The 55,889-nt window shown below is 44.5% G+C and carries 64 protein-coding genes (2 of these 64 only partly in view); 27 read left to right on the top strand and 37 right to left on the bottom strand.

Annotation, left to right across the window (positions count from 1 at the left end; genetic code table 11):
- Positions 1-23 carry the 5' end (the start) of a hypothetical protein gene (locus FD960_RS02175; protein ID WP_215299538.1) on the bottom strand. 388 nt of this gene lie to the left of the window's left edge, so only the first 23 of its 411 coding nucleotides appear in the window; it begins with the start codon at positions 21-23; the stop codon falls past the left edge of the window.
- A gap of 521 nt (positions 24-544) precedes the next feature.
- Here FD960_RS02175 and FD960_RS02170 point away from each other — a divergent pair.
- On the top strand, positions 545-970 hold the full coding sequence (locus FD960_RS02170; RefSeq protein ID WP_215299536.1) for a universal stress protein: 426 nt from the start codon (positions 545-547) through the stop codon (positions 968-970).
- A 67-nt stretch (positions 971-1,037) separates the two neighbouring features.
- Complete coding sequence (locus tag FD960_RS02165; protein ID WP_215299534.1) at positions 1,038-3,530, top strand: cation-translocating P-type ATPase; 2,493 nt, start codon at positions 1,038-1,040, stop codon at positions 3,528-3,530.
- A gap of 263 nt (positions 3,531-3,793) precedes the next feature.
- On the opposite strand, the gene FD960_RS02160 is transcribed toward FD960_RS02165, so the two are convergent.
- The 6 genes from FD960_RS02160 to FD960_RS02135 all read right to left on the bottom strand — a co-directional run bounded on the left by FD960_RS02160 (position 3,794) and on the right by FD960_RS02135 (position 11,195).
- Positions 3,794-5,101 (bottom strand): HD-GYP domain-containing protein, encoded by a 1,308-nt coding sequence (locus FD960_RS02160; protein WP_215299532.1) that lies wholly within the window; start codon positions 5,099-5,101, stop codon positions 3,794-3,796.
- Positions 5,102-5,653: 552 nt separating this feature from the next.
- Positions 5,654-6,814 carry an IS30 family transposase gene (locus FD960_RS02155; RefSeq protein WP_215299530.1) on the bottom strand — a complete coding sequence of 387 codons (1,161 nt, stop codon included), beginning with the start codon at positions 6,812-6,814 and terminating at the stop codon, positions 5,654-5,656.
- A gap of 547 nt (positions 6,815-7,361) precedes the next feature.
- Positions 7,362-8,639, bottom strand: coding sequence for a TRAP transporter large permease subunit (locus tag FD960_RS02150; protein ID WP_215299528.1), 1,278 nt, complete (start codon positions 8,637-8,639; stop codon positions 7,362-7,364).
- A gap of 1 nt (position 8,640) precedes the next feature.
- Positions 8,641-9,222, bottom strand: coding sequence for a TRAP transporter small permease (locus FD960_RS02145; protein WP_251369819.1), 582 nt, complete (start codon positions 9,220-9,222; stop codon positions 8,641-8,643).
- Positions 9,223-9,293: 71 nt separating this feature from the next.
- Positions 9,294-10,328, bottom strand: coding sequence for a DctP family TRAP transporter solute-binding subunit (locus tag FD960_RS02140; protein WP_215299527.1), 1,035 nt, complete (start codon positions 10,326-10,328; stop codon positions 9,294-9,296).
- Positions 10,329-10,352: 24 nt separating this feature from the next.
- Positions 10,353-11,195 carry a class II aldolase/adducin family protein gene (locus FD960_RS02135; protein ID WP_215299525.1) on the bottom strand — a complete coding sequence of 281 codons (843 nt, stop codon included), beginning with the start codon at positions 11,193-11,195 and terminating at the stop codon, positions 10,353-10,355.
- 133 nt (positions 11,196-11,328) lie between these two features.
- Between FD960_RS02135 and FD960_RS02130 the strand changes: the two genes are divergently transcribed.
- A complete protein-coding gene (locus FD960_RS02130; protein ID WP_215299523.1) occupies positions 11,329-12,231 on the top strand; it encodes a LysR substrate-binding domain-containing protein in 903 nt (300 codons plus the stop codon).
- An 11-nt stretch (positions 12,232-12,242) separates the two neighbouring features.
- Here the strand turns inward: FD960_RS02130 and FD960_RS02125 are convergent, their stop codons facing one another.
- Positions 12,243-13,181, bottom strand: coding sequence for a ketopantoate reductase family protein (locus FD960_RS02125; RefSeq protein WP_215299522.1), 939 nt, complete (start codon positions 13,179-13,181; stop codon positions 12,243-12,245).
- Between the two features lie 684 nt (positions 13,182-13,865).
- Here FD960_RS02125 and FD960_RS02120 point away from each other — a divergent pair.
- The 5 genes from FD960_RS02120 to FD960_RS02100 all read left to right on the top strand — a co-directional run bounded on the left by FD960_RS02120 (position 13,866) and on the right by FD960_RS02100 (position 16,389).
- On the top strand, positions 13,866-14,669 hold the full coding sequence (locus FD960_RS02120; RefSeq protein WP_215300550.1) for a nucleotidyltransferase: 804 nt from the start codon (positions 13,866-13,868) through the stop codon (positions 14,667-14,669).
- Positions 14,666-15,277, top strand: a complete 612-nt coding sequence (locus FD960_RS02115) for a hypothetical protein (protein WP_215299520.1) — start codon at positions 14,666-14,668, stop codon at positions 15,275-15,277. Before FD960_RS02120 ends, FD960_RS02115 begins: the two co-directional genes overlap by 4 nt.
- A gap of 297 nt (positions 15,278-15,574) precedes the next feature.
- A complete protein-coding gene (locus FD960_RS02110; protein ID WP_215299518.1) occupies positions 15,575-15,865 on the top strand; it encodes a hypothetical protein in 291 nt (96 codons plus the stop codon).
- Positions 15,843-16,172 (top strand): hypothetical protein, encoded by a 330-nt coding sequence (locus FD960_RS02105; RefSeq protein WP_215299516.1) that lies wholly within the window; start codon positions 15,843-15,845, stop codon positions 16,170-16,172. The genes FD960_RS02110 and FD960_RS02105 overlap by 23 nt, the downstream gene beginning before the upstream one ends.
- The gene (locus tag FD960_RS02100) at positions 16,159-16,389 is read left to right on the top strand and encodes a hypothetical protein (RefSeq protein ID WP_215299514.1); all 231 of its coding nucleotides are present in this window, start codon (positions 16,159-16,161) and stop codon (positions 16,387-16,389) included. Before FD960_RS02105 ends, FD960_RS02100 begins: the two co-directional genes overlap by 14 nt.
- A gap of 244 nt (positions 16,390-16,633) precedes the next feature.
- Here FD960_RS02100 and infA read toward each other — a convergent pair whose 3' ends face one another.
- Positions 16,634-16,894, bottom strand: coding sequence for a translation initiation factor IF-1 (infA, locus tag FD960_RS02095; RefSeq protein ID WP_215299513.1), 261 nt, complete (start codon positions 16,892-16,894; stop codon positions 16,634-16,636).
- An 86-nt stretch (positions 16,895-16,980) separates the two neighbouring features.
- On the bottom strand, positions 16,981-17,184 hold the full coding sequence (locus tag FD960_RS02090; protein WP_072583619.1) for a cold-shock protein: 204 nt from the start codon (positions 17,182-17,184) through the stop codon (positions 16,981-16,983).
- A 356-nt stretch (positions 17,185-17,540) separates the two neighbouring features.
- Between FD960_RS02090 and FD960_RS02085 the strand changes: the two genes are divergently transcribed.
- Complete coding sequence (locus tag FD960_RS02085; protein WP_215299512.1) at positions 17,541-18,494, top strand: alpha/beta fold hydrolase; 954 nt, start codon at positions 17,541-17,543, stop codon at positions 18,492-18,494.
- 309 nt (positions 18,495-18,803) lie between these two features.
- On the opposite strand, the gene FD960_RS02080 is transcribed toward FD960_RS02085, so the two are convergent.
- The 6 genes from FD960_RS02080 to FD960_RS02055 all read right to left on the bottom strand — a co-directional run bounded on the left by FD960_RS02080 (position 18,804) and on the right by FD960_RS02055 (position 22,929).
- Entirely contained in the window at positions 18,804-19,517 is a 714-nt protein-coding gene (locus FD960_RS02080; RefSeq protein ID WP_215299510.1) for a DUF554 domain-containing protein, read from the bottom strand.
- 39 nt (positions 19,518-19,556) lie between these two features.
- Positions 19,557-20,258: a pirin family protein gene (locus FD960_RS02075; protein ID WP_215299509.1), complete on the bottom strand. Its 702-nt coding sequence runs from the start codon at positions 20,256-20,258 to the stop codon at positions 19,557-19,559.
- 9 nt (positions 20,259-20,267) lie between these two features.
- The gene (locus tag FD960_RS02070) at positions 20,268-20,870 is read right to left on the bottom strand and encodes an FMN-dependent NADH-azoreductase (RefSeq protein ID WP_215299508.1); all 603 of its coding nucleotides are present in this window, start codon (positions 20,868-20,870) and stop codon (positions 20,268-20,270) included.
- Positions 20,871-20,895: 25 nt separating this feature from the next.
- Complete coding sequence (locus FD960_RS02065; RefSeq protein WP_215299507.1) at positions 20,896-21,585, bottom strand: alpha/beta hydrolase; 690 nt, start codon at positions 21,583-21,585, stop codon at positions 20,896-20,898.
- A gap of 2 nt (positions 21,586-21,587) precedes the next feature.
- Positions 21,588-22,433, bottom strand: a complete 846-nt coding sequence (locus FD960_RS02060; RefSeq protein WP_215299506.1) for a class III extradiol ring-cleavage dioxygenase — start codon at positions 22,431-22,433, stop codon at positions 21,588-21,590.
- 79 nt (positions 22,434-22,512) lie between these two features.
- On the bottom strand, positions 22,513-22,929 hold the full coding sequence (locus tag FD960_RS02055) for a DoxX family protein (RefSeq protein WP_215299505.1): 417 nt from the start codon (positions 22,927-22,929) through the stop codon (positions 22,513-22,515).
- Between the two features lie 121 nt (positions 22,930-23,050).
- On the opposite strand from FD960_RS02055, the gene FD960_RS02050 reads away from it, so the two are divergent.
- The 5 genes from FD960_RS02050 (at position 23,051) to ahpF (ending at position 27,710) form a co-directional block, all read left to right on the top strand.
- Positions 23,051-23,953, top strand: coding sequence for a LysR family transcriptional regulator (locus FD960_RS02050; RefSeq protein ID WP_215299504.1), 903 nt, complete (start codon positions 23,051-23,053; stop codon positions 23,951-23,953).
- A 482-nt stretch (positions 23,954-24,435) separates the two neighbouring features.
- Positions 24,436-24,852 (top strand): MarR family winged helix-turn-helix transcriptional regulator, encoded by a 417-nt coding sequence (locus tag FD960_RS02045; protein ID WP_215299502.1) that lies wholly within the window; start codon positions 24,436-24,438, stop codon positions 24,850-24,852.
- A gap of 85 nt (positions 24,853-24,937) precedes the next feature.
- Positions 24,938-25,327 (top strand): 4-oxalocrotonate tautomerase family protein, encoded by a 390-nt coding sequence (locus FD960_RS02040; protein WP_215299500.1) that lies wholly within the window; start codon positions 24,938-24,940, stop codon positions 25,325-25,327.
- A gap of 155 nt (positions 25,328-25,482) precedes the next feature.
- Positions 25,483-26,046: an alkyl hydroperoxide reductase subunit C gene (gene ahpC, locus FD960_RS02035; protein ID WP_062307523.1), complete on the top strand. Its 564-nt coding sequence runs from the start codon at positions 25,483-25,485 to the stop codon at positions 26,044-26,046.
- Positions 26,047-26,165: 119 nt separating this feature from the next.
- Positions 26,166-27,710 carry an alkyl hydroperoxide reductase subunit F gene (gene ahpF, locus FD960_RS02030; RefSeq protein WP_215299499.1) on the top strand — a complete coding sequence of 515 codons (1,545 nt, stop codon included), beginning with the start codon at positions 26,166-26,168 and terminating at the stop codon, positions 27,708-27,710.
- 91 nt (positions 27,711-27,801) lie between these two features.
- On the opposite strand, the gene FD960_RS02025 is transcribed toward ahpF, so the two are convergent.
- The 6 genes from FD960_RS02025 to FD960_RS02000 all read right to left on the bottom strand — a co-directional run bounded on the left by FD960_RS02025 (position 27,802) and on the right by FD960_RS02000 (position 35,071).
- Positions 27,802-29,097 (bottom strand): Glu/Leu/Phe/Val dehydrogenase, encoded by a 1,296-nt coding sequence (locus FD960_RS02025; RefSeq protein WP_371817438.1) that lies wholly within the window; start codon positions 29,095-29,097, stop codon positions 27,802-27,804.
- Positions 29,098-29,262: 165 nt separating this feature from the next.
- Complete coding sequence (locus FD960_RS02020) at positions 29,263-32,172, bottom strand: FAD-binding and (Fe-S)-binding domain-containing protein (protein ID WP_371817448.1); 2,910 nt, start codon at positions 32,170-32,172, stop codon at positions 29,263-29,265.
- 161 nt (positions 32,173-32,333) lie between these two features.
- Positions 32,334-32,903: a phasin family protein gene (locus FD960_RS02015; RefSeq protein WP_215299493.1), complete on the bottom strand. Its 570-nt coding sequence runs from the start codon at positions 32,901-32,903 to the stop codon at positions 32,334-32,336.
- A 153-nt stretch (positions 32,904-33,056) separates the two neighbouring features.
- Positions 33,057-33,875 (bottom strand): peptidylprolyl isomerase, encoded by an 819-nt coding sequence (locus tag FD960_RS02010; RefSeq protein ID WP_215299491.1) that lies wholly within the window; start codon positions 33,873-33,875, stop codon positions 33,057-33,059.
- A 55-nt stretch (positions 33,876-33,930) separates the two neighbouring features.
- Positions 33,931-34,251, bottom strand: coding sequence for a hypothetical protein (locus FD960_RS02005; protein WP_215299489.1), 321 nt, complete (start codon positions 34,249-34,251; stop codon positions 33,931-33,933).
- A 16-nt stretch (positions 34,252-34,267) separates the two neighbouring features.
- A complete protein-coding gene (locus FD960_RS02000; RefSeq protein ID WP_251369818.1) occupies positions 34,268-35,071 on the bottom strand; it encodes a sulfite exporter TauE/SafE family protein in 804 nt (267 codons plus the stop codon).
- 76 nt (positions 35,072-35,147) lie between these two features.
- On the opposite strand from FD960_RS02000, the gene FD960_RS01995 reads away from it, so the two are divergent.
- Genes FD960_RS01995 through FD960_RS01985 form a run of 3 tightly spaced genes read left to right on the top strand, consistent with a single transcriptional unit; the run spans position 35,148 to position 36,505 of the window.
- On the top strand, positions 35,148-35,690 hold the full coding sequence (locus FD960_RS01995; RefSeq protein WP_215299487.1) for a GNAT family N-acetyltransferase: 543 nt from the start codon (positions 35,148-35,150) through the stop codon (positions 35,688-35,690).
- Complete coding sequence (locus tag FD960_RS01990; RefSeq protein WP_215299484.1) at positions 35,687-36,232, top strand: isochorismatase family protein; 546 nt, start codon at positions 35,687-35,689, stop codon at positions 36,230-36,232. Before FD960_RS01995 ends, FD960_RS01990 begins: the two co-directional genes overlap by 4 nt.
- A gap of 54 nt (positions 36,233-36,286) precedes the next feature.
- A complete protein-coding gene (locus FD960_RS01985) occupies positions 36,287-36,505 on the top strand; it encodes a hypothetical protein (RefSeq protein WP_015420558.1) in 219 nt (72 codons plus the stop codon).
- 9 nt (positions 36,506-36,514) lie between these two features.
- Here FD960_RS01985 and FD960_RS01980 read toward each other — a convergent pair whose 3' ends face one another.
- Both FD960_RS01980 and FD960_RS01975 read right to left on the bottom strand, forming a co-directional pair.
- Positions 36,515-36,817: a 4a-hydroxytetrahydrobiopterin dehydratase gene (locus FD960_RS01980; protein ID WP_251369817.1), complete on the bottom strand. Its 303-nt coding sequence runs from the start codon at positions 36,815-36,817 to the stop codon at positions 36,515-36,517.
- Positions 36,810-37,544: a pseudouridine synthase gene (locus FD960_RS01975; RefSeq protein ID WP_215299481.1), complete on the bottom strand. Its 735-nt coding sequence runs from the start codon at positions 37,542-37,544 to the stop codon at positions 36,810-36,812. Before FD960_RS01975 ends, FD960_RS01980 begins: the two co-directional genes overlap by 8 nt.
- Positions 37,545-37,648: 104 nt before the next feature.
- On the opposite strand from FD960_RS01975, the gene FD960_RS01970 reads away from it, so the two are divergent.
- Entirely contained in the window at positions 37,649-38,182 is a 534-nt protein-coding gene (locus FD960_RS01970; RefSeq protein WP_215299480.1) for a DUF2889 domain-containing protein, read from the top strand.
- A gap of 13 nt (positions 38,183-38,195) precedes the next feature.
- On the opposite strand, the gene FD960_RS01965 is transcribed toward FD960_RS01970, so the two are convergent.
- From FD960_RS01965 to FD960_RS01935, 7 genes are all read right to left on the bottom strand, one after another.
- Positions 38,196-38,966, bottom strand: a complete 771-nt coding sequence (locus tag FD960_RS01965) for an SDR family oxidoreductase (protein WP_215299479.1) — start codon at positions 38,964-38,966, stop codon at positions 38,196-38,198.
- A 74-nt stretch (positions 38,967-39,040) separates the two neighbouring features.
- Entirely contained in the window at positions 39,041-39,979 is a 939-nt protein-coding gene (locus FD960_RS01960; RefSeq protein ID WP_215299478.1) for an MBL fold metallo-hydrolase, read from the bottom strand.
- A 1-nt stretch (position 39,980) separates the two neighbouring features.
- Positions 39,981-40,502, bottom strand: a complete 522-nt coding sequence (locus tag FD960_RS01955; protein ID WP_215299477.1) for a lipocalin family protein — start codon at positions 40,500-40,502, stop codon at positions 39,981-39,983.
- A 61-nt stretch (positions 40,503-40,563) separates the two neighbouring features.
- The gene (msrQ, locus tag FD960_RS01950; RefSeq protein ID WP_215299476.1) at positions 40,564-41,160 is read right to left on the bottom strand and encodes a protein-methionine-sulfoxide reductase heme-binding subunit MsrQ; all 597 of its coding nucleotides are present in this window, start codon (positions 41,158-41,160) and stop codon (positions 40,564-40,566) included.
- A 31-nt stretch (positions 41,161-41,191) separates the two neighbouring features.
- Positions 41,192-42,154, bottom strand: coding sequence for a protein-methionine-sulfoxide reductase catalytic subunit MsrP (gene msrP / locus FD960_RS01945; RefSeq protein ID WP_215299475.1), 963 nt, complete (start codon positions 42,152-42,154; stop codon positions 41,192-41,194).
- A 40-nt stretch (positions 42,155-42,194) separates the two neighbouring features.
- Positions 42,195-42,362, bottom strand: coding sequence for a hypothetical protein (locus FD960_RS01940; RefSeq protein WP_215299474.1), 168 nt, complete (start codon positions 42,360-42,362; stop codon positions 42,195-42,197).
- Positions 42,363-42,639: 277 nt separating this feature from the next.
- Entirely contained in the window at positions 42,640-44,877 is a 2,238-nt protein-coding gene (locus tag FD960_RS01935) for an NADP-dependent isocitrate dehydrogenase (RefSeq protein WP_215299473.1), read from the bottom strand.
- 250 nt (positions 44,878-45,127) lie between these two features.
- Between FD960_RS01935 and FD960_RS01930 the strand changes: the two genes are divergently transcribed.
- Positions 45,128-46,318, top strand: coding sequence for an MFS transporter (locus tag FD960_RS01930; RefSeq protein WP_215299472.1), 1,191 nt, complete (start codon positions 45,128-45,130; stop codon positions 46,316-46,318).
- On the opposite strand, the gene FD960_RS01925 is transcribed toward FD960_RS01930, so the two are convergent.
- Entirely contained in the window at positions 46,286-47,302 is a 1,017-nt protein-coding gene (locus FD960_RS01925) for a DUF6352 family protein (protein WP_215299471.1), read from the bottom strand. The two genes, FD960_RS01930 and FD960_RS01925, sit on opposite strands and share 33 nt — an antisense overlap.
- Before the next feature lie 75 nt (positions 47,303-47,377).
- On the opposite strand from FD960_RS01925, the gene FD960_RS01920 reads away from it, so the two are divergent.
- Positions 47,378-47,725 carry an FKBP-type peptidyl-prolyl cis-trans isomerase gene (locus tag FD960_RS01920; RefSeq protein ID WP_215299470.1) on the top strand — a complete coding sequence of 116 codons (348 nt, stop codon included), beginning with the start codon at positions 47,378-47,380 and terminating at the stop codon, positions 47,723-47,725.
- A gap of 77 nt (positions 47,726-47,802) precedes the next feature.
- Here FD960_RS01920 and FD960_RS01915 read toward each other — a convergent pair whose 3' ends face one another.
- A complete protein-coding gene (locus FD960_RS01915; RefSeq protein WP_215299469.1) occupies positions 47,803-48,786 on the bottom strand; it encodes a lytic transglycosylase domain-containing protein in 984 nt (327 codons plus the stop codon).
- Positions 48,787-49,328: 542 nt separating this feature from the next.
- On the opposite strand from FD960_RS01915, the gene FD960_RS01910 reads away from it, so the two are divergent.
- On the top strand, positions 49,329-50,345 hold the full coding sequence (locus FD960_RS01910; RefSeq protein ID WP_215299468.1) for a DNA/RNA non-specific endonuclease: 1,017 nt from the start codon (positions 49,329-49,331) through the stop codon (positions 50,343-50,345).
- Here FD960_RS01910 and FD960_RS01905 read toward each other — a convergent pair whose 3' ends face one another.
- Positions 50,346-50,588 (bottom strand): DUF3820 family protein, encoded by a 243-nt coding sequence (locus tag FD960_RS01905; protein ID WP_215299467.1) that lies wholly within the window; start codon positions 50,586-50,588, stop codon positions 50,346-50,348.
- Between the two features lie 138 nt (positions 50,589-50,726).
- Here FD960_RS01905 and FD960_RS01900 point away from each other — a divergent pair, with 138 nt between their 5' ends.
- The 5 genes from FD960_RS01900 to FD960_RS01880 are packed head-to-tail and all read left to right on the top strand — an operon-like array spanning position 50,727 to position 53,676.
- Positions 50,727-51,641, top strand: a complete 915-nt coding sequence (locus tag FD960_RS01900) for a DUF6662 family protein (RefSeq protein WP_215299466.1) — start codon at positions 50,727-50,729, stop codon at positions 51,639-51,641.
- 32 nt (positions 51,642-51,673) lie between these two features.
- Positions 51,674-51,853: a hypothetical protein gene (locus tag FD960_RS01895; RefSeq protein ID WP_215299465.1), complete on the top strand. Its 180-nt coding sequence runs from the start codon at positions 51,674-51,676 to the stop codon at positions 51,851-51,853.
- A 37-nt stretch (positions 51,854-51,890) separates the two neighbouring features.
- Positions 51,891-52,439, top strand: a complete 549-nt coding sequence (locus FD960_RS01890; protein ID WP_215299464.1) for an FMN-binding protein — start codon at positions 51,891-51,893, stop codon at positions 52,437-52,439.
- On the top strand, positions 52,436-53,254 hold the full coding sequence (locus FD960_RS01885; RefSeq protein ID WP_215299463.1) for an FAD:protein FMN transferase: 819 nt from the start codon (positions 52,436-52,438) through the stop codon (positions 53,252-53,254). Before FD960_RS01890 ends, FD960_RS01885 begins: the two co-directional genes overlap by 4 nt.
- Positions 53,251-53,676, top strand: coding sequence for a hypothetical protein (locus FD960_RS01880; protein WP_215299462.1), 426 nt, complete (start codon positions 53,251-53,253; stop codon positions 53,674-53,676). Before FD960_RS01885 ends, FD960_RS01880 begins: the two co-directional genes overlap by 4 nt.
- Positions 53,677-53,729: 53 nt before the next feature.
- Here the strand turns inward: FD960_RS01880 and FD960_RS01875 are convergent, their stop codons facing one another.
- The 3 genes from FD960_RS01875 to FD960_RS01865 are packed head-to-tail and all read right to left on the bottom strand — an operon-like array spanning position 53,730 to position 55,183.
- A complete protein-coding gene (locus FD960_RS01875; protein WP_215299461.1) occupies positions 53,730-53,942 on the bottom strand; it encodes a DUF2892 domain-containing protein in 213 nt (70 codons plus the stop codon).
- Between the two features lie 36 nt (positions 53,943-53,978).
- Entirely contained in the window at positions 53,979-54,296 is a 318-nt protein-coding gene (locus FD960_RS01870) for a metalloregulator ArsR/SmtB family transcription factor (RefSeq protein WP_215299460.1), read from the bottom strand.
- Positions 54,297-54,310: 14 nt separating this feature from the next.
- A complete protein-coding gene (locus FD960_RS01865; protein WP_215299459.1) occupies positions 54,311-55,183 on the bottom strand; it encodes an MBL fold metallo-hydrolase in 873 nt (290 codons plus the stop codon).
- Positions 55,184-55,249: 66 nt separating this feature from the next.
- Here FD960_RS01865 and FD960_RS01860 point away from each other — a divergent pair, with 66 nt between their 5' ends.
- On the top strand, positions 55,250-55,889 hold the 5' portion of the coding sequence (locus FD960_RS01860) for a sulfite exporter TauE/SafE family protein (protein WP_215299458.1). It continues 185 nt past the right edge of the window; only the first 640 of its 825 coding nucleotides appear in the window; its start codon is at positions 55,250-55,252; the stop codon falls past the right edge of the window.

Below are 55,889 nucleotides of genomic sequence, written 5' to 3'. Positions count from 1 at the left end.
GGCTTGGATCTCAATACATGCATACTTTGATTCTACACCCGCAATATGTCATTTTTTTGTCGTAATTACGCAAAATTTAGGCCTAATATGTTGATTGAGGTGTACGTATGCAAAGTGTTTAACAAGCGCCCCCATGAAGCCAATTGAATTTTCCGCACTTTTAGGGTGTGCGCTCTTTGAGATTTTTGACCCTTTTTAAAAGTAAGTTTTATCAACGCTAACTATCATGACCATCATTCTCTTACTTCTGAGTCCAGCCCTTTTTGCAATCATTTGGATCATTCGCTTTCAAATTTGCTCCTCACGCCTAAGATATTTAATCGACACCTACGGACTTGATCGGAAAAAGTTAAGGAAGCTCAGCTGCTATCAGACAAAAAAAACTCCGTAATGACATTGAAGGGTTGCGAGATAAAAATGATGCATTTGGACTGGAGAATCTTATTCGTCCGTATCGACCATAAAAAAGCCGTAAATTGCCAACCACATTTTTAAGTCATAAACTAAAGGTGTAGTTACAAACTAAAAAGAGGAAGCAATCAAGATGAAAATACTATTGCCAATTGATGGATCAAAATCTTCTCTAAACGCTGCAAGGTATGTTGCCAAACTTGCAAAAAACTCGAGAAGTCCTGCTGTTGTTACTCTAGTAAGTGTGCATGACGACACTTCACTTAGTCATGTAAAGCAGTTTGTTTCCAAAAGTGTTGTAGATGACTACTTGCGCGAAGTGAGCGAAAAGGAACTGAAAGCAGCTCAGAAAGTACTCAATACCACACGCGTCAAACACAACATGGCTATCAAGCGCGGCCATATTGCCGACGAAATTGTCGCTTTAGCCAACAAAGACAAGGTTGATCTAATTGTGATGGGGGCAAAAGGCCGAGGTGGACTACTTGACGTCTTAATTGGCTCTGTAGCTCAACGAGTATCTGGATCGGCAAAGCAACCAGTGTTACTTGTTAAGTAGTCATCTCAGACGGCCCTAAGATAGGGCCGTCAAATTCCAATCATTTAATAACCCTGCAATTACACAGATGCCATCACCCATGCAGGGTCTTACCAAATCCCGGGTTGCTCAACTACAGGAGCAAGATGGATTTAATGAGCTAGCAGTTGCAGATAAAAAAACTGTTTTCAAGCTCCTACTTCGAATTTTAGCTGAGCCCACATTTGCCCTTCTCTTTCTGGCTGGAGCAATTTACCTAGTTATTGGAAAAATAGATGACGCACTGATTCTGATTGGATTTATCTTTATATCGGTAGGCATCACCCTATTTCAAGAACGAAAAAGTGAAAAGGCTATTGAGGCACTTAAAGATCTATCTAGTCCTAGAGCCATTGTTATAAGGGATGGCATTACCCAGAGGATAGCTGGCGAATATGTTGTAGTTGGCGACATTCTTGTTATTGAGGAAGGCGACAGAATTCCTGCTGACGCCCAATTGCTTGAGGCTCATGATCTACTTGTCGATGAATCACTGCTAACCGGGGAGTCTGAACCATTAAAAAAAGATGGTGCAGATTACGTTCATTCGGGGTGCATGGTTATTCGAGGCGGCGGAATAGCTAAGGTTACCGCTATCGGAATGCAGACAGAGCTAGGCAAGATAGGTGGCAGCCTAAGTCAAATCAATAATCTTAATAGCCCCCTGCAGCAAGATATAGGGGTTTTGATTAAACGGTTTACGATTTTTGGAGTCGCCCTCTCCATTCTTGTTTTATTGATTTATGAGCTCGTACATCGAACCTGGCTTCAAGGGGCCCTGACTGCCATCAGCTTAACCATGGCCTTATTGCCCGAAGAATTTACAGTCATTTTGACGGTTTTTATGGCCCTAGGTGTTTGGAGAATATCCCGCCAAAAAGTGCTAACCAGATACGCGCCTGTAATTGAAACATTAGGCAGCATCACCACCTTATGTGTTGATAAAACAGGTACCCTTACCCTGAACAAAATGTCTCTCGAGGTCCTTGCAACCCCAGAGAGCATTTTATTTCTTAGCTCAGGAGATCAAAATCTAAATTCAACTCAAAAGGAACTTCTAAGTTATTGCGTACTTGCAAGTGAACTAAAACCCTTTGACCCCATGGAACAAGCATTTCATGAGAAGTGCTACCTTATTCCCGAATATGCAAATCGATATTGCAACCATGAATTGGTGCATGAGTATGGCCTGAGCCCAGAATTACCTGCCATGACGCACATTTGGAAAGCACCAGGCTCTGTTGAATACCTAGTAGCCATTAAAGGAGCTCCCGAAGCAGTCCTTAAGCGCTGCAATTTGTCACAAGCGCAGGCTCAAGCAATTGAAAAGCAAATTAAAGACCTTGCATCACAAGGATTGCGATTGCTAGGCGTTGCAAAATCCCAATACACGAAACAAAGCGTAGATTGGCCAGACAATCTAGGTTCTTTTGAGCTTACTTGGCTAGGTCTTGTGGGCCTCAAAGACCCCATCAGAGAAGAGGTGCCAGCAGCTATTCAAAAGTGTCAAAAAGCTGGCATACGCGTCATTATGATTACTGGAGATCATGCAATTACAGCGCAAGCAATTGCAAGCCAAGCGGGTATTGATAGCTTAAGCGTCCTATCTGGTAGTGATATCAATACATTAAATGACCTTGAACTTCGTGAGGCAGTAAAGAAAACCTCTGTATACGTGCGGATAAAACCCGCCGAAAAATTAAGGCTCGTAAAGGCATTACAAGAAAACAATGAAGTAGTAGCCATGACTGGCGATGGAGTAAATGATGCACCCGCCCTAAAAGCGGCCCATGTGGGTATTGCGATGGGACAACGGGGCACAGATGTCGCTAGGGAAGCCGCATCCCTAGTACTGCTAAATGATGATTTCTCCTCTATAGTCCACACCATCCAGCAAGGTAGACAAATTTATGACAACTTACATAAGGCCATTATTTATATCGTTGCTATCCATATCCCAATGGCAGGAGCTGTCTTTATTCCAATTCTCTTTGGCATACAGCCAATCCTAGACCCAATACATATTGTCTTTCTGCAAATGATTATTGATCCTGCCTGCGCAATTATTTTTGAGATGGAGTCGCCTGAAAGTGATGTCATGTTAAGACCCCCAAGAAACATTAATCAAAAACTCTTTAGCCTACAAAACATCTCCATGGCTTTGCTACAAGGCGCAGGATTAACTGCTATTGTTGTTGGGTTATATTTCTGGCTCTTAAATATGAACTACTCGCATGCTATGGCAACCACCCTGTCATTTGGCAGCCTAGTACTTGGCAACATTTCATTAATTATTGTCAGTAGATCAAAAAATGATCACCTATTCAAGATTTTGAAAAAAACCAATCCATCCCAAAAATGGATCCTTGGCATTGGGGCTATATCTTTTGGATTTTTAATTACGATTCCATTTCTCCGCGATCGTTTTCAATTTGCCGTGCCTACGCCTGAGGGCGCTTTAGTGATTCTTGCCTCTGGATTACTCGGAATCACGTGGTATGAGCTGGTTAAGTTAGGCTACAGAAGAAAAGGGGTTCAATAGTAAATGACCGCTAATGGCCGAATTGGGTCATCTAGATTGCTTCCACAATTGGTCAGCTACCGACCCATAGAAGACTTTGGTTTAGCGTTAATCATCAAGCACAATCTACCATTAAAGTTGCCTTGGACCCTTGTTGATTGCAACAGAAATCTAATTAATTTACCTGATAATAGTTTAGATGACTCACGAATAAACACTTTAGCCACAGTGAATACTTCGGTCTCTGGGCGCCCAAAACTAGAGGTGAGGAAAATTAATCTTTATCAATCCCGATGCTCTTTGTAGATTCTCTTAAAAACATCCATTTCGTGGACTATTGCCTCAACAATTTTTGGGTCAAACTGGCTTCCACTCAACTTAACAATTTCTCCACAAGCTTCTTCATGCGTCCATGGCTCTTTATAAACCCTGCGACTTACCAAAGCATCGTACACGTCAGCCGCAGCCATAATGCGAGCTGATAGCGGAATTTCTTCGCCCGCTAAGCCCCTTGGATAGCCACCACCATCCCAACGCTCATGATGCCCCCCAGCAATCTCTATTGCATGTTGTAAAAAACTAGGTACATCAGAAAATCGCTCTTTTACGGTTAATAAAATGGATTCACCGATTGATGCATGGGTCTTCATAACACCCCATTCGTCAGAATCAAGTTTTCCAGGTTTATTTAGTATGGCATCGAGAATGCCTACTTTTCCGATGTCGTGTAATGGTGCTGCGCGATAAAAATCCTGTATGCGGGAATCAGATAAAAATTCCGAGTAGTACCCTGCCGCCCGTAGTTGACGAGCGATCACCTTCACATATTTTGCTGTGCGAATAATATGATTGCCTGTTTCGTTATCCCGCTTAGATGCTAAGCTTGTCAAGCTAGCTAGCAACGCTTCTTCAGTCTCGCCAATTTTGATTGTTTGTTTTTTAAGTAAATACTTAAATGCTTCAGACAACCGAATCACCAGATAAAATAATTGACGCAAAATACCTAAAATAACAATTCCAATCAAGGTTACTGTATTGATTACACCAGGATCACCGAGGCTTTCTGTCAGCCCTGCAGCCAATGGAGGGATTCGCATCAGCCACAGAACTGCGGAGGTGGCAAAGAGCCAGGTCATTACCTCTAGATAGCCATTCTTTAATACCCTATTGGCACGTAAAGCCATAAAAAAGGCAGCAACTAACGAAATGCTCCAAGCGCCCGCAATTGCTGCAGGCGTTAAACGACCAAGACCTGATGCAACCAAGTACGTTAAAACGATTCCATAAATGATGCAGATTAATATTGATATATATGGAAACCGAACCTTCTGACCGCCAATAAGAATTAGGCTATAGCCGAATAATATTGATGATGAAGTTGAGAGCGTATGCGCTAAAGAGTAGCTAAAGAATGGGGGAAGGTACGGACGGAAGAGAATAAATCCAACACCTAAAGACAGAGCTAGTGATGCAAAAAACCAGTATTGCGCTGATCGGTCTTGTTGCTTCCTGTAGAGAAACAGAACTAGCAAACCAACCGTCAAATTGACGATGATGGAAATAAGATAGAGCGGTTCTACAGTAAGGTTCATTACGTCCCCACTTAACAAAAAAAAATATGTCAAAACGACAACTTCAGGCTACTCTTAATTACGGAGAATGTAAATTTTTATTAGCTTAAAAGCTATTATCACTACCTATGTATTGCTCTTGTTGCAATCCACCATCGAACCCAGCATCTTTGACAGATAATTTAATCCGCGTACTGTACTGCTGCACTAGAAATATAAATTAACGCTAGTGAAAATGGTTTTGATACTTCTTGGTAGTACAAGGCGTAATAGACCAGCCCTAAAACATCTAAAGCTTTGGGCTATTGCTTAAAAAGATAACTCTTGCCACCACCGTCCGCTCCACGCCAAATTAGAGAGGGATTTTTTCCAAAAAGATTTATTCTTCAGTGCTTTGCAGGTAGTGAATCACATGGCGCTCACTACGGTGAATCTTTAATTTTCTAGGCTCTTAATTTTATTTGAGAGGGGGTCGGAAGCCCGAGAACCTTGCGCCCTGCCGCTCCAATAAAACACTACCAGAGATTGAGCAACACTGAAGGCTTGGTCAAAGGTCCTCTATTGGCCTTGATTTCAACCCGTCGATGCAACAGTTAGGGCAAAACGTTCTGCCGGTGTTTGATAGTTTAGTGTTTTTCTAGGACGTTCATTGAGTTGCCTTGCTACAGCATTGAGTTTGGCTTGGGAGTAATTAGCTAAGCTCATTCCTTTAGGGAAGTATTGTCTTAATAACCCATTGGTATTTTCATTCGAGCCTCGTTGCCAAGGATGCTGAGGATCGCAAAAATACACTTGCACATCGGTAGCTAGAGTAAAGCGTTTGTGTTCAGACATTTCTTTACCCCGATCCCATGTTAAGGACTTGTAGAGCTCTTGCGGTAACTTGCGGGCATGCTTGATGAGTGCATTGACCACCGTCTCACTGTCTTTACGAGCCACCTTGACTAGCATCACATAGCGAGTCTGGCGCTCCACGAGAGTAGCGATCTGACTATTGGCATCCCCATATAAAAGATCACCTTCCCAATGGCCGGGAACAGCTCTATCTTCTGCTTCGGCTGGCCGCTCTCTGATCGAGACTGCATCCTTAATTTTTCCAAGCCCTGCATCCTTCAGCGTGTGATGCCGTGATCGGCGCATGATGCGGGTGCGTCGTAAATGCTGGGTGAGCTCTTTCTTTAAGGCTCCGCGGGCTTGGATAAAGAGGCTAAGGTAGATCGTTTCGTGTGACACCTGATAGTCCTCCTGATCTGGATAAGTCTCTTTTAGCCATCCGGCAATCTGTTGTGGTGACCAGTAGTGCTGCAGTTTATCTGCCACCAGATGCGCTAAGGCTTTATTCAAGACTAGTTTACAAGTCTGAGGACGCTGCGCTCGATCCCAGGCAGCCTGATTAGATTGGTGGGCTCGATAACTCTTTGGACCGCCATTGCGACCAATCTCACGACTAATTGTGGAAGGTGATCGACCTAACTGAGTTGCAATCGATCTCATGGATTGACCGCTTGCTAGGCCACGTGAGACTGCTTCACGCTCGGCCAAAGTTAATGCCAAGGTTGATCGAGTTCGCTCTGGGGGTCTGATACCGCCACTCTCAGCCAAAATTCGCTGAACTGCCGAGTGGTGGCGATCAAATAACTGGGCAATCTGCTGGAGAGAATCTCCCTTTTTCCAGCGCTCCCACATTAAAGCCTTCTGGGTAGCTGTGTAATAGATTCGAGGTCGTTGTTTCATGAGCAACACTCCTTGCGCTTACGCAGTTTGTAGTGTGTTGCATCGACGGGTTGAAATCAAGGCCGACAGTTGCCACTCAACCTGTCGGTTTACCCGACATTCAACTGTCGCTTCTCGTGACACTGCTGTCGAAACCAATCAACCTCCGCCTCATACCAATTGAGCCCACATGACTAGCCGCCGATATCACAGCACTTTCTAGGCAGCTTTAGGTTAATGTTTTGATTACTGTTCAGAACAATTCTTAAGTCTTTTAATCCGTTGGTCGCGAGTTCGAATCTCGCCCGACCCACCAGTTATACAAAAGCCACCTTCGGGTGGCTTTTTCTTTTGGTTACAGAAAATGTAGTGACTGTGCGGACTCAATAGGCAATCTTATATGTCGTCGTGGATCAGGATGGTCAACGCTGAAAACCGTAGGCGACTACCGGAAGACTTGGTTAGCAAGTGTCGTGTTTCGAGACACTTTGGCACATAGTTTGTCGGGCAACCAGACAAACGTAGTTTTGGGTAATAAAAAACCACTCCGAAGAGTGGTTAGATAAATCTAGTAAAACCAACGCATCGGCACCGTAACTAAAGATGGAAATAAAACCATCAATAGCAGCATGACTAACTCTGCAATTAAGAAAGGCATAACCCCTTTCATTAAATCCGACATTGAAGTTTTTGTCACGCCCGCAACAACATTCAACACTGTTCCTACGGGTGGGGTTATCAAGCCAATACTGTTATTGATAATGAATAGAACTCCGAAGTAAATCGGGTCAATTCCTGCCTGCTTCACTACTGGGACTAGCACTGGAGTCAAAATTAAAATTGTTGGGATCATATCCATTGCTGTGCCAACAATCACGACTAATGTCATGATTGCAAACATTAACAAGATTTGATTGCCCATAAATGGCTCGAGTAGACCAACAACCTTAGAGGGTAAATCAGCCACAGTAATTAACCAAGCAGAGACCATGGCAGCAGCTACTAAGAACATCACAATTGCAGTTGTTTGTGCGGCTCTAGAAAATAACTCTAGTAACTGACCAAACTTAAGCTCTCGATAAATAACAGTAGCGACAAAGATAGCGTACACTGCAGCAACTACAGAAGCTTCTGTTGGCGTAAAGACACCAAGCTTGAGTCCAAATATGATAATTAACGGAAGCATTAAAGCCCAGAAACCATCCACCAGCGATTTTGCAACTTCACTAAATGGAATTTTCGGTGGCGGTTGAATACTCTCTTTGCGAATAACCCACCACCAGGTGAGCCACAATGAGAGTCCAACAAGTAATCCTGGGAATATGCCCGCTAGAAATAGCTTGGTAATAGATAAATTAGCCGCCACACCGAAAATCACAAAACCAATACTTGGTGGAATAATTGGCCCAATCACTCCCGCGGCAGCTACTAATCCAGCGGATTGCTTTTGATCATGGCCCGCACTAACCATCATTGGCACCAAGAGTGCCGATAATGCCGCAGCATCGGCAACCGCCGAACCAGAAAGTGCCGACAGAATACAGGCGGCAACAATAGTGACATAACCAAGCCCACCTTTAATATGCCCGACCAAACCAAGAGCAACAGCAACGATGCGTTTTGATAAGCCGCCAGCATTCATTACCTCGCCAGCTAACATAAAAAATGGAACAGCCATCAAAGGAAAGCTATCAGCTCCAGCAATGACATTTTGAGCAATAATTTGTGCATCAAAAATATCTAGATGTAGCATTAAAGCAATGCCACAGCCCAATAATGCGAATGCAATTGGCATGCCTAAAGCCATCAAAGCTAAAAGGGATCCAATGAAAATAAATATCGTCATATCAGAGCCCCTTTTCTTTTATATCTGGGGATCTAACATGCTCAAGATCTTTCATAATTTCATCCAAATCGGCATCATCTTCCGATTCTTTAATCGCAATTAATTCTTTATCAGTAATTCGACCGCTCAAGGCTTTATAAAGGTGGTAGAAAAGAATTGGTAAAGCGGCCACAGAGAAGAAAATTGCAGCAGAATAGTACCAAGCCATAGATACGCCTGAAACAGGCGTTACATTATCAATATTGATGGTCAGCAGAGCGAAACTGCCATATAAGAAAACTCCAACAATACCCAACATTAGTAAGTGACTAGCGATGTAGCAAAATAATTTTCCTGAGCGAGATAATTTTGCTACGAGTGAATCAACGCCAAGATGAGAGAGATCCCTTAGACCACCAATGGCGCCAACAAAAATAAGCCAAACAAATGCCCAGCGGGACATTTCTTCAGAGAACGCAATCCCAGAATTAAAACCATAACGCAAAACGACGTTACCAAAAACTAGTACAACCATTACTGCCAAACATATTGCAGTAAATATCCTCATCAATCGAAATGAAGAGTTAATTAAAGATGAAATCATAAAGATAGAGCCAAAAATAAAAGAAGCTCCCAGTGTTTATTACTGGGAGCGCAAGTCAACAGGCCTAAATATTACTTATTTTTAGTGCGTTGTGCTTCAACCGCTTTTACCAATTCTGCCGGCAAAGGATCAACTGCATTCATATCTTGCAAATACTTGTCTGTCACAGGCTTTACCTTGTCCCTCATGCGCGCACGCTCTTGTGGAGAAACTTCAGTAAAGACAACACCCTGCTTTTTGACCAAATCGATGGCTTTAGCATCCATTCCACGCGAAACTTTACGTTGCTCAATTGTGGTCTCGTTAGCAGCATCTTGAATTAATTTTTTCTCAGCCGGTGTAAATTGATCCCAAACCTTATTACTAATTAAAACGATCAGCGGCTGATATACGTGACGCGTAGAGGAGAGATACTTTTGAACCTCATAAAATTTATTGGCCTCAAATGCAGCAATTGGGTTGTCTTGCCCATCAACTGCCTTCGTTTCCATTGCACTGTATAACTCAGTAAATGCCAACGGCACTGGATTAGCACCCAAAGCACTAAACGAATCCACAAACAGAGGTTCTTGAATCACACGAAGCTTCAAACCCTGAATATCTTCTACTTTGGCAATAGAACGCTTGCTGTTTGAGATATTTCTAAAACCGTGATCCCAATAAGTCAACCCCACTACACCCTTAGGAGTTTTCTCTAAAAACTTCTTACCTACTGGACCATCCAAAACAGTATCTGCTTCTTTAAAGTCGTTGAATAGAAAATGGATAGAAAATGCGCCATAGACTTTTGCCTGACCTACCATCAGGCTTGGTGGCATTGTTGTCATATCAACCGTTCCACCTTGTAATGAAGTGAGAACATTTAAGTCACCCCCCAAAGATCCGTCGGGATAGCCTTTTACAATGATTTTGTTACCACTCTTTTTTGCTACCAATTCAGCAAACTTCTCCACGCCAAAACCCATGTGACTAGTTTTTGGCTGCACGTAAGCAAACTTTAATGTACGCTCCTTAATCTCTGAATTTTGAGCAAACGCTTGACCCACTACCAAGCTTGAGAGGGACAGCGCTATTGCGAACGACTTTTTATAATTAAATACTTTCATTAATATCTCCATTATTTGTATTTTTTACGCAAACATATCTGGTTGTTTTGCGATCAATTGATTCCAAATGGTTTGGAAATGTAACCAACCAATATATTCACTACCAACGTGCTCACGGCTGTAGCGAGCAACTTCAGGACTTAACAAGGTTGGCTCCACACCCGTAGCCATCACCGCCATCTGTTGTTTGCAACATCTCTCTAGTGCGATAAACCAGAAGGCTGCTGCATCAATGCTATGACGACTCACGGTCAAAAGACCATGATTTTTATGAATAATGCCTTTTACCTTGGGAATAGATCCAGCAACGTTTTCTCCAGCTTGATCCTCAACAGCTACTTGGCCCGCTTGTTCGCTAAGAACAATATGGTCTTCGTAAAATGCTGCAGCATCTTGAGAAATTGGCTCTAATTTTTTTCCTAAAGCCGCAAAAGCGGTGCCATAAACTGTATGGGCATGACACATTGCAACAATATCAGGATGTTTTTCATGTACAGCAGCATGCAATACAAAGCCAGCACGATTTAGCGCATGCTTACCCTCCAACACATTTCCTTCGTGATCAGCCAAGATTAAATTTGAGATCTTAACTTGATCAAAATGAACAGCCATTGGATTAGTCCAGTAAAGATGTGGATGCTCTGGATCGCGCACTGTTAAATGCCCTGCAAAGCCATAATCAAATCCCTCCAATGCAAATGCACGACATGCAGCTACTAATCTTTCTTTTAAATGTTGGCGATGCTCAGCAAAATTCTTAAATTTAGGCGCATAAGGAAATATCAGACTTGCATCCTCTGGTTGGTAGATAGATTCTCTACTCCCCAAATCTAACTTACGTTCATTTTTATCAATTGTCTCAACCATTTTGTCTCCTCCAGTTATGGGCATATGTTTTGATGTAGATCAAATTGAACGCAATATTGAGGTCACACATGTATTTTGACAATCAAGAGTTGTGCATGTATACATGAATATTATTCATTTATAATCATAAAACATGAGAAAAATACCCAATTTTGTCCTTTTAAGGGCTTTTGAGTCAGCTGCCCGGCTGGAGAGCTTTACCCTTGCTGCCAATGAGCTTCACCTTACCCAATCGGCAATCAGCCACCAAATAAAAGAGCTCGAGGATTACTTTTCAAAACCACTGTTTGTTAGGCGAAATAGAAAGGTTGAACTCAATAGCGAAGGCAAAAGACTACTTGAAAGCCTGTCAAGAGTATTTGATGTAATTGAGGCTGCATGTAGTGAGGTTACTCTAGCGCCTAATGCACAAGTTCTGGCGGTACACTGCGCCCCCAGTTTCGCAGCAAAGTGGTTGAGCCCAAGGTTGGCAAGCTTTATTAAAACTCACCCAACCATTTCGATTCGACTTACCTCCGGCCCAGAACCAATAGATCTAATACGCAATCGCGAAATAGACATAGCAATCTCTTATCAGGCAACACTTGGCAATGCTGGTGTCATTCATACCTCACTTGGATACGAAGATATTCTTCCAATGTGCTCGCCAAAAATTTTAGATTCAAACATACCCGCAAAGAATCAAATTACCCAACTCACACTAATTGATTCCTCTATCAATCGAATGACTTGGAATAAGTGGTTTGAACATAACAAGTTGCCGCAAAATAGTCGATCTAGACTTTCATTTGATAGGGCAGCTTTATCTATCTCAGCCGCGGTAGATGGGCTCGGTGTTGTACTAGAAAGCAAACGCCTTGCTGAGCGAGAACTTGCAAGGGGCGACTTAGTTGAAATGGGATCAACGCAATTTAAAAAGATCAGAGAAGAAACTCACTTCTTATCGTATCGAAGTGGCGAAAAATCAAATAAGAAAATTAGGGTATTCGAAGAATGGCTTCACAATGAACTACTAGAAAATGCTTCTATCAATTAGCTTATAGCCTCTCAATGGTGTTTGAACTCCAGCATCTTAACCATAGTGTAAATAGATGAATTGAATGGAGTTTCTATCCCAAAATGTTTTCCAAGCTCAACAATATAGCCGTTTAGATAATCAATCTCAGTTTTCTTATATCGTTTTAAGTCTTGTGCAGTAGAAGAAATTTGCGTAGCCATTGTTTTGGCAATTAATTCATTAGCATGAGTGGCCTCAGCCAAACTAATTTGAATCCCTTTTCGAGAAGCAACTGCCAAGAACTCTTTTGTAATTCCTTCAATTAACTGAACAATTTCAGGCATCCGAACCATATCACCGTATGCAATCTGCCCAATCCCAGAAATACCGTTATAAGAACAATTGACTAAAAACTTGAGCCACATATCTCTTAATATGTTTGGCGCAACTTTACATGGCACATCTGCACTTTCAAAAAGAGTACAAATTTCTCTAAGACTTTCGAGTTCATGAGGTGAAATAGCATTGATGCTGCCTACCAATAATTCACCTCTACCGTGGTGTTTGAGAACTCTCTGACCATGCATCCCACAGGCAACATAAACGACCGCAGGATATACGGGGTTATTAGTAATGCTAGAGGCTATTTCCACATTAGCAACCCCATTTTGCAAACTTAATATCACGGCCTCTTTTGGAATGATGGATGACACCTGCTTCATCGTATTTTCTGTATCGGGCGACTTAACACAAAGCAAAACAAGATCTGCATCAGTCAAAGCAGAAAGGTCGTGACTTACATTAATTGAAACAATCTCTTGAAATTTTTGACATTGCATCTCTAGTCCATCAGCACTTATAGCATTTGCACGCTCTGGCCTAGCGATAAGCGTTGTATCTTTATTTGATCGAGCAAGCATTCCGCCGAAAAAACAACCGACAGCACCGGCACCTAGAACATAGATCTTTTTAAATTTTCTCAATTTCAATTACTTCGTATTTTTTAATGTAAAAACCCGATTTTTAGGCGGGTATTAAATTCATAGAAGACCACAGAGCAATCCTACTTTTACCCCCCTCAAGAGGCAATCATTGCTTTAAGTAACACTCAAAAGTTCGAAATCCGAGCTACAGATTTGATCTTTGCACCAAAAAGCAATCGCACAGTCAATCGCACAGTCATTTTTTGGCTCTATAACCTATTGATTTATATGGATTTTTGAAGAGCCACGACTTCTTTTAATCCGTTGGTCGCGAGTTCGAATCTCGCCCGACCCACCAGTATCAAGAAACCCTCACTAGCAATAGTGGGGGTTTTGTCTTTCTAGGCTAACAAATGTGGTGACTGTTCGGAACAATGCGGAACTTGCTGAACGTTTCAAGTGGGGATGGAAGGCGCTGGATGACTGTTTAGGAGACCGTGAGCGTCTCGAAACGCGACGGTTGTCGGGTAAACCGACATTTCATATGTGGATAGTTGGGTGACCGTGGTTTACCGTTGACATGAATAGGCACATAAAGTTCCTTATAAAAATGACGCAAGCCATTCAATCTGATTTACACACCTCTCCCTCGCCTAATGACATCGTCGATTAGAGAAGAACTTTTTAAGGGTTGGTCCCAACCCCCCCAGCGCAAGTGAAGACCAAAGATCTGAAAATGCATGTCGAGTTATATCCAATGCAATCAAGCAATCCAAAGAACTGAGTCAGAAGAATATTGAAATCTTTATTCAAGGATCATACAAAAATAACACTAATGTGCGCCTAAATAGCGATGTTGATATTTGCGTAAGACTTAATGATATTTTCACAACTGACTATAGCGAAGCCCCTTCACTATCCGATGAAGCATTGCATATCACTAGTGCATCTTATACATACAAAAGCTTTAAAAATGAATTACAAAGAACGCTTAATACTTCGTTCGGGATTTCAAATGTCACCAGAGGAAACAAAGCATTTAATATCAAAGAAAATAGCTATCGAATTACAGCTGATGTTGTTCCCTGTATACAACATCGACGTTATCTACCAAATGGTAAATTTATAGCGGGCACCACCTTATACCCAGACCAAGGTGGTTCAATAAATAATTTTCCTTCGGAGCACTATAAGAACGGGGTAGAAAAAAATAATGCTACAAATTATCGATACAAGAAAGTTGTTCGAATTCTTAAGAATCTATGCATCAGCATGAATAATGATGGTTACAAATCCGCTGAAAATATTCCCTCATACCTAAATGAATGCCTCGCCTGGAATACTCCTAACGACATCATTACAAAGAGCACGTTAGATGAAACAATTAGGGAAACTTTGATTCATCTTCACGATCACCTTGACTCGACAAATAAATGTGGTGAATGGGGTCAGGTGAGCGAACTTCTATATTTATTTAAAGGTGGGCAGGGATTCTCAAGGGCAAACGCAAAGGAATGGGTGCTTGAGGCTTGGGGATGGCTTAATTACAAATGACAAGAATTCAAATTACAGCAATAGTCTCTCTGGCAGTTACTATATGGGGTGGGTGGCTATATTTTGCCGGCTATGACATAGGGATTCAATACCTACAGCCATTCACTTTCACCGTAACAGCCACCCTCGGCATTGTGACTATTTTTAATTTATATCTATGGCACTTGCCGATCATACGTATGATATTTGGTGGAAAACCAAATTTAAACGGGTATTGGCAAATTGAAATTAAATCTAATTTTGTTGATGAAAAATCTGGCGATCCAAAAATAATAAATGCTTGTTACCGGATTCATCAAACTTATTTGAATTTAAGCGTAAGGCTGCATACGAATGAAACAACATCCAAATCTATTGCTACTCAGCTAAAAAAGAATGAGGATGGAGAGTGGATACTGATCGGAAATTACCTAGATACGCCATCAGCTAGCAATCGCAATAAAAGCCAAATTCACTACGGATCATTTAAGCTAGTCATCCCAAATAATTCAAAAATGAACTTCTTTGGCCAATACTGGACAGACAGAAAGTCATCCGGAGACATTAAATTAGTTAAAAAATTAACTGCCGTGGAGGGCGAGAGATTTATCAATGCCCTTTTACATTAAATAGGGTTCATTTATGAAACCATTTGTCGTGTTTCCCGACAAACTAGGTTTTCCCTGCTCTACTCCTGCGATTTCTCTGCTCAAACTCAATAGCTTCTTCTAATACGGCTTTTTGACGTGCAGTCTCAACAGCAACTTCTTTTTGTTGCTTAATTAAGTGCTTGCCTGTAATTACTTGCCGGTCATTATTCAGTGACTCTAATGTGGGCTTACTCTTCCCAGGGGTATTTTTCTACATCGATTTTTCAAAAAATCATGCTATAATGTAATCATGCGGCATGAATATAGGAGAATGCTATGGGCGCAGTAATAGATCATCAAGTTATTAAATCCATTGGATCCAGTGGGCAGATCTCGCTTGGGAAAGAGCATGCAGGACGTCAGGTATTAGTGGAAACGCCTGAACCTGGCGTTTGGGTGATTCGTACCGCCACAGTTATCCCCGACAATGAGCGTTGGATACATACGCCAGCTATTAAAAAGGACTTATCAGCAGCATTGGCCTGGGCACAAAAATCGCCAGCCAAAGCAACTGACCTTTCTAAACTAAAAATGGCTAAAGCTCATGGCGCGAAACGCAAAGCCTGAACCCTTAGTTGAGCTTGATCTGAATAACCCCATCTTCCAATCTACCTGGGAGAGTTTGGAGCTAACCGAACAAGAGAAAGCCTTTGCCACTTTTGAGAAAATCACGCAATTGACCTGGAACCAGATTTACCGCGACAAGGGATTGAGGTGGGAAAAGATTCATAGCATTCCTGCACCAAAAGGTATTGATGCGCTCTACTCATTTCGAGTAAGCAAATCCATCCGGGGAATTGGTTTCAGGGAAGATCATTTCCTAAGGGTTTTATTAATTGAACCAGATCATGATGCTGCTTATGGAAAAAAATAAACCCCCACACCAAAGCGTTGGTTACACCACTGTTGAGCAGATTCTCAATTCGCCCGATCCTGATATTGCTGGATCCTACTACGCCATGCAACGTGCTGGACAGGCTGCAATAGACTTGGCAATTCAAACCAATACTGCAATCGTAACTACCGTTGATGGCAAGATTGTTCGGATCCCTGCTGCAGAACTCATCAAACAGCGTCAACTTAAAGCCTAAACACCGTTGGTCGCGAGTTCGAATCTCGCCCGACCCACCAGTTATACAAAGGGATCACAGCAATGTGGTCCCTTTTCTTTTGGCTGCATGGGATGTGTTGATAACTTATGGTGGCAATAAGCGATCAAAGAAAAACCACCCGAAGGTGGTTTTAGCATTTATTGCTTGCCTGGGGCTGCATCGTCCAGTGCCTGAGATTCTTTGCAAGTATTAATTTAATTTGCGGCTTTAACCTCTAAAACCATCAATACCGTCTTTTCGGCGCACTAGCAAAAGATTGCTTCTTCTCAATATGTCGAAATGTGATGCGGCCTTTACTCAAGTCATAAGCGGATATCTCTAAAGAAACCTTATCTCCAGCCAATATACGGATATGATTTTTTTTCATTTTGCCCGCTGTATAAGCGATAAGCTTATGGCCATTGTCTAAAGTAATCCGATAACGAGAATCCGGCAGAATTTCATCAACAAGACCCTCCATTTCAAGCAATTCTTCTTTTGCCATTTAACATCCTTAATAAAAATAAAAAAGCCCAGTCATGCTGGGCTTTGGACCAGGGAAAAAATTTCCGCCTGGCATTTGCTTATGAGTTAAACAGGTTGAATATTGGATGCTAACTTGCCTTTAGGGCCAGTAGTAATATCAAAAGTCACTTTTTGACCTTCAGCTAAAGACTTAAATCCACTGCTATTAATTGCTGAAAAATGGGCAAATAAATCTTCGCCACCGAGTTCAGGGGTAATAAAGCCGAAGCCTTTAGCGTCGTTAAACCATTTCACAATTCCGTTTGCCATATCTGACTATTCCTTAAAAAAATATAAAAGGGGCTAAGCCCCGAATGGGGCGAAAGTCAAGAATGGCGGGGGAGATGCTAAGAAGAACTATCGCAGAACTGCGGTATTAATTACTAGTACAACAACACTATAAGCTTGAAAATCGCTAAGTATATTTTACTCTACTTTGGTCATTAAAAATTAATTATCAATAAATCACATTAAAAACAGTCATAGGCACAGGTTAAAGTGCTTTGAAGGCCGTTGTTCGGGATTTAGAATCTCGCTCGACCCACTAGCAATACCAAGTTTTCTAGGCCCAGCAATGCAATGCTAATATTTTCTTTTATCTAAAACAATGTAAACAATAGGTCACCATGAAGCCATTCAATAAGGTCTCTAACCTTTTAAAGATCCCCTTTATGCGAGGTGTTTATTTAACTTTTGCTACCGTATTGGCTTCACTTAGCTTGCACATTCCAGCGCAAGCACAAGAAAAGCCTGAAATTAAGTATGCCTCAGTGAATGGCGTGAAGTTAGCCTACTACCTAAAAGGCAAAGGCGATCCCATGATCCTAATCATGGGCTATGCAGCTACTATGAGCGCTTGGGACCCCGCTCTTCTTGGGGAGTTATCAAAGAATAATCAACTCATCATTTTTGATAATCGTGGCGCCGGACTCTCTACAGATACCAAAGAAAACAATACAACCATTCCTCAGATGGCAGATGATGCCGCGGGTTTAGTCAAAGCACTGGGTTTCAAAAAGGTAAACGTGTTCTCATGGTCAATGGGCGCTCGAATTGGACAACAGCTTGTGATCAGACACCCAGATTTGGTCAGCAAGCTTATTCTTTGCGCCCCAAATCCAGGTGGAAAGTATCAGATTGCTATTTCTAAAAAGGTTGGGGAGGAGCTCAATAACCCAAGTCTTTCCCCGATGGAAAATTTCGAGTTATTGTTCCCAATTACGCCAGAAGGCAAGGCAGCTGCCAAGGTTGTATATGAAAGGTTTATGGCAGCAAAAGCAGCAGGAACCATCCCCAATGATTTTGTCATCTCCAAGGAAACTAAGGAGCGCCAAGTTCGTGCTCGTATCACACTTTGGAATGCCGATAACCAAAATTATAAGGACTTAAAAAATATTAAAGTTCCCGTTCTAGTTGCAGATGGTCGTGAAGACATCATCGACAATCCTAAAAACTCAGTTGTTATTGCCAATCAAATTCCTTTTGCTTGGTTGGCTTTTTATGAAGGTGGTCATGCATTTTTATTCCAAAGTTACAAAAAACTTTCTGAAACTGTGAATATCTTCCTGCAAAAAGACTAACCAAATAGCCCTGTCTAGGTCAATCTAACATCTTCAAATCCGTTGGTCGCGAATTCGAATCTCGCCAGACCCACCAGTATCAAGAAACCCTCACTAGCAATAGTGGGGACTTTGTCTTCGTAGGCTGGTCAAATGTGGTGACTGTTCGGAACAATAGAAGATCTGTTGGACCGAGATGGGTCAGGTTGTTCTACGCTGGATGACCGTGAGCGACTTGAGAGAGTTGGAGGTGTCGTGTTTCGAGACACTTAATGCACTTTGTCGGTAAACACGACAAAATATGCTTCAAACAATAAAGAATTTTAATAATTACAGTCTTTGCAATATCGCTGAAATCGGCATTATGAGTAGCAAAGCTGGAAGCATATTAACCGCAGCAAAAACTTTGATGCTCGTTATACGCAAACCAATTGCAATCAGAATTACTCCTCCCGTAGCTGAGAAGTCTGCCAGCATCGTTGGTGTGGTTAGCGGCATCAACCATTGAGCAGAAATCAATAATCCGCACTGAATTAAGAACTGAGGGATAGCTAATAACGCTAAAGATAATCCTAATTGGGTAGCAAAAATAATGCTAGTGAAGAAATCCAAAATGGCCTTGGTGACCAATAAAGTGTAATCCCCGTTTAAACCTTCTTGTATGGCACCAAAAATACCAAGGCCACTTACAGAAAATAAAACCAATAAAGATACGAAAGCTCCTAAATGTTTCTCATCACCAAGCAACTTTGAATGCTCAATTTTAAGAGTCGTCAAAAGTTTCTTTTGAGCAAGCTTAATCGAGTGATTAAGCCGATCCTCTAATTGCAATAACTCTCCCAAGGTATAACCTATCAAAACAGCCAATACCATCGCAGGCACCTGACGAACCTTGATCAACAGAGTAATGCCTAGACAAATTGCAATTAACCCTGATACAGCAGGCAAGGAATTAGATATCCGGCTGGGAATATGGCGGTGAAAAGCAGCGCCCACACTCGCGCCAATGATGATGGCAATACTATTGGATATGGGGCCAATCATTTTCTGAATTATTCCCTATGTTTGTAGTGATAGCATGAATTATGGGGCTAAATCAAACACTAATACTTCTGCATCTTTTCCATGTGAAATGCTGATTTGCTCCTCATCGGCGATCATTAAAGCATCCCCTGCATTCAGATTTTGTCCATTAACTTCAAGCGATCCTTTAATCAAATGAACATAGGCTTTACGCTGAGGATTAATGTCTAAAGTTGCCTTTTGATCACCATCAAATAAACCAGCATAGAGCTTGGCATCCGCATTCATTTTGACCGAATCACTCTCACCATTTAATGAAGCCACCAAGCGCAACTTACCCTGCTTTTCAACCAATGGAATTGTCTTTTGCTCATAACTAGGTCGTACACCAGTGAATTTAGGTTCAATCCAAATTTGCAGAAAATGGGTTTGTTGACCCTCTGCATGATTGAACTCACTATGTACTACGCCAGTACCAGCACTCATACGTTGAACATCTCCAGGCGGAATCCCTTTGATGTTCCCCATGCTATCTTGATGTGCCAGCTCGCCCGATAAAACATAGCTAATAATTTCCATATCGCGGTGACCGTGATCACCAAAACCACGGCCTGGCTCAATGCGATCTTCATTAATCACCCGCAAATTTCCCCAGCCCATGAGTTTTGGGTCATAGTAATTAGCAAATGAGAATGAGTGAAAACTCTTTAACCAACCATGATCGGCATAGCCACGCTCATTGGATTTTCTAAGATTGATCATGAAGATTCCTTATATGCTTATTGCTGTAATAATTTCACTAGCCCCTGCAAGACTCTTTGCTTTTTGCTCCGGTGAAACAGCCAAACCTTCTGCGTAAATAAACTCCACATCAGTAATGCCGATAAAACCTAAAAAGTCTTTGACGTATTTTGTTTGCGTATCTTTGTCAGTTCCAAAATAAAATCCGCCACGAGTTGCCAAAACAATCGCCTTTTTACCGGTTAGCAAACCCACGGGACCAGCAGCTGTGTATTTAAAGGTCATACCCGCTCTAGCTAAATTATCAAAGTAGGATTTAAGCTGCGATGGGATCCCAAAGTTATACATAGGCAAAGCTAGCACTACCGTATCGGCATCACTGATTTCTTGAACGAGATCATCAGACTGGGCTGCCAGTACTTTTTGCTCTGCAGTGCGCTGCTCAGGCGGCGTAATGAACGCACTAAATTGCTCGCCATTTAAATGGGGTAATGAATCTTTTGCCAAGTCTCGCTCAATAATCTTGACGCTAGGATGGGCTGTTTTAATACGCTCAAGTAGTTGATTAGACAGCTGTCTGGATTGGCTGTTATCGCCCAAAATGCTGCTATTAATACTGAGTACTGTTTTCATATTCAATTCCTTTTTAAATAATTTACTAAAAGTTACTGGTAGTTAACTCAAACTGCTCATTAAGCCATTGCACAAAATCTTTCAACTCATTTTCTGAAATCTCATGATCCATCGGATAAATTTTGCTTACATGAGGTACGTTCAAATCATTTAACAATTCATCAGCTTGAAATAGAAAGCTAATAGGCAGCTTGCTATCAAACTTACCGTGAGCCAAATACGCTTGCAGTTGCTTTAAACCTTCTAGGTTATTAATATGCGGCTTAATTTCAGGCAGAATTCGTCCAGAGAGAACCCCAAAGCCTTTGACCGCATTAGGAAAAGTCAAAGCCACGCTAGCACTCATAATGCCTCCCTGACTAAAACCAGCCACAACTGTATTGCCACTAGTGACCTGATATAGCGCTTGCATTTCTTTAATGAAGACCAATAAACGCAATCGACTCTCTTCAGCTTCTTGTTCATTAATTTGCGGACCATCATTGGTAAACGCAACATGAAACCAAGCAAACTGATCGCCACCATTGTTTAATGCAATCGGGCCTTGAGGCATGACCACCAAAATAGCCGGATCAATCCATTTGCTGATCTCTGAAAAATTACGCTCATTTCCACCTACCCCATGAAGCAGGAGTAAGCAGCCTTTTGGCGGACTGACACTAGCTGGTCGCACACGATAGGCAAACTGGGCACCTGGTAATAGCTGGCTAATCATCTTTAGATCTCGCTTCCTTCGTGTACATCTTCTTCATTCAAATGACCTCTAGTAGATTGATTCAAACCCCATGCGAAAGAATCCATTGATAAAATACCGTACTCAATACCACCTTCAATAGTTTTTAGATTGACATCATCTAAACGAGCACCCAAAGCAACAAAGAGGGGTAAGAAATGCTCATCCGTTGGATGTGCACGCATTGCACCAGGCGCAAACTCTCGATACGCCAACAATTGGTCCAACCTTTCAGACTGAACTGCTTGTTTGACCCAATCGGCAAAGGAACTGACATACGGCAAATCTCCGCCAACACCTTGTCGAAAATCATGTAAGTTGTGCGTCATACTGCCTGAAGCAATAATCATCACACCCTTTTTTCTTAAGGGGCCTAGAGTCTTACCTAGTTCATAGGCGCTTTGCGGATCCAGACCTTTTGGCATGGAAACTTGAAATACCGGAATATCGCCATTAGGCAACAAGTGCATTAAAGGAACCCATGTGCCATGATCTAAACCACGAGTAGGATTTTCTTGAACGATTAAGCCTGCCTGCTTAAGAACATCAATTGCTTTCTTTGCCACATCTGTTGCACCCTTAACTGGGTATGAAAGCTCATACAAGGGCTTTGGAAAACCATAAAAGTCATGAATAGTCTCTGGCTGAGGATTAGTCATTACCTCAATATCAGCAGTCTGCCAGTGTGGCGACACAACTAAGATGGCTTTGACATCACTAAGATTTTGGCCGATATGATTTAACTGCTCACCCAAGATGCCAGGCTCAATGGCAAAGGTCGGCGCACCATGAGAAATGAACATAAGAGGGGCAGCAACTAAGGTTCTCATTTTTTACTCTTTATCTATATATGTAGAGCGAATGCGCCCCTACCCCATCAACGAAAGTAGAGGCGCTCCGACTCAAGACTTAATCTTGTTTAGCTTTCAAACCATCGATACTGAACTTGCCTGCGCCACTTGATGCCAATACCAACAAACCACCCATTACGGCAATGTTCTTAAAGAACAGGAGTTGTGCGATGAATGCCGCATCTGCGGGAGCTGCCCAAAATGCGTGGCCAGTAATCGAAGCGGCCAATGTGAAGACAGCCAACAGAACTGCGACGATACGAGTTTGAAAACCTACGAGCAATGCAATACCGCCTAAGACTTCAGCAATGATGGCAACGATTACGCCCAATGTGGGAGCTGACATACCCAAAGAAGTGAAGTAACCAACCGTACCTTCAAAACCAGTAATCTTCGATAATCCAGCCGGTAAAAATAGAGCAGCAATTAAAACTCGTCCAAACAGATTTAAAGCATTTTCATAAATGTGTTTCATTTAATACTCCTTGTTTAATAAATTAAGCGGAAAGACTGCTTTCCTTAGGTAGAACTTTACTGTTCCATAATTAATAGATAAACTAGCATTTATGAGATTGACTGTTCAATAAATCGGAACAATGGATAAATTCCAAGAAATCACCACCTTTACCGCTGTTGTAGATGCAGGCAGCTTTGTTAAGGCGGCTGATCGACTAGGCATGTCTAAGGCTGCAGTCTCAAGACATCTCGTAGATTTAGAGACAAGACTGGGCATTCGCTTACTTCATCGCACCACCCGCAAACTCTCCCTCACAGAAGAAGGTGAGCTCTTTTATGGTCGCTGCAAAGAAATCTTGGAAACCCTAGAGAGTGCCGAGAATGAAATCACTTCACACACAGATGATGTGAGCGGGCATATTCGCATTAATGCACCCTTTAGTTTTGGCATACGAAAGCTATCACCACTGTGGGGAATCTTTCATCAAAAGTATCCCAAGGTGACTTTAGACGTTGTGCTCTCAGATCGGTTAGTGGATGTCGTAGATGAGGGATATGACATTGCCATTCGAATCGCTGCACTAACGAATTCTACGATGGTGAGTAAAAAGCTTACTACTACTCGAATCATTTTGTGCGCCTCACCAACATACCTAAAAGAACATGGCATCCCAAAGCAACCTGCTGACTTAGTAAACCACCAGGTAATTAACTATAGCTATTGGGCAGGAAAAGAAGAATGGAGCTTTGATGGGCCTAAAGGTAAAGAGAGTGTGAACATTAAACCCTTTATGCAAACCAATAATGGGGATACCTGTCTTGTTGCGGCTCTTGCTCATCAAGGCATTGTTCTGCAACCTAGCTTTATCGTAGGTGATGCCATACGAGCAGGTGATTTAGTAGAAATCATGCCTCAATATAAATCGATTGAATTAGGTATCTATGCCCTCTTCCCCACAAGGCAACATATTGCACCTAAGGTAAGAGTATTAATTGATTATCTGGTGGAGTATTTTTCTAAAAAAGATTTAGATAATTTTTAGAGATGAAGAGCAACCCGTCACCTGTATGGCATTTTCATGCTCGGCATGATGGATTCTCATACGGCATACGGCCGATCGATAAAGGTTACAGAAATAAATTAATCGAGTTATTTAATCAGCTCTCACCAGTGAGTTGATATCTACGATTTGCTCATACTGAACTGACCTGATTTTTAGTACCACTCCCAAAGAGAGGATTTTTGATAATCTTCACCCTAAAGGAGTGCTAATCATGGCCAAAGGTCAACGTCTTAAACCCGAACAAATTGTCACCCTGTTACGCCAAATCGATGTATTAACCAGCAATGGCAAAAAACTCATCCCAAGATATTAAGAATGTGAAGGTCAACGACACCATCGTTAGCAGAAGACTGGCTATCAAGCAAATTAAGCCCATAGTCATACTGGTTCACACCCCGCTTTGGCTGGGCTCTAAATTGTCATTAGTTGCATAGCTAACTAAATAGAGTTACACTATTCTTATGTTCGAACAATGCCTCTACTTCAACACCACCAGCCTAGCGCGTCAGCTAGAGCGGGAATGGACGATTGCATTTAAACCCTTCGGACTCACTCCATCCCAGGCATTTATGCTCAGAGTGGTATTGGATAAGGCGCCGCTACTGCAAAGCGAACTTGCCAAGGAAATGAGTATCAGTCGCCCAACTGCGACTAGAACCCTAGACGGTCTTGAGCGCCTTGACCTCATTAAACGCATCGCCTCTGAAAGAGATGGTCGCGAACAAGAAATTCATCCAAGCAAAACAGCGCTCGAACTCAAAGATGCACTTAATGCAGCGAGTGGTGCAGTTACCAAACGTTTAAAAAAGATTTTAGGTGGCAACCATTTTGAAACGGTTGTAGAGCAGCTTCGAGGAATAAGCTCCGCCCTGAAGTGATCCTCACTTTTTTATTTTCTAAATAGTTGCATAGCTAACTTGTTGTAGAAATACCCATTCACCATAAACCCCAAAGGAGAATCTCATGCCAATCTTGAACGTCAAGGTCAGCGGCCAAAAATCTAGCGCTACTACTCAGGCCATTAACACTCTACTGCTTGACCTCACCCATCGAATTTTGGGAAAGAAAAAAGAGCTTACCGCCATTACTATTGAATATATCGATGCAGACTGCTGGATGGTAGGCGGATCTCTTTTAAGCGAACAGGGTAAAAACAGCTTTTACTTTGACATCAAAATTACCGATGAAACCAATACCAAAGATGAAAAAGCGCTCTATATAAAAGAAGCCTTCGAGGGATTTAATCGCATCTTAGGCAAGTTGCATGAAGAGAGCTATATCTACGTTCAGGATGTCAGGGCTGCAAGTTATGGCTACGAAGGAAAAACTCAAGAGTATCGCTACCACCATTAGAAAGGGGGCTGGAGATATCAGCCCCAAACGAGCAATATGAATTGATCGATAAAATAGATAAGTAATATCTAAATTATTCATTATGCAAATAAATAAATAGTCTCTAGAATGGGTTCTGTTGTGAAGCAACTATTTCATTTTTTACAGGAGAAACCATGTCACTCATTAACACACCAGTTCCACCATTCAAAACTCAAGCTTTCCACAATGGCAAGTTCGTTACCGTTTCTGACGAAACCCTCAAAGGCAAATGGTCAGTATTGATTTTTATGCCAGCAGCATTCACATTCAACTGCCCTACAGAAATTGAAGATGCGGCTGAAAACTATGCTGAATTCCAAAAAATGGGTGCAGAGGTATACATCATCACTACTGACACACATTTCTCACACAAAGTGTGGCATGAGACTTCACCAGCAGTTGGTAAGGCTAAGTTCCCATTGGTTGGCGATCCAACACACACACTCACACGTGGTTTTGGCGTTCACATTGAAGAAGAAGGCTTGGCATTGCGCGGCACATTCATCATCAATCCTGAAGGCATCATTAAGACTGCAGAAGTGCACTCCAATGAAATCGCTCGTGATGTTTCCGAAACATTGCGCAAGCTCAAAGCTGCACAGTACACAGCGGCTCACCCAGGTGAAGTTTGCCCAGCGAAATGGAAAGAAGGCGCAGCGACTTTGACTCCATCTTTGGATCTCGTAGGCAAGATCTAATCATTTAGTCAGTTATTTGCTTTAACCAATCAGACTCTCTTCGGAGAGTCTATTGGAGAGGATACAAACAATATTTCCTGCCCAATAGGCTCATCAAGAACAATATTTAGGAATCGACCATGTTAGACAGCAATATCAAATCCCAACTGAAGGTCTATTTTGAAAAGATAGTCAATCCCATAGTCCTCACTGCGACTGTAGATGACAGCGCCAGTTCAGCGCAGATGCTGGAACTGCTCAATGAGGTTGCCGAACAATCTGACAAGATCACCGTAAGCACTTCAGGCAATAGTGTGAATGCGCCAAGCTTTACTGTAGGCAAAGCTGGAGAGATCCCTCGAATCGCATTCTCAGGCCTACCAATGGGTCATGAAATGACCTCTTTTATCTTGGCGATTCTGCAATCGAGCGGTTACCCACCTAAGGTAGAGCAAGAAGTCATTGATAGCATCAAAGGTCTCACTGGAAAACTCCACTTTCAGACATTCATTTCTTTGTCATGCCACAACTGTCCCGATGTAGTTCAAGCATTGAATTTAATGGCCGCCCTCAATCCCAACATCGAACACGAAATGATCGATGGCGCCCTCTTTCAGGATTTAGTGGATCAACGCCAGATCATGGCAGTGCCAACAGTTATTCTGAATGATGAAGTATTTGGCCAAGGACGCATGAGCGTTGAGGAAATTGTTGCAAAACTAGATACCGGCGCCTCAACACGCGACGCGGAAAAGATTAGCGCCAAGGCTCCATTCGATTCTTTAATTATTGGTGGGGGCCCTGCTGGCGCTTCTGCGGCAATCTATTCAGCTAGAAAAGGCATCAGAACCGGCATTGTTGCCCAGCGCTTTGGTGGACAGGTGGCAGATACAGTTGGTATTGAGAACTTTATCTCAGTAAAAGAAACTGAAGGCCCTAAATTGGTGATGGCGCTCGAGCAACATGTGAAAGCCTATGAAGTCGATGTCATGAATCTTCAAACTGCTAAAAGCCTAAATAAGGCAGGCGATGAGATCGAGATCACTCTTGAAAATGGCGCAGTACTCAAAAGCAAAACGGTGATTCTTAGCACTGGTGCACGCTGGCGTGAAATGAATGTGCCAGGAGAGCAAGAGTATCGCGGCAAAGGTGTTGCCTACTGCCCTCACTGCGACGGCCCTTTATACAAAGGCAAGCGTGTAGCTGTCATTGGCGGTGGCAACTCTGGCGTTGAAGCAGCTATTGATTTGGCCGGAATCGTCAGTCACGTTACTCTAGTTGAGTTTGATACCAAGTTACGCGCCGATGCGGTACTCCAGAAGAAATTGCATGGCCTATCGAATGTCACCATCATCACCAATGCCTTAAGCAAGGAAGTATTAGGAGCTGAGGGAAAGGTGACGACCTTAAGATATGAAGATAGAGCAAGCAAGCAAATGCATGATGTCGCGCTTGAAGGGATCTTTGTGCAAATTGGCTTGCTGCCCAATACGGATTGGCTAAAAGGCGTGATTGACCTATCCCCTCGAGGTGAAATCATCATCGATCAAAAGGGTGAAACGTCTATGCCCGGTGTATTTGCCGCCGGAGACTGCACTACAGTCCCATACAAGCAGATCATCATTGCCATGGGTGAAGGGGCAAAAGCCTCACTCTCCGCATTTGATTACTTGATCCGCTCTTAATTAAAAGCGGCGCAATAAAAAAGCCCTTGAGTTCTTATTCAAGGGCTTTTTTACGAAGAGATGTTGTGTCACCGCAGCTCTTGATACTCTCCTAAGGATATAAACCCCGCATCTGTCTCGCTTTCAGAATGCGTTCACACCCCACAATGAAGGTGGCAGTTCGCAATGTCACCTGATGCTTCTTAGCAACTTCACAAATTCCCTTGAAAGCATCAATCATGAGAATATCGAGGCGATTGTTAATTTCAGCTTCGGTCCAGAAAAAGCTAGAGAAATCTTGTACCCATTCGAAGTAGCTGACTGTAACGCCCCCAGCATTAGCAATCACATCCGGAACGATTGTGACATTCATGCTCGTGAGAATGTCATCGGCCTCTGGCGTGGTGGGACCATTTGCCCCCTCAACAATTAATTTAGCCTGAATGGTTGCGGCATTAGCAGCGGTAATTTGAGACTCTAGTGCAGCTGGGATCAGGATATCGCAAGGCGATGACCAAAACTGTTCATTGGAAATCAATTCTCCAGAAAATCCCTTAATCTCACGCGCGACTGAGACGTGTTCAAGCAAGGCATTGATATCAAACCCATCGGGGTTATAGAGAGCCCCCGAATGATCCTGAATAGCCACCACTTTAGCGCCAGCTTCAGCAAACAAACGGGCCGCCTCGCCACCCACATTACCTAGACCTTGAATCGCTACCCGAGCGCCTGCGAGTTCACGATGCATTTGTCCATAGGCTTCTCTAGCCACAACAAATACACCCCGCCCAGTAGCATCCCTTCTGCCCAAGCTTCCACCAAGAGAAATGGGTTTTCCGGTAACTACGCCTGAGGTGGTGTATCCCTGATTGACGCAATAGGTATCCATCATCCACGCCATGATTTGCTCATTCGTATTCACGTCAGGCGCAGGAATATCTTTTTGCGGACCAATCATCATATTGATCTCACTAGTGAATCGGCGCGTCATTCTCTCAAGCTCGGCTTGTGATAATTTTTTAGGGTCGACGCGAATGCCACCTTTCGCACCCCCAAAGGGAACATTGACCACAGCCGTCTTAATCGACATCCACGCGGCCAAGGCGGTTACCTCGGAAAGCGTGACTTCTGGATGAAAGCGAATGCCGCCTTTGCCCGGACCACGAGATAAATTGTGGTGTACGCGATAACCTTCAAAGTGGGCGATCGTACCGTTATCTAATTCAATCGGCACATCAACAATCAAAGCCCTCTTTGGGCGCTTTAGTGTTTCAACCCAGCGAGTCAGAGACCCCAGATAAGGAGTAACACGATCAATCTGCTCTAAGTATGTCCCCCAAGCACCGAGATTATTGGGATCAAAATATGATGCAATTTCGTGACTCATCAGAATTCCTTCGGGTGGCATGAATAAGGTGATTTTTGATACATATTACGCCCTATAAGAGAGGCCTTAATGAAAACCGAATATCCATTACAGCAGTATGACCATGTCCACATATTGACAGCCTTACAGCCCAGAAAAAAAGCCCCCAAACATCTCTGCAGGGGGCTTAGTGGCAAATATGAATCATTAGTGTTTTTTCAATTGCGCTTGGTGCGCCATCTGCAATAGTTCCGCCAAATGCTTTACCTTGCGGCCAGTTTCTTGCTCGATCTGCTCCCTGCAACTAAATCCATTGGTGAGAATGACCGTGTCTTGATCTGCCGATCTAATCGCAGGCAAAAGAACTAGCTCACCCACTGCTTTGGATATTTCCACGTGCTCCGGATTAAATCCAAAGGAGCCTGCCATACCGCAGCAACCACTATCAATGTAATTCGCTTTAGCACCTAATGCAGTCAAGAGCGCAACATCACCCTTGGTGCCAAATAGCGATTTTTGATGGCAGTGTGAGTGCACCAAGATATTGCAATCTAATGGGGGCGGCGTATATCCCTGCTCATGTAAGAAATCACCTAATAAGTAGGTGCTGGAAGACAGTAATTTGGCTCTTGGATCGTTCGGGAAGAACTTTAATAGCTCATCCTTAAAGATAGACATGCATCCAGGCTCAAGACCCACTACAGCAATCGGAGCACCATCACCCGCATTAATCTCATCGCCAATGGCATCAAGAATCTTTTCCAGTTTTTGCTTCGCCAAATCTAAGTAGCCAAAATCATATAAAGGGCGACCACAGCACAGCGGCGTCTTTGGAAGAGTCGCTTCAAAACCCGCATGACCAAGTACCTCAACCGCAGCATTAGCTACCTCAGGATGGAAATGCTCACAGAAAGTATCCACCCATAGAATGACTTTTTTCTGACCTACGCTAGCACTCTGTGATTTCTGGAATTGCTTTCTAAAAGATTGATTCGCGAATTTTGGCAAAGTGCGTTCTTTTGCTACGCCACCTACCCACTTAGCAATATCAGACAAGACCGGCGTTTGCATAATGCCGTTCACCAACCAAGAGAACTTACTTGCTAACGGTGCCCAGTCACCAATGCGCCCCATCGTCAGAGCCTGACGTGGCCGTCCGTGCTTCTCATGGTAGTGGGACAAGAACTCTGCCTTATAAGAGGCCATATCCACGTGAGCGGGACAGTCAGACTTGCAGCCTTTACAGGAAAGGCAAGTATCAAGCGCCTCTTTTAATTCATTACTCTCCCAACCATCAGTAATGACTTCGCCTTGTAGCATTTCCCAAAAGAGTCTTGAGCGACCACGAGTGGAAAAGCGCTCTTCTTTAGTTGCGCGGTAGCTTGGGCACATGGTTCCTACTTTTTCACTACGGCATTTGCCCATACCCACGCAACGCTCTACCGCTCTTTGAAATCCGTTACCTTCCTGACTCAAGAAATTTAAGCGAGTTTTGATATTGACCACTTTATATTCCGGGCCCATACGTAAATTTTCATCAACGCGATACGGATGCACTACTTTGCCAGGATTAAGTTTGTTCTGAGGATCCCAAATACGCTTGAATTCATGCATAGCGCCCATTAACTCTTCGCCGAACATAATCGGCAAAAACTCCGCTCTAGCCTGGCCATCGCCATGCTCGCCAGTCAATGATCCACCAAACTCCACCACCAAAGTAGCAGCATCACGAATAAAGGATCTAAACTGAGCAACACCTTCTGCTGTGCGCAAATTAAAGGTAATGCGCGCATGAATACAGCCATCACCGAAGTGGCCATACAGCGATGTTTCATAGCCATAAGAATCTACTAACGCCTGGAAAGCTCGGAGATACTCGCCTAAACGTGCGGGGTCAACCGCAGCATCTTCCCACCCAACTACTGGATCCGGTGAATTAGGGTCGATCGATAAATGGGTGGCTGAAGCACCATTCTCACGAATAGACCAAATACGTTTTTGTAATGCAGCATCTGGTACTAGCCAAGTAGATGGCTTTGGCCCTATAGTTCTGGCTTTGAAGTACTGCTCGGCTTTTTCAGCCTGAGCAATTGCGCCCTCAAGAGTGTCATCGCCAAACTCAACGACGACCCAAGCATTACCAGGTGGCAACAAATCAATTTCTGCTTTAGCCAAGTTGCGCTGCTGCAAGCCACGAATAATCTTATAGTCCAGACCTTCGATGGCGATTGGATTGAATGACTGATACTCCGGCACCGCATCGCCTGCCAAATAGATATCTTCAAAGCCCAGCACCAACACCACTCGCTTTGCCGGACTCTTCACTAAACGTACTTTTGCAGAAAGCGTCAGGGCGCAAGTCCCTTCAGTTCCAACCAAAGCACGCGCAACGTTAAATCCATTCTCAGGCAAGAGCTGATCCAAGTTATATCCAGAGACACGGCGCTTGATATTAGGAAAGCGCGCCCGAATCAGATCCGCATAACGATCACGCAAGTTCAGTAGGTCTTGATAGATTTGACCTTTGCGGCCACCAGCCGCAATAATGTCTTGCAACTCTTGGTCTGATGTGGGGCCAACCCAAAAACGCTCACCATCATAGGTCAAAATTTCTAGGGCCTCCGTGTTTTCAAGCGTCTTGCCCGCCATTACAGAATGCGCACCACAAGAATTATTCGCCACCATGCCGCCCAAAGTACAACGACTGTGCGTAGATGGATCTGGAGCAAAGGTTAGACCATGCAACTCAGCAGCATCGCGCAATGAATCACAAATCACACCCGGCTCGACAATTGCGGCACCCGCAACAGGATCTAAAGAGAGGATGTGATTGCAATACTTAGAAATATCAAACACCACTGCGTTATTGACGGTCTGGCCATTCATGGAGGTGCCTGCTCCACGCATCAATACTGGCGCCTTATTGCGATGGCAAATTTCAATGCCCTTCACAAACTCTTCCGTATTTTTTGGGGTAACTACCCCAATAGGAATTTGACGGTAATTGGAAGCCTCGGAGGCATAAACCGCTTGGTGGGCGGTATCAAAATGAACAGAACTGCCTAAAGCTGCCGTTAGTTCAATATTCAGTTGTTCCCACTGAGAAATGCCACCCATAATTCCATCCTTGTTAGATACGATTACCCCCGATAGGGCATCGTCCATTCTAACAATTTCCGGCTATTTGTGATGGGCGCCACTCTTGAGCGGGCCAAGACCCAAGAACATCTCAGCCAAGCGTTATTCAGGGCAACTTGGCTAATATTCACATAGTGAAATTACTTCTTGGTAGATTTTTTAGGTGGTGAACTAGCGCCCTTCTGAGCCCCCGACAAACTACTCATGTTTTCTACGCTTTTTTCGAAATTCACAAACGAATCCGCCATCGCCGCCCGAATTAATTCGAAGTTTTGCAAAGCATTACTAAAAGAGGCTTTAAACACAGATGTATAAGGCTCTGTTCCTGCTGGCGCGTTTTGTGTGGCCTCATTCACAAAATGAATTAAATCGTGTTGCGACTCTTTAATCATCGATTCGGCAATCTTAGCCAGCTCTTTGTTTCCGCTAGCTAATGCCTGAAACAGTTTAGCCTGGTAATCAGCCACTTCCTTTGCTGCATCTTGCAACACTTCTGCATGAACATAATCAAAGGCCGCCTTAGGATCTTGAGTTTTCATCAACTCAGCAACCTTAGTTTGCAGATTCTTGGCAAGCTCTTGGGATGCCTGTTGATTAAGCTGCGCGATTGCTTGAGCGCTAGTCAGTGCAACTTGGCCAACTGCCTTGACGGCTTCCATGCCCTTGGCTTGATTGGCCATTGCATTTAAATCAAATGGGTTCTTGCTCATTGCGACCTCCTGAGTTGTTCAATACCAAATCCAATCTACTCTCGATTGGGCAATATTCAGATAGAGAAATACCATTAGAAGACCCACCCAGAAGCCCTTAAATGCAAAAGAGCGCCAGAAAGGCGCTCTTTTAAGAGGAAAGCCAAGACTAGATTACTGAACGACGATATTGGCGCCCTTGCGCAATTGTGACAAGAACTCAAATTGCTTTCTCTGAATCAGGCCATTACGAATCGCTGCCTTAGCCTGTTCAAAGCTTGGTGGCTGGCTTGATTTTTTATCTTCCAACTTAATTAAATACCAGCCCTGAGGCATTTGAATAGGCGTTGGAGATACTTGACCCTTAGAAAGCGTTGTTAGCACGGCTGCAATCTGAGGCAAAGTTTGACCAGCCTGAACCCAGCCCACGGCCCCACCCTGCACTTTATTTGGAGCCAAAGAAACACTCTTGGCCACCTTATCAAAAGACTCGCCTTTTTTAATTCGAGCCAAGGCAGCTTGCGCATCGGCTTCTGTTGCTACAGCAATATCACTCACCTTGTATTCCACAATTGTGCCCTGCGCACCCAATGATGCAATTTCACGTTGATACTCAGCTTGAATATCTGCATCGCTTACCGGGTTATTCGCGATAAAAGTAGAGAGCTCTAAATCCGCTAAATAATTTTGGCGAATGAGCGCTAACTGACGATTCGCTTTATCTGAATTCGCAATCCCATCTTTCTCTGCTTGCTGAGCCAACAGATGAATTTCAATTAACTTGGCAACAACCGCTTTACGCAGCTCTGGAGAATCCTTTTGGCCCTGTGCCAAGGCAGCCTGAATACCTTGCTCTACCGCATCATTGGAAATAATGACGCCATTGACAGAGGCGGCGGCATTCAAAGGCAATGTACCTTGAGAATGTGCAAGACCGATTGGTGCGACAGCTAAGGTGGAGATAGTAAGGCAACGAATAAATAATGATTTCATGAATAACTCTTTTCTAAAATATAGAAGCAATGGTAACAGCTTGATGCCCGGCACACTAATACGTCAAGGTAGCAGGAATAGGCTCAAACGGTGCGGCAGATTCTTCTCCTTGAGCCTCGGCCTGTTCTTCACCTTCGGGATTGTGAACATAACGACTATCTAAGCTTGGCTTGGGATTGGGGTTTGCCGGCATCACACCAAGATATATAGGGCCCATTGGCGTCTCCGCAGGCGCAATAGGCTGACTATTTAACTCATGTAACTGTGCGGGGGTATAGGGCGAGAAAGTTTGCGCGGGTGCCAGAACCGAATAGTATGAGCCGATGGCAAATATGAAAGTTAAGTACGCTGGCGATCTCACTGGATTAATAATCACTTTCTCTTATACCGATCTATGCAGTCAAACCATCGGCAATTAATTTAATGCTCGCGACCAATAGAAAAAATTGAACGATGATGTAATACCACTTTGCTGAAATTCGTTTGGCTAAATAAAATCCCAAATAGACTCCTATTGGAACGAGAGGAAGAAACAGAATTGAGGTGGCTAGCTGACTAAAGTTTAGTAAATTCAGATGAGCGTATGGCAGCACTTTTCCAAAATTCAACAGCGTGAAAAATATCCCTAGCGTAGATGTGTAGACAATGGGCGAAACCTTTTCTCGCAACATATAAATTGTTATTGGCGGCCCACCAATATGCGCTACAAAAGCAGTAAATCCTGAGGCGCACCCCATTAATCTACCTAGCCAGGGATAAGGCTTTGCCTCCTGCATATTCAAGCGCGAAATCACCAAGTTTTGTATTAAGAAGAGTAAGGTAAATATCCCAATCGAAAGGGACAGGATTTTTGGCGTAATGAGTGAGAAAAAGAGGCATCCCAAGAGCATCCCCAAAACTGCTGGAAGCAGAATTAACTTGAGGATGCGCCAGTCAGCATTCCTAATAAAGCGACGCAAGCCCACTAAATCAATTGCTATCAGCAAAGGTAGCAAGATTGCCAGGGCTTCATTGATACTCGTTTGACTAGCCATCAAAGGCAGAGATAGCACCCCAAGTCCGGCGCCAAAGCCACTCTTGGATATTCCCACAATCACCACACTCAGGGTGCCCAATACAAAAAAGGTGGCTGAGTGCTCGTTAAACGCCTGAAGCAAAGAAAGCATGAAAAGACCGAACGATGAATAAGGATTCATTTTAGGGGTAAATGCCCTTTATGCACTGAGATAAAAACAGTATGCTCATCTCACAAGCTGCAGCCAACGAGCCCCAATGAAAACATCTGCCTCTTACCTTGAGAAAGTCTATCCACTGCGGGCGGGCGCCTCTTATGTCATTCGCGCAATCCTACCAACAGACAAAGAGCGCATTATTGGCCTGTTTAACCATCTTTCTCCAGAAAGCCGCTATCTCCGATTTGCCCATGCCATCTCGAAGTTGCCTGATGATTTTTTAGAGGATGTCTTAGACCTGGATTATCAGAAGGAGATGGCCTTGGTCGCAGTCATTCAAACGGACGATGGCCAAGAAGAGATTATCGGGATCGCTCGCTACGTTACCCCTTCCGGTCAATCCGCTTGTGAATTTTCCCTTAGCGTGAGCGATGACTTTGGTGCCCTAGGGATTGGCACCCATCTCATGCAAGAGCTCATCAGCTATGCCAAGAGTAATCAGTTATCCGAAATGCTAGGCTATGTACTCAGCGCCAATCATAAAATGTTACAACTTGTGACTGAGCTGGGGTTTCAAATTGAAAATATGGAATCAGATTCAGAATTCAACATTGTTAAGCTATCACTCTCATCAAGATCATGACGCAATCACTTCATATTGATGCCCTTCAATCAACACTGATCTTGGTTGATCTACAGGGACGCCTAATGCCTGCGATTGACCAGGGTGAGCACGTGCTACGCCAATGCATTCGCACCGCCAAAATTGCAAAGCTATTGAACATCCCCGTTATCAGCACAGAGCAAAGCCCTGCTAGCCTAGGGGCCAATGTTGATGCCATCAAAATCTATTGCGATCAAACGATCACGAAAGAACACTTCAACGCCTGTGCAGATGGTCTGATTGAAGCACTCCCCGCCAGTCGCCCACAACTGATTTTGATAGGCTGTGAGACTCATGTTTGTCTGATGCAAACCGCGCTCCAATTAATAGAGGATGGTTTTGATGTCTCTATTGCTGTAGATGGGGTCGGCTCTCGGCACCCACTGGATAAAAAGCTTGCCTTAGACCGTATGCACAGCGCTGGCGCCCGACTCATCACCACCGAGATGCTGGCATTTGAGTGGCTGAAATCAGCTAAAAATTCTGCCTTCAAAGAAGTTCTTGCATTAGTAAAGCAATAGAACTGGGCTTGTCGGGTTTTATTTGCTATTCTGCAGCATCAATAAAGGATAAATATGACTAATGACACTCAAACCCAAAACGACGAAGATTTTGACTACGGGTGCGAATGCGCCATGACGCTTTTAAATGAGCCAACGGAAGATTGCTTAAATGATCTTATTGATGAGCTGGATGAAGATGGCATGATTGCAACTGAAGTTGTCTATGGCTTATTAGCCACCATTCTCATGAGCATCACCTCTGAAGATGAGGATGACGAAGAGGCTCAGTAAAGCAAGGTTTTACTGTAAGACTTGTTCAGCAAATTGGTCCATGGCGCAAGCCATGGCCAAATCCAGCTCCGTTAATGCCTTGATGGAGTGGGTGCTTAGATGCACAGATACTACATTCCAGGCATTAGACCAATCGGGATGATGATTAATCTCTTCTGCATATCCCGCACAAAGCGTCATAAATTCAAAGGCGCTTTTAAAGTCCTTAAAAATAAATTTTCTGAAAATCTCTCGGCCTCCATCGGCAACTTGCCAGCAAGGCAAGGTCCCCTGAAAATCAAAATCATCAGGTAGGCGTTTTGGTTCAGACAATTGGAGCATCCACGCTTTTAGAAAGCAACTGAAGATCGGCTGGATACAGCCAACGCCACTCACCCTCAGCCAAGTCTTTCGGCATGACATATTGACCAATTTCAGTTCGGTGCAACTTGGCGACATGATTTCCCACGGCCGCCATCATTCGTTTTACTTGGTGATAACGACCCTCAACAATCGTCATCGCCAAGGTATTCTCGCTCAACTGCTTACAGGCGGTGGCAAAGCAGGGCTTTGGATCATCATCGAGCACAACACCATTTAATAAATGATCTATTTGTTTTTGAGTAATAGGTTCTGGGGTAGTGATCTCGTATACCTTGCCAATATTCTTCTTGGGCGTGGTCATCTTATGAATAAATTGACCATCATCTGAAATCAAAATCAACCCTGTTGTATCAAAATCTAGCCGACCGACGCATTGCAGGCCTCGCTCTACAAAAGGTTTTGGCAACAGGCTATAGACGCTTGGGTGGTGGGTAGTTTTATGGGAGCATTCGTAATTCGGGGGTTTATTAAAAGCGATATAGGCCTTTTCATGAAACTCCCAGTCCTGACCCTCTACATTGAGAACTAAACCTTCCGTAGGAATGCGTTCTTCTGGATCTTCGGCCAACACACCGTTCACTTTTACCAAGTCCGCATAGACCAGGTCGCTGCAATAACGCCGAGTACCAAAGCCCTGACTAAATAGTATTTTTTCGAGTGAAAGTGGTTTTGCCATATATGCTGCCGAGAATACTACAAAGATGAACAGTTCGGCGCTGATGAAATGAAGCCTTTATCATTAAGGTCTAATAGATAATCACTCTTCAAATATCCTCGCTTATGCTTTCTACACCAGCACCAAGAACCCCTCTGCACACCCGAGAAATTACTTTTCAAGGCTATGCGCGTCAGGATGGCCTTTGGGATATTGAAGCGCACCTGAGAGACTTTAAATCCACTCCCTTCACAACTGGTGCAAGCACTTGGGAACCTGGTGAGGCGTTTCATGACATGTGGGTGCGACTTACCCTCAACAATGAATTAGTGATTCAAGCTATTGAAGTGGTAATGGATCGCCACCCACATCCCGAATGCCCTGAGGTCATTCCGCCAATGGACTCACTGATTGGCACTCGAATCGGTAAGGGATGGCGCAAGACTATTCATGAGCATCTTGGCGGACTGAAAGGCTGTACACATTTACGGGAACTGCTTGCGAATATCGCGACTGCGGCATTCCAATCCATCCCCGGAGCCCTATTCGACCCCGATGAAAATAAACCGCCCTTATATTTGGGAACCTGTAAATCTTGGGATTTTGATGGCCCAGTAGTAATGCGCCACTATCCCAAGTTTTACAAATGGAAAGCTTAAAAGCTACCCTGTATTAGAGTTCTCCACGGTGAACGTTGAAAGCATTAAACGCTTGCTGCACCGGCATTAATTCCACTAAATTAATATTCATATGGCTGGGTAAGTTTGCCGACCAGAAAATAGCTTCCGCAACATCATCGGCACTCAGTGCAGTAACACCGCTGTAAACCTTCCCTGCCTTGTCATCATCGCCCTTAAAGCGCACATTTGAAAACTCAGTTCCTGAACACATACCAGGCTCGACACAGGTCACACGCACCGGCGTACCAATCAGGTCAGCCCTCAGATTCAAACTAAATTGCTGAACGAATGCTTTGGTGCCGCCATAGACGTTACCGCCCGGATAAGGATAGTTAGCCGCTACGGAACCTAAATTAATAATGTGTCCACGCTTACGCTCCACCATACCTGGCAAGAAGGCGCGCGTCATATGCACCAGACCCTTGATATTGGTATCAATCATTTTGTCCCAATCTGACAGGAATGCTTGATGTGCCGGCTCCAGACCTAAGGCTAAGCCGGCGTTATTCACTAACACACTGACTTGAGAAAACTCTGGCGGCAAAGTACCCGCGAGATGGTCGACTTTTTCGCTATCGCAAACGTCTACCGACAATGTCAGCAGACGCTGTTGTTGGTCCTCAGGTAGCGAGGATTTAAGAGCTTCTAAACGCTCCACCCTTCTGCCCAAAGCAATCACTTGATGGCCGTTGGCTAAAAAGCGTCTGGCTGTCGCCTCTCCAAATCCAGCGGTTGCGCCGGTCACTAAAACGGTATGTTTCATATTTCTCTTCACTGGTTAAATACATTAGTACTGCAATATTAAACGCTTGCCAAATAATGTGATGAACGCATTACTCAATCCACATTCATCAAATAACCCTGCTCGATCTTTGCCGCATTGGACTTCAGCAAAGATTGGGGCAACCACTCTTGAAATTCCTCCGCACTCATATTCAGTTGCTTCATGATGTTTCTGAGGACTGGCGTCTGACTCATCCACAAATGCACACTAGATAAATCCTTGCTACGCCACTCTAGCAACTTGTACTTCAACAATACTTTGGCGCCGTGACGAGCGTTACGATCCGCATCACTTGAGAGATAGTCCAGTCTGGAACGTGCGGTATCAATCGCTTTATTTACATCGGTAAAGGGCTTGCCATGCCCGGGAATAACCAAGGAGACTGGTAATTTCTCAATCAAATCCAAAGTGCGAGCCACTTCCTCAAAGCCCGTCTCACCCCATAGCTCTGGGAAGATGACGCCAAACCCCTCCTCCCACAAGGCATCGGCAGATATTAAGATCCGATGCTCGGCCTGATACAGCATGATGGAATGGTTATCGTGACCTGGGGCAGCCAGGATTTGCCAGTGATACCGGCCTAATAAAACCTCTTCACCAGCGATGAGCAAGCCTTGGTAGGCAAATGGAGGGCAGTCTTGTCCCAATTGCTGAAAGCTCAGCAATGCTTCATTCCAGGACTCCACCGCAAGCGCTTCGGCAGCAGGAATCAAAATCTCACAATGGTACTTTTCAGACAGCGCTGCGTTGCCACCACAATGATCCGAATGCAAATGGGTATTGACTACTTTATGAAGACCGTCCAAGTCATGTTTTTTGAGGGCATTGGATACCAGGTCAAGAGTGAGTTGCCGGTGAGTACAGTAGCCACTATCTACCAGAGAAACATCCTCATCGCCATATAAGAAGATATTGTTTGCAGATAGCCAGCCTCTTTCGAAAATCTCTATTCCGGGAGGAAGCAAAAAATCGGCAATACGCTTTTCTGTCATACTAGTTTTTCTGTGCAGTGATCTCAAGTTTACGCACATCAAATTGTTGCTGTTTTAATCGCTGCAATAACGCACCGTACACCTTGGGATCTAGCTGGGGTGTTCTTGACAGAACCCAGAGGTACTCTCTTTTAGGATCACTTACAGCAGCCACTTGATATTGTGAATCTAAGTCAATTACCCAGTAATCACCCCAGACTAAGGGTAAGAATGAAAGCCACTCCGGGGCGAAGCGCACCTCCAGTTTGGGCGAGTCTTTAGATCCAATCTGTCGAGCTAAGCCTTCTGCCTCGGAGGTTTCGCCATTGGCTGTTTGGCAACTATTCAATACTCGGACATGGCCATCGGGCTTTGCCAAATACTCCGCCTTAGTATTGCCAACACATTTCTTCTGAAACCAATTAGGAAACTTGGCGATTTCATACCAGGTTCCCATATAGCGCGGCACATCCAAACTCGCAATCGTCTTTACAGCTTGCGTCTCATTCGTTTGAGACAAAACACTAGCAGGGCTTATTGCCATCAAGACGAAGCACAAGCTTGAAATGATGGAATAAAAAGATCTAGAAAATATGATCATTGAATCAGGTCTTTTTTTGATGAGATAGGTGCTGCAAAATGTTACGTACATAAGAAAGCCTACAGCATAATAAAGTGGCAAGGACTGCGGCATAAATACTGACTGTACCCACATCATTTTTAGCAGCCTTATGCCACCAGTAGTGAAGAATTGCCGTACACGCCACAATATAAATCAGTCGATGTAATACGGCCCAGCGACGCCCCAAGCGCTTTTGCGCCCAATGATTTGAAGTAAGAGCCAAAGGGGTTAGCAACACCAGGCTAGCAAACCCCATGGTGATAAATGGTCGTTTTGCCACATCCTTCAACATCGCCACCACATCAATATTTTGATCTAACCATAGCCAAATACCGAAATGCATACTGGCATAGAAGAAAGTAAACAAACCCAGCATGCGGCGATACCGAATCCACACCACAGCGCCAGTCAATAAACGGAGCGGGGTCATCGCCAGGGTTAGACATAAAAACACCAATGCCCAAGTGCCGGTAGAGCGCGTAATAAATTCAATAGGATTTGCGCCTAAGCCATCAGTAAGGCCAAGCCAAATCAGTCGATCTAGCGGCAAAAGCCCGAAAAGAAAAACAATGACCTTCATCGAAATGACTTCATGAGTGCAAGCAATTCAATTAATAGTATTTTTTCAAATCCATGCCGGCATACATGCTGGCTACTTGATCGGCATAGCCATTGAACATTTGGGTTTTAATCTTCGGCGCAAAGACTCCCTTAGAGTCTCCAATACGTCGCTCGGTAGCCTGGCTCCAACGCGGGTGGTCTACCAGCGGATTGACATTGGAGTAAAAGCCGTACTCCCTCGAATCAAACTGACTCCAACTTGTCTTAGGCATTTCTTCTGTCAACCGAATTTTGACGATCGACTTCGCGCTTTTAAAGCCATACTTCCATGGCACCACAATCCGCACTGGTGCACCGTTTTGCTTTGGCAATACTTCTCCGTAAAGACCAAAGGTCAGCAGCGTCAGGGGATTCATGGCCTCGTCTAGTCGGAGTCCTTCACGATAAGGCCACTCAATAATTTGACTCTTCAAACCCGGCATTTGCTTGCGATCTGCCAAGGAAATAAATTCCACATACTTTGCAGAGCCAAGCGGTTGAACATGATTTAATAACTTTGATAAAGAATAACCATCCCATGGAATCACCATCGACCAACCTTCAACACAGCGCATACGATAAATACGCTCTTCCATTGGTGCCAGCTTCAATAGCGCATCAATGTCCAAAGTCACTGGCTTTTTAACCAGACCTTCAATCGTGACTGTCCACGGACGGGTTTGCAAGCTATCCGCATAAGCGGCGGGATCAGACTTATCTGTACCGAACTCATAAAAATTATTGTAGCCAGTGACATATTTATAACTAGTTGGATCATCTTTGACCATCAAGCTCGGATTTGGCGTTGCCGCTAATGCTTGCGGGCTGGCAGCTAATGCCTCACGGGAGAACCATGGTCCGAGAGCCATGCCAAATGCTCCGGCTGCCGCGGATTTGATGAGCTCTCGGCGAGACTCAAATACGGCCTTTGGGGTAATTTCACTGGACAGCAAACTTTGGTTTTTATTACGCATCGAATAAGCTCTTTTGGCAGATGGTGTGTCACGATTTCAATTACAACCATTCTCCTACTGTTGGAGATTTATTGCTGAAGCTAAAAGGGTTAATAGGGTTAAATCCAATATCTCCAGCACCTATGTAGGGGTCAAATGGGGTTTTATCCCCTTGTGAGACCAATATGGCATGGATTTTGTCTGCTTGCGCTATTTTCTTATTGAGCATATTTAAAAGTCGCCATGGGGTGCTATTGCAACCTCGACCGCGAAACCTCTTTCATGGTTTTTAGGCCTGCTTATCCCTTCCTTTATGGAGGGCTCTCTCTCGGGAATGCTGCTAGCCATACTGCTGGTCTATCGACCGCAATGGGTCAGCACCTACCAGGAAGATCAGTATATGAATGCCTAAGGGGAAGCAGTCCTTGTTGGCAAGGAGTAGGCGGAAATGCAAAAAAGGCAAACCATCTGGTTTGCCTTTTGATTGAAACACACTTCTATATTACTTAAGCAACGCGAGCAGCCTTCAAGATCTCATTGAAAGTCGCGCTTGGGCGCATGACTGCCTTGCACTTTTCTGGATCAGCAACAAAGTAGCCACCAATATCAGCAGGCTTGCCCTGAACCGCTTTAAGCTCAGCAGTAATCTTCTGCTCATTGTCTGTCAATGCTTTAGCAATCGGAGCAAAGTGCGCCTGCAACTCTTTGTCTTCAGATTGCGCAGCCAAAGCTTCGGCCCAGTACATAGCCAAGTAGAACTGGCTACCACGGTTATCCAATTCGCCAGTACGTGGTGAAGGTGACTTATTGTTATCCAATAGCTTACCAGTTGCTTCATCCAAAGTGCGAGCCAGAATCTTCACTTTTGGATTGCCGGTTTTGTCGCCAATATCTTCCAGAGATACCGCCAAAGCCAAGAACTCACCCAGTGAATCCCAACGTAAATGATTTTCTTCTACCAGCTGCTGAACATGCTTAGGAGCTGAACCACCAGCACCAGTTTCAAACAAGCCGCCACCAGCCATCAATGGCACGATAGACAACATCTTCGCACTAGTACCGAGCTCCATGATTGGGAACAAATCGGTGAGGTAGTCACGCAAAATATTGCCGGTTACCGAGATCGTGTCTTTGCCGCGAATGACGCGCTCTAAGGTAAAGCGCATTGCACGTGTTTGGGACATGATCTGAATATCCACACCCTCTAAGTCGTAATCTTTTAGGTAAGTTTTTACCTTCTTGATCAACTCAGCCTCATGCGGGCGGTACTCATCCAGCCAGAATACCGCTGGAGTATTAGAAAGACGTGCACGGTTAACAGCTAACTTGACCCAGTCACGAATCGGTGCATCTTTTACCTGACACATGCGCCAGATATCACCCTCTTCGACATTCTGCTCTAACAACACAGTACCGTCATCAGCAACGATACGAGCAACGCCAGCCTCAGGGATTTCAAAAGTTTTATCGTGTGAACCGTATTCCTCTGCTTGCTGAGCCATCAAGCCTACGTTTGGCACAGTACCCATCGTTGTTGGGTCGAAATTACCATGCGTCTTACAGAAGTTAATCATCTCTTGATAAATACGCGCGAAGGTACTTTCTGGAATCACCGCTTTAGTATCGTGCAAGCGACCATCGGCGCCCCACATTTTTCCGCCAACGCGAATCATGGCGGGCATAGATGCGTCAACGATCACATCGCTTGGTGAATGCAAGTTGGTAATCCCTTTAGCAGAGTCGACCATCGCCAATGCAGGACGGTGCTCATGACAAGCATGCAAATCTTGAATAATTTCTTCGCGCTTAGATTCTGGCAAGGTTTTAATCTTGTCGTACAAGCTGCTCATACCGTTGTTTGGGTTAACACCCAACTCTTCAAACAACTTAGCATGCTTAGCAAATGCATCTTTGTAGAAAATCTTTACAGCGTGGCCAAACACGATTGGGTGTGAGACCTTCATCATGGTTGCCTTCACGTGCAAGGACAACATCATGCCGGTTTTATAAGCATCTTCGATTTCTTTTTCGTAGAACTCGCAAAGCGCTTTTTTGCTCATGTACATGCTGTCGATAATTTCACCAGCAAGCAAAGAGACTTTAGGCTTTAGGATAATTGTCTTGCCGCTCTTCGTCACCAAATCCATCTTGACATCGCATGCCTTGGTCATCGTCATTGACTTCTCACCAGCATAGAAGTCGCCGCCATGCATATGAGATACGTGCGTACGGGAGGCTTGGCTCCACTCGCCCATGGAATGGGGGTTCTTGCGTGCATAACGCTTTACCGCATTCGGTGCGCGACGATCAGAGTTACCTTCACGCAATACGGGATTTACCGCGCTACCCAAGCACTTGGAATAGCGAGCACGGATTGCTTTTTCAGCGTCGTTCTTCGGATCGTCTGGAAAGTCAGGAATCTTGTAACCCTTAGCTTGCAATTCTTTAATGGCTGCAAGCAACTGAGGAACGGATGCGCTGATATTAGGCAACTTAATAATGTTGGTGTCTGGCAACAAAGTCATGCGGCCCAATTCAGCCAAATTATCAGGAACTTTCTGCTCTGCAGTAAGGCAATCAGAGAACTCTGACAAGATACGTGCCGCAACAGAAATGTCGCTCTTCACAATGTCTACTCCAGCCGGAGCTGTAAAAGTGCGAATGATTGGCAAAAATGCACAGGTCGCCAATAAAGGCGCTTCATCTGTCAGCGTGTAAATGATCTTTGATTTCTCTGAAGCCATTGATGTTTCCTCAATATTGATAAATTGTTAGGCTCGGACTTTGCCGAGACACTCTCGCATTCCGTGCGCCACACTCAGGCGCTTTTGGCTGCCTTTTGATGTCATTTCACGCACCGGACCGAGTTTTCCATTTTAAATCATCGACCCTAGCCATTTAAGGCGATTTGGGCACCAAAGTGGCTTTAGAGGGTCAATTTAAGGGATTCCACCAAGGCAATATTTATCTCCAATACACCGTAAACTGCGATACATGACCAGCAAGCACCCTCTACTCAATAAAAACCTGGTGCTACTGATCCTGTGCCAGGGCTTATTTCTGACGAATAACGTCACTTTTATCGCCATCAATGGTCTTGTTGGTCTCAGTCTAAGCCCAGTAGCTTGGATGGCTACCTTACCTGTAATGGGCTATGTAGTTGGGGGCGCTTTCTCCACCTCCATCGTCGCTAAATCGCAAAACTACTTTGGGCGCAAGATCTCATTTCAGCTAGGCCTCCTGGTGGCTGTATTTTCAGCATTGCTATGCGCCTACGCTGCAATCTCTCGAAACTTCTGGCTCCTAGTCCTAGGCACATTTATTGCCGGTTATTACAGCGCCAATGGACAGCTCTATCGATTTGCCGCCGCCGAGCTAACAGTTGCCAGCCAAAGGGATAAGGCAGTTTCTTGGGTATTGGCCGGAGGAATTTTGGGGGCGGTGATTGGTCCAAACTTGGCGTCCTGGACTAAGAATCTCTTTGAAACGGCATTTTTAGGCGCCTACCTCACCCTATCCATTGCCGGTGTTATTGGAATCATCGTGATGCAGTGCATTCACTTCCCCGAGGAATTTAAAACCCATCACTCGCTTTCAGATGGTCGCGATCTCAAAACGATCTTGCGTCAACCCGTCTTTATGGTTGCCGTTATTGGCGCTTCGCTTGGATATGGTGTCATGAATTTATTAATGGCAGCCACTCCGCTGGCGATGCAAATTTGTGGACTCCCGTTTTCCGATACAGCTCTGGTATTGGAGTGGCACGTGATCGGCATGTTTGCGCCAGGATTTTTTACTGGCTCGCTAATACAACGATTTGGCGCCCTCAAAATGATGGGTGTTGGTGTTGCTCTTAATTTGTTCTGTATTGCAATTGCTTTAACGGGTGTGGATTTTCATCAATTCTTAATCGCGCTATTTTTACTAGGCGTCGGTTGGAACTTTTTATTTACTAGCTCTACTTCTTTAGCAATGACCGCCTATCGCCCTGAAGAGCGAGACAAAGCGCAGGCAGCCATTAACTTCTTCGTCTTTGGCACTATGGCATTCACTTCTTTTGGCTCCGGCGCCTTAATCACTTCTCAAGGTTGGGACATTCTCAATCTGGGTTCGTTGATACCTGTGTTTGTCACTGCAGCAGCACTGCTTTGGTTAAGAGGCTTTCGCCAGCGGCAAGTTAAATAAGAGATTTTGGGGTTTGAGCTTTAACTGTTTCTCATCATTCATTGCAATGCCCATGTATACCGGCTTACCCGCTTGAGCTGATGAGACGGCCGCCTCATCGATAAAGTCCAAACGAAATAAGCAAATGATTTTTTCCAAATCATCCGCATCAACAGGCTCTTTGTTATAGAGCTTATTCAGAATATCTGTCGCTGTCGCATCAAGACCAACATGCCATGACCATTTCGGATCAGTAATTTGCTGCATGGGAGTAATGCGCACTTCAATGCCCAAAAAGTGGCTTACCCACTTCTCGAGCACGCGGCAGAAATGATTGATGGGAGGCTGACCAAAATTGAGCTGCACCGCAAAGTCATAATCTTCATTCTTGTCCCAATAGAGTTCTGCATTCTCTTCGTGCAAGACATCCAAATCGATTGAGCGCATTGCCATCGACTTCCCTTTGAGAAGATCCATGATGTTGCCAGTCTCACCAGCCTGCGCATTACGAGCAACAACCTCATCGTCAGCGCCCATCACGACACCTTCATCGAGGACGCTAATCTTTTGCGTTCTAAAAAATAGTTCACCCATACGTGCATCGAGTGGATGGCAGTCTTCACCCAAAATATGTCGAATAAATATTTGCGCCAGTCCAGAGATAAATAAAGGTGGCACATCCACACCATCCCCCTTAAATAAGCTCATATAAAAATTCTCTAGAGAGCTCGCTGCCAATAGTTTGGCTCGGTACCTCAACCAAACTTGATAGTTCGCTTGAATATCCGCATCTAACATCGCAGCAATCTCAGCCTCGGCAATCACTACGCGCGGATCAGCCATTAAACGCTGATGCAAGCTGCGCTCCGCATCACAAGATTCAGGAACGAGATTTAACTCTGGCCGAAGTAAATAGGTTCGTAAAAAATCATCTGTAAGCAACAATTGATTGTCAGAACCTACGTCAAGGGTTTTATAAGCTGAATGAGGCCAGAAGTTTGTCATTTAGATTCACGGAAACAAAAAGATAAGGCTCAGAATATACTAGCCCTTCAATTTCAGCCAAAGAGGAAGAGAAGCATGAGTGAACTTAAAAAAATCGATACCGTTGTAGGTGATGGCAAAGAGGCAGCAGCTGGCAATCATGTGGATGTCCATTACACCGGCTGGTTATACGATGAGAACGCGCCCGATCATAAGGGTCAAAAATTTGATAGCTCTTTAGACCGCGGTCAGCTGTTTAGCTTTCCACTGGGTGCTGGCCATGTGATTAAGGGCTGGGATCAAGGTGTAGCGGGAATGAAAATTGGCGGCAAGCGCACCCTCATCATCCCTTCTGAAATGGGCTATGGTCCGCGTGGCGCTGGTGGCGTCATCCCACCAAACGCAACTCTAGTATTTGATGTGGAATTGCATGGTGTAAATTAATTTCTGCTGACTAATGCCCAGAAAGAACAAGGCCACTCATTGAGTGGCCTTCATTTTTTGAGATGCAGCTCGACCGCTTAAGAACGTAAATCTTTCCCGTTCATAGTGAGTTTGTTGGATGAGGTTGTTTGGCACAAACCAATGATGCGATTTCTTTCGGCCATCACCTTATCGGTATAGCCGCCATCATTATCTGCATTGCCAGCACCCACATAGAATTTCAAGCCATTACGCAATGAACCGCTGGTGGCAATCAGATACTTCAATATGTAAGCACCAACCCGAATATTGACCTCAGGCTTTACCGCATCCGTTGCACCGCCATACAAAGCATATTTATCTTTGTGAATGGAGGTCATCACTTGCATCAAACCTTCTGCGCCAGCCTGACTCTTAGTCAATGGATTGAAATTCGACTCAACGGAGATCACCGCCAATAGCAGAACTGGATCAATATTGACCTCTTTGGCGATCAACACGGTATTGGAGACATACTCTTCAATCTTTGCGCGGTCGAGCTTGTACTTCTTCTCAAAGAAATCGGCCACAGCGCGTTGGTTTTGAACTGAGACCATCAACTTGGAGTCGAGCGCTTGAGGATCGATTTTCGATACTGGGATGCGATCTGATAGATGGGAGATGGGCTTAACCTGTGCGTTGGCGACAGAAGGCATTAATAAGGCAACTGTTTGCTGCTGAGCGCTCACCAAGCCCGTCTTGGGAGCGGGTGCGGGCTTGCCATAAATCACGGTGGCGATCTCTTTATCGGCCGCCACTCTTGGCTGCTCTTCTTGATATTGGTCGAGCATTCCAAAGCCGTTTTGCCAAACGATCTGACGAGCCTCATCCGGAACCAACACACGGGCCAAGTCGAAAGCGCCAGCTTGAGTACCGTTGCCGGATAACCAAAGTCCAACAATCATGAAAACGCTGACAATCAGTAAGCCATTTAAGACCCGATAGACGGGTGATAAGGCATGGGCCAATAGCGCCTTGCCGCTAGCCGTTGCTGGCTGCGCTTGTTGCAAGTCACTCGAATTGGCTGAAAAACATTTAATCATTCATTGTGTTGCGGGACCCCACCAAACCAAACTTCTGATTTATGCTGCACCGCAATAAGTAAAAAAACATGAGCCATCCTAAGAAGGTTCTTATATCAAGTCAAGAATAAAGAAAGTCATTTCGATAACTTTTACATCTCGAAATAGTTGATCCCCCTGTTCACCTTCATTCAATTTCAATTTATGTGTTTAATTTCAATAACTTATATAAGTTAGTAAGTGCTAATTTCACACTATAAAAAAGGGACGAAAAACGGACTTTTTTGCTATTTTTAAGAATTAAAAAGCTAGCTTGCCCCATACATCTAGTACCGAGGAACTTCTTTTTTTCTACCGGTAGTGATGTCGAGACAGTCAGGACGCTGTAATCTGCGATCCATTTCATTGATAAAAATTGGCATTGAATTGCAGCGTGTATTGCTTGTAAACCCCTATAAATGCTAGCTATAGGGCTAACTTTTTTCCTGTTAGCGCCCTTTTATTCTTCAAGCGAGTATTTAAAAACGCTTTGCGAAATTAAAGCTCACCTACACTGTCAAACAATGAAATGGATTACAAGACTTCTCCTGCTTCTGGCACTTGGCTTACCGCTTAGCGCGACTGCTGCGTTCGATCAGTGCAAGAGCCTCTTCCCTGAGCAGCAAATCCCCACCAGCCCTCAAGTTGGGCGAGACCTTTGCTTTGATGATTTCGCTATTTATTACTCTCCTATAGATAAGAAGCCCATATATACAGTAGAGAAATTGAACGGCCAGGAACTTCTGGCTCCGCACCCCCGTCGCACTAATCAGTTTTATGAGGAGGCGAGACTACCTTTTCATGAGCGCGCACTGCTTGCCGACTATCGTGGCAGTGGATATGACCGAGGGCATAACGTGCCAGCAGGGGATATGACCCGAGAGCGGGGAATGGCTCAATCCTTTTCACTGGCAAATACGATGCCGCAGGCCAGACAAAACAATCAAGGTCTCTGGGCAAAGCGGGTTGAGGAGCCCACTCGCTTATATGCCAAGAGAGCAGAAGGGGATATTTATATCTTTACCGGCTCAACCGGTAGTTTAGGAAGCATTGGAAGGGGGAGGGTCACGATTCCAGCCCACCTCTTTAAATTAGTCTACGACCCCAATAAAAAAGTGGCGTGGGCCTATTGGGTGGATAACTCTGATGATGCTCAAATGAGTCCCCCGATCTCCTATGCGGAGCTAGTTCAAAAAACAGGGATTAACTTTCATCTACCGCTAGAGAGTGGGAGCACTCCTCCCAAGGACGCAAGCAAGTCCACCTCCTCGCCAAAGCAACTGGTTGGCGGCTGGTACCCCGTCTTCTTTGACCAATACTCACCTAGCAAGGTAGCTGGAATCATTGTCAGCATTCAAGCAGGCAGAGTGGCTAGCGTTCAGATGCAATATGACCGTAATGTGGAGCTGGCACAAAAATTGGCGCAAGAAATAGAAGCGCAGAGCCAGACTAAGGTTGAGCTGATACAAAGCAGCCCACCTGAATCTCTTAATGTAAGTTACGAGCGCAACCGCGTTACGGCTATCGTACGATCAAAATAATTAGCGGCCTTCGCTGCGTTCATGAATCCCATGAGCCCGCTGAATTGGCCCCAATAGACCCCTCAGACCATTGTGATCTAGGGTGTGCATCAACTCCAATAGCTCACCAAGCTCCCCCTTAGGAAAGCCCTCCCTGGCAAACCACGCCAAATAATTACCCGGCAGATCTGCAAGCCGGCGACCAGCATGCTTACCAAAAGGCATCTTCATTAATACGAGCTTTTCTAGGGCTTCCGAGTTCATAGAAGCAAATCTTACAGGCTTCAGCCATACCCCCAACAACAGGGCAAAAGTGGTCATTCTCAATATTGATAATGGTTCTCATTTACTGTATATTGCGAATGATTCTCAATTACTTTTATCAACCAGCCCCACATCACCATGAAAATGACTATTAAACGCATCACCCTCTTTGCCGTCTTCTTGGCCACCGCCCTTCACTTTTCATTCGCCAATGCGGGTGAAGGCGCGTTTGGTTGGATTTACACCTTAGATCTTCAACCCAAGGGTAAGCTTGAATTTGAGCAGCGTTTACAACTCAATAAACAACAAGCCGCGGGTTCCTACAACGCATGGTTCTCACGTTCTGAGCTTGAATACGGCGTGACGAATGACTTCCAACTAGCGGGATACCTCAATGCGTATTACGTCAATGCCAATCAGAACTACACCAACCCGGAGGCATGTGGCGATAGTCCGACATGTACTGGCGGCCAACCAGTTCCTGAGTCGCACAATCCTGCCGCCCCTTATAGAAAAGGTGGCATCGAAGGTGGATCGCTAGAAGCTATTTATCGTATTACCAATCCAGTGACCTCACCAGTTGGAGTTGGCCTCTATTTAGAGCCCACTATTGGTAAAAACAAAAATGAAATTGAAGCTAGGTTGCTACTGCAATCCAACTTCATTGACGATAAGTTAATAGTGGCTGGAAACGTTGTTGCAGCTAATGAGCAATTGAAATTTGTTGGCAATGGCAACGTACCCGAATCTATGCTGGACTTCCTCATTGGAGCGACCTATCGATTTGCACCCAAGTGGTCTGGCGGCGTAGAGGCGCGCTTTCATAATGACTACTCTAGTTACAACCTTCAGAATCAAGTCCAAAAAGCAACTTTCGTCGGCCCTAACTTGCACTACGCAGAGAAAGATTGGTGGGTCACTGGCGCCTGGCGCTATCAGCTTAAAGGTAACACCTGCATGGGTGATGGCACAGCTGAATGTTCCAATGCCCGCGTTTGGGATAGCCATTCTGTCAATGAATTCATTGTCAAAGTCGGATTCCCACTCAACTAAAGAAAGTCTCTTGTAATCACCAAGGAGTAATCATGCAAACACAAAATCTATTAATGGCAGCATTAACCCATCTGATTCAATTTCAGACGACCCATTGCGCGATTGCGAGAGAAAGAGCATTGATGATGTTTGAAGCACTGGCAGAGCTCAAAGAGAGTAGCCCAGAACTTCAAACACTTTGCTGTAAAGCAAGCGATCTCTTAATCGCTTAGCGACTCATTACCTATTTAATCTACAAAATAGAATGCTATGAACTGGAAACCCAACCCCCTACTGATGATTGGCCTTGCTGCGGCATGTGCACCGATTGTTGCGCATGCCAAGATCTACGTATCGACAGATCAAGCCCAGAAAATTCTTTTTCCCAATAAGGCATTAACAAAGAATCCCATCATCATTACTGATGATCTTCAAGATAAGATGCGCTCTGCCTCTAGTATTCGCCACCCATTTCAAGGCGATCGGATTTGGAGGACTGCCGATGGAGGTTGGCTTGTCGTTGATGAGGTGGTCGGCAAGCATGAGATGATTACCTATGCAGTCGCACTCAGCCCTACAGGCAGCATTACCGGAATTGAAATCCTAGAGTACGTCGAGTCTTATGGATATGAAGTGGCTGAAGCGCAATGGCGCAATCAGTTCATTGGTAAAACCGCAGCCGATCCAATCAAGCTCAATCAAGATATTCAGAATATTGGTGGGGCAACCCTCTCCTGTAAACATTTAACTGATGGGGTTAAACGTGTTGCTGTCTTGTATGACTTAGCCCTTAAGCCAGCAGGGCCCAAAGCAAAATGATCCGTTGCAAACCACTTTTAGGCACTTTTGTAGAGATATCTACGGCGGAGGTGGCTAATGCCCCCAAAGCAATTGAGCTCGCATTTTCAGCGATTGAAAAAATACAGAAGCTGATGGCATTTCATCAGGTGGATAGCGAGCTATCCAAGATCAATGCCGGCGCTCATATAGCACCCATCCGTATCGATCCCTGGACCGCTAAAGTACTCACTACTGCCTTGGAAATTTACCAACATTCGGATGGCTTGTTTAATTGCGGCATTGGGCAGCATTTAGTGGCAGCAAAACTTCTGCCCCGGCATCTTAATGATCAAGCGCTTCAATGTGGCGGAATTGAGCATCTGCAGTTTCTTGAGCCCACCCTGATTTATTCGCACTTACCCCTTTGCCTTGATCTGGGTGGCATCGCCAAAGGCTTTGCGGTGGATATGGCGATAGACGCCCTCAAATACGCAGGCATTCCTTCTGGCTCAGTCAATGCCGGTGGAGATATTCGGGTCTTTGGTGAAACGATGCAGGCCATCGAGTTGAGAAACCCAAGCAACCCTCATGAGCTCATCCGGATGGGTGACATGTGTGAAGGTGCGATTGCAACAAGCAGTCTGTATTTTGCAAAACGAGATTCCAATACAAAAAGTTACATGATCGATCCCATCAGCGAAGAGCATATAGACTTTTCGGGATCATATTCAGTCATTGCCAAAGAATGTATGCATGCAGATGCACTAACTAAGGTAGTCAGTATTTCGGGGAATACCCATCATCCATGTCTTCAACTATTTTCAGCACAAGCAATCAGGATTTCACTGCAATGAGTACTCAAAGTCGTTTAGGAAAAATGCCTTCTTGGCAAAGACATTTCGTCTTATTCGGAATGCTCAGCTGCTCCCTGACAGGGGTTGCCTATTTATTGGGCCATGAATTCCATATCCAACGCAGTCTATTAGGCGGCCACTCTGTCCTGGCTTGGCATGGTGTTGCAGCCATGCTAGCAACTATGGCGTTGGGCTCCGCACTCCCATTTCATTTAAAGGCTGGGCTCAAATCTAAAAGGAAGCTTTGGAGCGGCTTGAGTCAGCTGGGATTCCTGCTAACGCTCATTATCTCTGGGGCGCTGTTGTACTACGGACCCGAGGAAATTCATGAGGCGACAGAAATGACGCACTGGATTATTGGCCTAGGATTCTTTGCCATCTTTTTGTTGCATGGCGTGTTCCTCAGAAAGCCAAAACTCTAAAAGAAAAAGGTGTGTCGAGTTTTCTCGGCACACCCAATCGACCTACTACAGCCTTACTTGCAGCAAGAATCCTTGTCGCAAGATGTACCGCAAGAATTGATACCAAGCAATGGGTATGCCGGGCAGAAACGGAAAATTCCGGTAGCTAAAGGAATCACACCGAGCCAGCCCCACCAACCAACAATACCGTTTGCCGCGAGTGCTACGAGCACTACACCAACTACGATCCGTAAAGTACGATCAATACCGCCTACGTTGCATTTCATGTTGAACTCCTTTTAAAAATGTTTAAATAAACACTCTTACTTCTTGCAATAATGCTTGTAGAGCAAAGCCATTACCGCTACCGCCACCTGACTAGCAAGAGAGTAATAAATTTGCTTTCCCTCTCTACGCGTTTTGACAAGTTTTTCCTTACGCAATACTGTTAGCTGCTGCGAGAGGGTTGGCTGATGAATATCCAAAGCCAGCTCTAACTCACTGACACACTTTTCTGCCTGACCTATTTCACATAACAACATCATGCGATCGCGATTGGATAAGACTTTCATCAGTTTGCAAGCCTCGTCCGCCGAAGACTGCATCTTCTTCAATTCTGCTTTGGTAATTATTGAATTCATTTGAGGCAGTCGATTTATAAAGCGTTCAAAGGGATTTTGAGGTACGAGATGCCATTGCCATCAGGCTCAGGAAAGTGTCCAGCTCGAATATTGACCTGTATGGACGGCAGAATTAATGTGGGCATTTCCAGGGTTTTATCCCTCGCCTCTCGCATTTGTACAAACTGCTCTTCAGTTACACCATCATGCACATGAATGTTTTTCAACTTTTCTTCGCCAACTGTCGTCATGCACTGGGCTGACCGGCCATCTGGCGGATAGTCATGACACATATAAAGCTTAGTCTCAACTGGATATGACAATAGCTTCTGAATCGAGCGATAGAGATTCTTTGCATCGCCACCCGGAAAATCGCAACGAGCGGTTCCCACATCCGGTAAAAATAAGGTATCGCCAACAAAGATCGCATCGCCAATTTGGTAAGCCATACAGGCAGGGGTATGTCCAGGTACGTAAATTGCCGTTAGAGATAAATTGCCAAATGCCAATGACTCCCCATCCTTCAGCAGATGGTTAAATTGAGTGCCATCCACCTTAAAGCGTTCGTCTAGATTGAAAACGCCCTTAAAAACACCCTGAACCTGAGTAATGTGATCACCAATCACAATCTTCCCACCCAAATGGCTTTGTAAGTAGGGTGCTGCTGTTAAATGGTCTGCATGGGCGTGGGTTTCTAGAATCCAGTTGACCTTCAATTGATGCGCCTGCACAAAGCCAATCACCTCATCGGCGGATCTTGTCTGAGTTCTGCCTGACTTGGGGTCATAGTTCAGCACTGAATCAATAATGACGCAGGAACTCCCATCCCCCTCATAAACCACATAGGTATAGGTCCAAGTTTCTGGATCGAAAAAGTCTTTAATGACTGTCTGCGATTTTGGGCTCAAAATAGGCTTTCAGGTATGTAGATATTATATATATTTATATACTATATTAATCTAAAATAATTTGCAATGGACTACACAACCCTCATAAGCCCGGCACTTGGAATCCTTGTGGGAGTTCTCATGGGGCTTACTGGGGCTGGGGGCGGTATCCTCAGCGTGCCTTTACTGATCTTCTTTTTGCACCTCTCCATTGCGGAGGCTGCACCCATTGCCCTGTGCGCAGTAGCGCTTGCCTCCAGCATTGGCGCCATACTCGGCCTCAAAAATAAGATATTGCGCTACAAGGCCGCTGGTTTTATGGCGCTCTTTGGTCTTGTGTTTTCACCTATTGGCCTTTGGCTTGCACCGCAGATTCCAAACAATCCCCTGCAAATTCTGTTTGGGATAGTGTTGATATTTGTCGCTACCCGTTTACTGATTCTGGCATATAAAGAAATCAAAGGCATTCCAGAGGGCCTAAGAAAGCCACCACCCTGCCTCATGAACCATGAGATTGGAAAACTCCGCTGGACAGTGCCTTGTGCACGCGCATTGATGTTTGCCGGAAGTATTGCTGGGCTTTTATCCGGTTTATTGGGGGTTGGTGGAGGCTTCATCATCGTGCCAGCCCTAAAGCGCTATACAGACCTTCCGATGAAGTCGATTGTCGCCACCTCCCTCGGAGTTCTCGCCATCGTCACTGGTGGAGGCGCCGTGTTCTCTGCGC

It is taken from the genome of Polynucleobacter sp. AP-Nino-20-G2 (genome assembly GCF_018688235.1).
In the GTDB taxonomy this organism is placed as follows: Bacteria; Pseudomonadota; Gammaproteobacteria; order Burkholderiales; family Burkholderiaceae; genus Polynucleobacter.
Note: the sequence above shows the minus strand (reverse complement) of the source record. Positions and strands in the feature narration are given on the sequence as shown.

Bases quoted from the DNA above. Each gene is read 5' to 3' on its own strand.
- ahpF (WP_215299499.1), top strand. From the start codon at position 26,166: ATGTTAGACAGCAATATCAAATCCCAACTGAAGGTCTATTTTGAAAAG.
- msrQ (WP_215299476.1), bottom strand. From the start codon at position 41,160: ATGAAGGTCATTGTTTTTCTTTTCGGGCTTTTGCCGCTAGATCGACTG.
- FD960_RS01885 (WP_215299463.1), top strand. From the start codon at position 52,436: ATGATCCGTTGCAAACCACTTTTAGGCACTTTTGTAGAGATATCTACG.
- FD960_RS01970 (WP_215299480.1), top strand. From the start codon at position 37,649: ATGCTTTCTACACCAGCACCAAGAACCCCTCTGCACACCCGAGAAATT.
- FD960_RS02155 (WP_215299530.1), bottom strand. From the start codon at position 6,814: ATGAAACAACGACCTCGAATCTATTACACAGCTACCCAGAAGGCTTTA.
- FD960_RS01965 (WP_215299479.1), bottom strand. From the start codon at position 38,966: ATGAAACATACCGTTTTAGTGACCGGCGCAACCGCTGGATTTGGAGAG.
- FD960_RS02040 (WP_215299500.1), top strand. From the start codon at position 24,938: ATGCCAATCTTGAACGTCAAGGTCAGCGGCCAAAAATCTAGCGCTACT.
- FD960_RS02075 (WP_215299509.1), bottom strand. From the start codon at position 20,258: ATGATCAATCTTAGAAAATCCAATGAGCGTGGCTATGCCGATCATGGT.
- FD960_RS02055 (WP_215299505.1), bottom strand. From the start codon at position 22,929: ATGAAACACATTTATGAAAATGCTTTAAATCTGTTTGGACGAGTTTTA.
- FD960_RS02080 (WP_215299510.1), bottom strand. From the start codon at position 19,517: ATGATTGGCCCCATATCCAATAGTATTGCCATCATCATTGGCGCGAGT.
- FD960_RS02000 (WP_251369818.1), bottom strand. From the start codon at position 35,071: ATGAATCCTTATTCATCGTTCGGTCTTTTCATGCTTTCTTTGCTTCAG.
- FD960_RS02100 (WP_215299514.1), top strand. From the start codon at position 16,159: ATGGAAAAAAATAAACCCCCACACCAAAGCGTTGGTTACACCACTGTT.
- FD960_RS01920 (WP_215299470.1), top strand. From the start codon at position 47,378: ATGAGTGAACTTAAAAAAATCGATACCGTTGTAGGTGATGGCAAAGAG.
- FD960_RS02020 (WP_371817448.1), bottom strand. From the start codon at position 32,172: ATGGGTGGCATTTCTCAGTGGGAACAACTGAATATTGAACTAACGGCA.
- FD960_RS02010 (WP_215299491.1), bottom strand. From the start codon at position 33,875: ATGAAATCATTATTTATTCGTTGCCTTACTATCTCCACCTTAGCTGTC.
- FD960_RS01875 (WP_215299461.1), bottom strand. From the start codon at position 53,942: ATGAAATGCAACGTAGGCGGTATTGATCGTACTTTACGGATCGTAGTT.
- FD960_RS02165 (WP_215299534.1), top strand. From the start codon at position 1,038: ATGCCATCACCCATGCAGGGTCTTACCAAATCCCGGGTTGCTCAACTA.
- FD960_RS01995 (WP_215299487.1), top strand. From the start codon at position 35,148: ATGAAAACATCTGCCTCTTACCTTGAGAAAGTCTATCCACTGCGGGCG.
- FD960_RS02110 (WP_215299518.1), top strand. From the start codon at position 15,575: ATGGGCGCAGTAATAGATCATCAAGTTATTAAATCCATTGGATCCAGT.
- FD960_RS02160 (WP_215299532.1), bottom strand. From the start codon at position 5,101: ATGAACCTTACTGTAGAACCGCTCTATCTTATTTCCATCATCGTCAAT.
- FD960_RS01890 (WP_215299464.1), top strand. From the start codon at position 51,891: ATGAACTGGAAACCCAACCCCCTACTGATGATTGGCCTTGCTGCGGCA.
- FD960_RS01910 (WP_215299468.1), top strand. From the start codon at position 49,329: ATGAAATGGATTACAAGACTTCTCCTGCTTCTGGCACTTGGCTTACCG.
- FD960_RS02060 (WP_215299506.1), bottom strand. From the start codon at position 22,433: ATGAGAACCTTAGTTGCTGCCCCTCTTATGTTCATTTCTCATGGTGCG.
- FD960_RS01940 (WP_215299474.1), bottom strand. From the start codon at position 42,362: ATGCTCAATAAGAAAATAGCGCAAGCAGACAAAATCCATGCCATATTG.
- FD960_RS02150 (WP_215299528.1), bottom strand. From the start codon at position 8,639: ATGACGATATTTATTTTCATTGGATCCCTTTTAGCTTTGATGGCTTTA.
- FD960_RS02050 (WP_215299504.1), top strand. From the start codon at position 23,051: ATGGATAAATTCCAAGAAATCACCACCTTTACCGCTGTTGTAGATGCA.
- FD960_RS01985 (WP_015420558.1), top strand. From the start codon at position 36,287: ATGACTAATGACACTCAAACCCAAAACGACGAAGATTTTGACTACGGG.
- FD960_RS01915 (WP_215299469.1), bottom strand. From the start codon at position 48,786: ATGATTAAATGTTTTTCAGCCAATTCGAGTGACTTGCAACAAGCGCAG.
- FD960_RS02045 (WP_215299502.1), top strand. From the start codon at position 24,436: ATGTTCGAACAATGCCTCTACTTCAACACCACCAGCCTAGCGCGTCAG.
- FD960_RS02085 (WP_215299512.1), top strand. From the start codon at position 17,541: ATGAAGCCATTCAATAAGGTCTCTAACCTTTTAAAGATCCCCTTTATG.
- FD960_RS01870 (WP_215299460.1), bottom strand. From the start codon at position 54,296: ATGAATTCAATAATTACCAAAGCAGAATTGAAGAAGATGCAGTCTTCG.
- FD960_RS02025 (WP_371817438.1), bottom strand. From the start codon at position 29,097: ATGCCACCCGAAGGAATTCTGATGAGTCACGAAATTGCATCATATTTT.
- FD960_RS01935 (WP_215299473.1), bottom strand. From the start codon at position 44,877: ATGGCTTCAGAGAAATCAAAGATCATTTACACGCTGACAGATGAAGCG.
- FD960_RS01925 (WP_215299471.1), bottom strand. From the start codon at position 47,302: ATGACAAACTTCTGGCCTCATTCAGCTTATAAAACCCTTGACGTAGGT.
- ahpC (WP_062307523.1), top strand. From the start codon at position 25,483: ATGTCACTCATTAACACACCAGTTCCACCATTCAAAACTCAAGCTTTC.
- FD960_RS02070 (WP_215299508.1), bottom strand. From the start codon at position 20,870: ATGAAAACAGTACTCAGTATTAATAGCAGCATTTTGGGCGATAACAGC.
- FD960_RS01990 (WP_215299484.1), top strand. From the start codon at position 35,687: ATGACGCAATCACTTCATATTGATGCCCTTCAATCAACACTGATCTTG.
- FD960_RS01905 (WP_215299467.1), bottom strand. From the start codon at position 50,588: ATGAACTCGGAAGCCCTAGAAAAGCTCGTATTAATGAAGATGCCTTTT.
- FD960_RS02140 (WP_215299527.1), bottom strand. From the start codon at position 10,328: ATGAAAGTATTTAATTATAAAAAGTCGTTCGCAATAGCGCTGTCCCTC.
- FD960_RS02135 (WP_215299525.1), bottom strand. From the start codon at position 11,195: ATGGTTGAGACAATTGATAAAAATGAACGTAAGTTAGATTTGGGGAGT.
- FD960_RS01955 (WP_215299477.1), bottom strand. From the start codon at position 40,502: ATGGCAATAAGCCCTGCTAGTGTTTTGTCTCAAACGAATGAGACGCAA.
- FD960_RS02105 (WP_215299516.1), top strand. From the start codon at position 15,843: ATGGCGCGAAACGCAAAGCCTGAACCCTTAGTTGAGCTTGATCTGAAT.
- FD960_RS01975 (WP_215299481.1), bottom strand. From the start codon at position 37,544: ATGGCAAAACCACTTTCACTCGAAAAAATACTATTTAGTCAGGGCTTT.
- FD960_RS01930 (WP_215299472.1), top strand. From the start codon at position 45,128: ATGACCAGCAAGCACCCTCTACTCAATAAAAACCTGGTGCTACTGATC.
- FD960_RS02170 (WP_215299536.1), top strand. From the start codon at position 545: ATGAAAATACTATTGCCAATTGATGGATCAAAATCTTCTCTAAACGCT.
- FD960_RS02115 (WP_215299520.1), top strand. From the start codon at position 14,666: ATGACAAGAATTCAAATTACAGCAATAGTCTCTCTGGCAGTTACTATA.
- msrP (WP_215299475.1), bottom strand. From the start codon at position 42,154: ATGCGTAATAAAAACCAAAGTTTGCTGTCCAGTGAAATTACCCCAAAG.
- FD960_RS02145 (WP_251369819.1), bottom strand. From the start codon at position 9,222: ATGATTTCATCTTTAATTAACTCTTCATTTCGATTGATGAGGATATTT.
- infA (WP_215299513.1), bottom strand. From the start codon at position 16,894: ATGGCAAAAGAAGAATTGCTTGAAATGGAGGGTCTTGTTGATGAAATT.
- FD960_RS02015 (WP_215299493.1), bottom strand. From the start codon at position 32,903: ATGAGCAAGAACCCATTTGATTTAAATGCAATGGCCAATCAAGCCAAG.
- FD960_RS01900 (WP_215299466.1), top strand. From the start codon at position 50,727: ATGAAAATGACTATTAAACGCATCACCCTCTTTGCCGTCTTCTTGGCC.
- FD960_RS01880 (WP_215299462.1), top strand. From the start codon at position 53,251: ATGAGTACTCAAAGTCGTTTAGGAAAAATGCCTTCTTGGCAAAGACAT.
- FD960_RS02065 (WP_215299507.1), bottom strand. From the start codon at position 21,585: ATGATTAGCCAGCTATTACCAGGTGCCCAGTTTGCCTATCGTGTGCGA.
- FD960_RS02090 (WP_072583619.1), bottom strand. From the start codon at position 17,184: ATGGCAAACGGAATTGTGAAATGGTTTAACGACGCTAAAGGCTTCGGC.
- FD960_RS02130 (WP_215299523.1), top strand. From the start codon at position 11,329: ATGAGAAAAATACCCAATTTTGTCCTTTTAAGGGCTTTTGAGTCAGCT.
- FD960_RS01960 (WP_215299478.1), bottom strand. From the start codon at position 39,979: ATGACAGAAAAGCGTATTGCCGATTTTTTGCTTCCTCCCGGAATAGAG.
- FD960_RS01895 (WP_215299465.1), top strand. From the start codon at position 51,674: ATGCAAACACAAAATCTATTAATGGCAGCATTAACCCATCTGATTCAA.